Below are 55,675 nucleotides of genomic sequence, written 5' to 3'. Positions count from 1 at the left end.
GCCGTGTGGTCACGTGGTGGCGGCAGGCGGATCCGGCACCTCATCGCGTCCTAAGTGGACTTTTCGTCACGACTGGCCGGGCCACCACATGGCGTCCTGCACGGCCCGCAACCGACTTGTCGATTTCCCTGCTCGCGACATCCTCGTCGAGCGTGGCCCGCACCACGGCCACCGCCGCCGAGGACGCGTGCAGGTTCTTGACCGGCGGCAACAGCGCGGCCCCGGGGTCGGCGGTATCGACCTGCCCCGCGACCGCTTCGGCCGGCAGCGTCCCGGGGGTCACTTTCCGCGCGCCGGCCATGATGGTGCCGAGGCCGAGACCCGGGTAGAACAGCGCGTTGTTCGCCTGCTCGATGGTGTACCGCACACCGTCGTACTCCACCGGAGCGACCGGGATACCGGCCGCGGTCAGTACCTTTCCGTCCGACCAGCGGATGAGGTCTTCGGGCATGGCTTCGATGCGCGAGGTCGGGTTGGACAGGCGCGTTCGGCCTGCTGCCCCAGCGTCAGCACGGCCGCGGGGCAGCCGCCCGGTGAGCCACAGCTCCGCTCGTTCGGCTTCGGTGAACGCCACGGTCGGGTCGCGGACGGGATCGAGCAACACTTCGGGCACGGTCGGACCCCGGCGAGCGGACACGCTCATCGGACAGCTCTCTCCTGTTCGGTTCGCTCCTCACCGGGACGGGTGCCCCGCCCGAGGCCTTTTCACGCTGGAGGCGGTGGGAGGTCCTGACGGAGAGCCGTCCAAAGGGCCTCGCGGCGAGGGTCGGCGGGCAGCGTTCTGAAGGCGATGTGGGACGGCTCGAGATCGGCCACGCTGCGGGCGAGACCGAGCAGATCAGGTAATGAGCCGAGCCCCGAGTCGGTGGTCAGCGCCCTGGTGACGGTGTCCGCGATCTCCACCAGCTTCACCGGGTTGACCAGCAGGCCGGAGCCGATCACCGCCTTGGGAAGGTCGAGTTGGCCGTCATCGCCGTGGATGGTGCGGCCAAGTGCCCCGGCAAGCCTGGTGAAGCACGAGAAGTCGAGGTCAAGCAGGTGGTCGACGCGGACGTCGCTGAGCCGTTCGACGGTCTTGACCACACATACCGGGCCGCCCACGGAGTAGGCCGTGCCGAAGACGACAGCGGCCGCCGGGGGAGCGGTGCCCCCGTCCTGGAGCGGGCAGGCGGGCCGGGGCACCACGGTGTCGCGCGGGATGGTGACGACGATGGCACTCGTACGCTCCTGGGCGAGGTGCACGAACATCGCGGTCTCGGCGCGGGCGCCGCCCGAGTTCGAGCCGAGCAGCAGGATGTTCAGCGCGCCGGGGGCGTCCCGTGCCGGTCGATCGTCACCGAGCACCCTGTCGACGTCGATCGCCGTGATATTGGTGTCAAGACGGGTGTAGGCCAGCAAACCGGCGAGGGTGATCGTGACCGCGGTGACGGTGGCCGCTTTCCAGGCGAAGCCCATTGCGGAGATCACCTCCCGAAATCCGGATGATCCCGGCTTTTCCGAAGTGTAGGGGACAAGCAACCGTTTCGCGTGAATTCCTTTCCCGGGGAATTGCCGGAAATGATGGTGTGACTATCCGAGTGCCGTACGCAGGCGACGGTCGCGATCGGCGGGATGCTGGCGCGGGCAGCTCGTGCATTTGGGCAGGCCCACCTGGTAGATCAGGCAGCAGGAGGCCCGGCGTACAACGCGGTTCGAGCCTATGAGGACGTAACGCGGCCGTGGCATCCGTTGGCCGATCGCGGCGATCAGCGGTTCCGCGCGTTCGGGGGCGCCGGAGAAGAGCAGGCGGTTGGCGATGGAATCGGTCGCGATCGCGCGCAAGGCGGGGGAGCGGGCGCCGCTGACCGCCTCGACGCCTGCGATCGCCGATTCGAGCGTTTCGCCCAGCGCTTTGCCCAGCTTGTCCTGGCTGCCGTCGAACGGCCGGCCCGATCGGGCGCCGAGGAGCCGCCCGTCGTCGGTGACGTCCAGCGTGACCGAGGACAGCGCGGGGTCCAGCGCCCGCCCGGTGCTCGCCAGGGCTTCCAGCGTGGGCGCGACCAGCACGGACGACGCCGAGTACCACCAGATCGTGCCGAGGACCCCGGCCGGTGCGCAGCCGTACCGTCGCGCCGCGAGGCCGAGTTGTGCCCGCAGCCAGGCAGGGTCGGTGATGGCTGTCGCCGGTACCGCGCTCACTTCGCCAACCTACGCGGCCGGTAAACGGAGATCAGGAACGCCGTGGTCACCTCGATCGCTTCGGCGACCTGGTCGAGACGCCTCAGCCGCCGGGGATGGTGCGCGCTCGGCCCCATCAGCACGGCCCGTCGCACGTCGTCCGGGGGAAGGGTCACCCGCCGGACGGCCTCCTGCCTGCCCAGCGGCTCGAACTGCCCGCCGAGGCGGTCGTCCAGCCGCTCGTCCTTGCGCCCGTCGACCCCGAGCAGGTCCACCACCGAAGCCAGTTCCCGCAGGTGCCCGGCCAGCGGCGACACCACGACGAGCAGCCCGTCCGGCCGGAGCACCCGGCGGAACTCGGGGCCGTTCCGCGGTGCGAACACGTTCAGCAGCACCGACGCCGATCCGCTCGCTACCGGCCACGGCTCCCACAGGTTCCACGTCACCGCGCCCAGCCGTTCGTGTGCCTTGGCGGCGCGGCGCAGGGCCACCGCCGACACGTCCAGGGCGAGCCCGGTCGCCGTGGGCAGCCGGTCGAGAACGCGCGCCAGGTGGTAGCCCGTGCCGGCCCCGGCGTCGACGACCAGGCCGGTTCCGGCCGTGGCCACCTGGCCGGCGACGAGATCGGCCAGTTCCGAGTAGTACCCGGCGGCGAGGAATTCCACCCTGGCGGCCACCATCTCCGTGGTGTCGGCGGTCCCGGCGGGCACTCGCGCGTGCAGCATGTTGACGTATCCCTGCTTGGCGAGATCGAAGGAATGCCGGCGCGCGCACCGCACCGCCCGTCCGGCGAGCTCGACCGGCTCACCGCACACCGAGCACCGAAGCGCCTGAGTGACCGCGGCGGGGAGCGTCATGGGACCCATCTCAACAGACCGCGGCCGGGTCCCTTCCTCCCCCCGGAGCCATCCGTTGAATCCGATGGCCGTCACCCCGCTGGCGCAATCGGCGGACCACGCGGGCGCGGACCGTGACACACCGACAGGTGTCACTCACCGTATCTGACTACGACGTTTCGTAGACCCAGGTTATCAGGGAGGTAACAGGAAACGTGCTCGTAACAAGAGCGCCCGGACAGTTCACCCCGCTGAAACCTCGCAAGCCTTCCCGTGAAACACGGCAAACCAAAACTCCCGCCCATATCCGGAACCGGGAGGACAATGTGCTGAACGCAGGAGACACCGCATGGGTGTTGGCCAGCGCCGCGCTGGTCATGCTCATGACACCAGGATTGGCGTTCTTCTACGGCGGGATGGTCCGCTCGAAGAGCGTCCTGAACATGCTCATGATGAATTTCATCTGTCTGGCCATCGTGTCGGTGCTGTGGATCCTGTACGGCTTTGGCGAGTCGTTCAGCAGCGACGCGTTCGGCGGATTGATCGGTAACTTCGCCAACGCGGGAATGGCCGACACCTGGGGTCACCTGGCCGGCTTCGCCGCCACGGCGACCAGCAGCACTCCCGCGGTGCCGTGGCCGGGCCCGGACGCCCTGCCGGTGCTCGCCTTCGTGATGTTCCAGCTGATGTTCGCGGTGATCACCCCGGCGCTGATCTCGGGCGCGATCGCCGACCGCGCGAAGTTCTGGGGCTGGGCGCTGTTCGTGATCCTCTGGGTCACCGTGGTGTACTTCCCGGTGGCGCACTGGGTGTTCTCGTTCGACGGCTTCATGGGCCCCGACGCGGTAGGTGGCTGGATTTCCAGCAGGCTGAAGGCACTCGACTTCGCCGGTGGTACCGCGGTGCACATCAACGCCGGTGCCGCGGGCCTGGCGCTGGCGATCGTGCTCGGCAAGCGCAAGGGCTGGCCGAAGGACACCGGCCGCCCGCACAACGTACCGTTCGTCCTGCTCGGTGCCGCCCTGCTGTGGTTCGGCTGGTACGGCTTCAACGCCGGTTCGGCGCTGTCCGCGGGTGACCTGGCGGGCGTCGCGTTCACCAACACCACCGTCGCCACCGCGGCCGCGGTGCTCGGCTGGCTGCTGGTGGAGCAGATCAAGTTCGGCAAGCCGACCACCCTCGGCGCTGCCTCGGGCGCGGTGGCCGGCCTGGTCGCCATCACCCCGGCTTGTGGTTTCGTGACCCCGCTCGGCGCGATCGTGATCGGTGTGCTCGCCGGTGCCATCTGCGCGCTGGCGGTCAGCCTGAAGTACAAGTTCGGCTTCGACGACTCGCTCGACGTGGTCGGTGTGCACCTGTTCGGCGGTCTCGTCGGCACCCTGCTGATCGGCTTCTTCGGCACCACCAGCGTGAACGCCCTCGGCGCGGACGGGCTGTTCTACGGCGGTGGCCTGACGCTGCTCGGCAAGCAGGCGGCCGCGGCGTTCGCCGTCATGGGTTACTCGTTCGTGTTGAGCCTGATCATCGGCTTCGTCATCAAGGCCGCGGGCGGGTTCCGGGTCAGCACCGAGGACGAGGTCAGTGGCATCGACGAGGCGCAGCACGCGGAAAGCGCGTATGACTTTGTCGGGTCCGCCATCGGTCACGGCGCGCACGCCCCCGCCCCGGCACCGTCCAAGGACGGCGCGGCCCTGGAAGGAAGCAAGGCATGAAGCTGATCACCGCCATCGTCAAGCCGTTCACCCTCGACGACATCCGCGCGGCGCTGGAGCAGTTGGGCGCGCTCGGCATGACGGTCAGCGAAGTGCAGGGGTACGGCAGGCAGAAGGGCCACACGGAGGTCTACCGCGGCGCCGAGTACGCGGTCGACTTCGTGGCCAAGCTCCGGGTCGAGGTCGTCACCGACGACGCGAACGTGGAAAAGGTCATCGAGGCCATCGTCAACGCCGCGCACACCGGCAAGATCGGTGACGGCAAGGTGTGGGTGACGCCCGTGGAGACCGTCGTCCGGGTGCGCACCGGCGAACGCGGCACGGACGCGCTCTAGGCGGGGGAGATGGTTCTCGGGGGGGAACTCGCCAAGGCGACCAACCGGCTGCTGGAAGGCCGGCACGGGCGGCTCGGCGCCGCGGCGTTACGCGCCGCCCTGGTCGACCTTTACGAGTTCTGGTTGAGCAAGGCCGCCGCGGCGGCCGGCGTGGACACCGCCGAACCCGGTGTCGCGCTGGTCGCCGTCGGCGGTCTCGGCCGTCGTGAGCTGACGCCGTTTTCCGACCTCGACCTGGTCCTGGTGCACGACCAGAACCCGAAGGTCGCCGAAATCGCCGACGCGTTGTGGTACCCGCTGTGGGACGCGCGTGTCGGCCTCGACCACGCGGTCCGCACTCCCAGCGAGGCGTTGCAGGTGGCCTCGGAGGATCTGCGGACCGCGATGGGCCTGCTCGACACCCGGCATCTGGCCGGCGACGCCGAGCTCAGCGGGCGACTGGCCGCCGCGGCGCGCGACCAGTGGCGCCGCACGGCCCGCAAACGCCTGCCCGAGCTGATCTCCTCGGCCCGTCAACGCTGGCAGCGCAGCGGTGAGATCGCGCAGTCCGCCGAACCCGACCTGAAGTACGGTCGCGGCGGGCTGCGCGATCTCGGCATCCTCGACGCGCTGGCGATCGCGCAACTGATCGACCGTCCCGGCGAGGAACTACGGGAAGCTCGGGGACTGCTGCTCGACGTGCGTACCGAGATGCGCCGCGAGCTCAGGCGTGACCGTGACGTGCTCGGCGCCGCAGACGCCGAGCTGGTCGCCGCCGAGCTGGGGTTCGGTGACCGGTTCACCTTGGCGCGCAGGCTTTCCGGCGCGGGCCGCGCGGTCAGCTACGCGGTCGACGTCGCGCTTCGCTCCAATGTGGACGCACCGAGGGGACGGTTCGGCAGGCGTCCCAGCCGGACCCCGCTCGACGAGGGAGTGGTGTTGCACGGCAACGAGGTCGCGCTCGCCAGGGACGCGGTGCCGGCCAGGGACCCCGCGTTGCTGCTGCGCGTCGCGGCGGCCTCGGCGCGGACCGGCATGCCCATCGCCCACGGCACCTTGCGCACCCTCGCGGACTCGGCGCCGGAACTGCGCACGCCGTGGCCGATCGACGCCAGGGACGCGCTCACCGAAATGCTCGGCGCCGGTGAAGGACTGGTCGACGCCGTCGAGGCGCTGGACCGGACCGGACTGTGGGCCAGGCTGTTCCCGGAATGGGGCGCGATCCGTGATCTCCCGCCCCGGTCCCCGGTGCACACCTGGACCGTGGACCGCCACCTGGTCCAGACCTGTGTGGAGGCGGCCAAACTCACCACCACCGTGGGCCGCCCGGATCTGCTGCTGCTCAGTGCCCTCCTGCACGACATCGGCAAGGGCCGCGAAGTGGACCATTCCGAGCTGGGCGCGGCGATCTCGGCCCAGGTCGCGCGCCGGATCGGGCTCTCCGACTCGGACGCGGCGATCGTGTCGGCCACGGTGCGGCACCACCTGCTGCTGCCCCACACGGCCACCCGCCGTGACATCGAGGAACCGACCACGATCAACCGCATCGTCAAGACGGTGGACAACGACGTCGTGCTCCTCGAGTTGCTGCACGCGCTCACCCAGGCGGATTCGCTCGCCACCGGGCCCGGGATGTGGACGGACTGGAAGGCCGGACTCGTGGCCAACCTGGTGGCCCGCTGCCGTCAGGTCGTGCAGGGCAAGGGATTCAGCGCGCCCGAGCCGCTCGAGGCGAGCCAGCGCGAACTGGTCGCGACCGCGGTGCGCACGGGCCGTGGCGAGGTGGAGATCTCCTCCGACGGCAACATGGCGACGGTCGTGCTCGCCGTGCCGGCGCGTACCGAGCTGCTGGCGCCCGCCGCCGGCGTGCTCGCGTTGAACTCGCTCGAAGTGCACACCGCGACACTGCGCGGACACGGCGGCGGGCGGGTCGGAATCTTCACCGCTTCGCCCAAGTTCGGGTCACTGCCCGACCGCTCACTGCTGCGGGAGCAGTTCGCCCGCGCGGTGGCCGGCGGGCTCGCGCTGGAGCAGAAACTTGCCGCGAAGGAACGGGACTACCTGGTACCCGTGCGCGCCGCGGCCGAGCCGAAGGTGCTGTGGTTCGACGACGAGACCAGTGGCTCGACCACCGTGGTCCTGGAACTGCGGGCGAACGACCGGATCGGGCTGCTGTACCGGGTGGCCGGCGCGCTGCAGAGGGCCGAGGCCGAGGTGCGGTGGGCGAAGGTCGCGACGCTCGGCGGCGCCGTGGTCGACTCGTTCGCGGTGTCTCCGCGCAACGGGCGGTTGGACCAGGCATGGCGCCAGCGCGTGGAGCAGGCGGTACTGGTGGTCACGGGTTAGCCGCTAACCCAGGGCTAACCCGTGACGGTGCGGTAGGGACGGAAGAACGCGCGCAGCTCCTCCGCGTACAGCTCGGGCTCCTCGAACGGCGCGAAGTGCCCGCCGCGCGCGGGCTCGGTCACCCGCACGACGTTCGCCGTGCGGTCGAGCCACGCCCGCGGCGGGCGGATGATGTCGCCGGGGAAGAGGGAGAAGCCGGACGGCACCTCGACCCGGCGGGCGTGCTGTGCGGGCGGGATCCCGGCGTTCGCGCGGTACATGCGCATCGACGAGCCGATCGTCCCCGTGAGCCAGTAGATCGTGACGTTCGTGAGAATCTCGTCCTTCGTGAAGCGCCGCTCGATGTCGCTGTCACAGTCGCTCCACGCCCGGAGCTTCTCGACGATCCACGCGGCAAGCCCGGCCGGCGAGTCGGTGAGCCCGAAGGCGGCCGTCTGGGGCTTCGTGCGGTGCATGGCGGCGTAGGCGCCCTCGGCCGCGCCCCAAGCCGCGGCGCCCTCGAGCCAGGCGCGCTCCTCGGGTGCGAGGTCCGCCGGGTCGCCGGTGAAAACGGGCAGGCCCGCGTCGGTGCGGTGGACGGCCACGACCCGGTCGGGGTGGTCGAGCCCGAGATAGCGGCTCACATGGCTGCCGATGTCCCCGCCCGCCGCGCCGAACCGCTTGTAGCCGAGGACGCCCATGAGCTCGGCCCACAAACCGGCGACGGCGATGGCGTCCAGCGGCGGGCCGGCGGGGCGGTCGGAGTACCCATAGCCCGGCATGTCGGGCACGACCACGTCGAACGCGTCGGCGGGATCGGCGCCGTGCGCGCCGGGGTCGGTCAGGAGCGGGATGACCTTCGCGTAGCGCCAGAACGAGTCCGGCCAGCCGTGGCTGAGGACCAGCGGCAGGACGGGCCCGGCCCGCGTGACGGCCCGGACGTGCGCGAAGTGGATCCGGACGCCGGCGAGCGGGACGCGGAAGCGGGGGAGCCGGGCGAGCGCCGCCTCCTGCGCCGGCCAGTCGAACCCGTCGGCCCAGTAAGCGACGAGCTCGCGGAGGTAGGCGAGGTCGGTCCCGAGCGACCACCCGGCGTCCTCGGGCATGTCCGGCCAGCGCGTCGCACGGAGCCTCGCGCGGAGGTCCTCCAGCGCCGCGGGGACGGTCCGCGGGGTGAACGGCTCGGGACGGGGCGGGGCGTCCGGCATGCGGCTCATCCTACTGGCCGCGGTGCGCTACTCCGCGAACACGCTGAGCAAGCGCCCAGGCCGGCCGCGCCCACGACCAGGCCCCGGGGATCCGTCGCGATCAAGGCGTGATTTTCGCGCGTGTCGCGCCGGGAGATCAGCGGGCGCGATGGCAGGATGTCCGCCATGCCGGAGCTCGAGCCGTCCGTCCTCCCGGTCACGGTGGCCGCGTCCCACCTGCGGGCCTGCGCCGCGGAACTGTCCACCGCCGAGGCCACCAGCCTCGGCGAACTCACCGCGGTGATCGGTGACGTGGTCGCCGCGCAGCGTCACCTTTCGGGGGCGCTGGCCGCACTGGCCGGCCGCGTGCACGACGGGCGGGACAGCACGCTGGCCGCCGTCCCGTCGCCCGAACTCGCGGCACTCGCCGAGATACTCCAAGCGGCGGCAAGCGCTCTCGGCTATTCGGCCGACGCGCTGACCGAAAGCGCGCCGCTCGCCCGGTCGCTGGCCGAATTCGCGGGCACGGACACCCGTTTGTAGCTATTAGTTCCGCACGTGCGCTCGATATCCTTTTCGAATGCGCACAGTGTGGAAGGGCACGATCGGTCTGGGCAGTTCGGCCATTCCGGTGAAGGCCTATGCCGCGACGGAGGACCACGGCACGCCGCTGCACCAGCTCCACCTGACCGACGGCGGGCGGCTGCGGCAGAAGCGGGTGTGCGAGGTCGACGGCGCCGAGATCCCGCCCGGTGAGGTCGGCAAGGGCTACACCCTGCCCGGCGGTGACGTGGTGGTCCTGACCGACGAGGATCTGGCGTCCCTGCCCCTGTCCTCGGCGCATTCGATCCAGGTGCTCGGCTTCGTCCGCCTGGCGCAGATCGACCCGGTCTACTTCATCAAGAGCTACTACCTGGAGCCGGAGGTGCCGGCGACCAAGCCGTACGTGCTGCTGGCCGAGGCGCTGCGGCAGGCGGACCGGGTGGCGGTGGTGAAGGTGACCATCCGGCAGCGGGAGACGCTGGGTACGCTCCGCGTGCGTGACCAGGTGATCATGCTCGACACGATGCACTGGCCCGACGAGATCCGCCGCCCGGACTTCCCGTTCCTGCACGAGGACGTCGACGTGCGCCCGCCTCATCTGCGCGCGGCGGCGAACCTCATCGAGAACCTGTCCCGCGACTTCGAGCCCGGTCTTTACACCGACAGCTACAGCGAGGCGTTGAGCGCGCTGATCGAGGCCAGGATCGAAGGCCGCGAAGTGGTCCAGCCGACCGCGGAGACCCAGGACAAGGGTGTCGAGGTGTTGCTCGAGGCGCTGCAGGAAAGCGCCCAGGACCGCGCCGACGCCGACGCCGCGGTAGCGAAGGCCAAGGCGGCGTCGGAGAAGGCGAAGAGCGCCCGGTCGGCGGCGCGCAAGGCCGCTTCGAAGCCGAAGTCGGCGTCCAAGTCCCGGCGCTGACCCTCCCGGATCGAACTTTTCCGCCTGATCTCGCGTCATATGCCGAGACGGCACGTGTCACACGGGTGCGCATCGGCGCGGCCGGAACGGAACCTGAGTAGATCTACGCAACGCTACTTGGGGGTGTTCACGCTGCCGGCTCCACCTCCCGCAGGGCAGGCTGAGGACATCGCACGAGAGGTTGTCCGGCCGCCAGGTCACCGGGTGCTGGGGGTCCGGTGAGCGAGGTGTTCCGGCGGCCTCGGCGCGACACGTGCGGGTGGCTCGGCGAGGGGGCGAGCCACCCGCACGCGGGTGTCACAAGTCCGCCACACGCATCATCAGTTTCGCGGCCATCCCCAGCAGGTCCTGCTCGGTCTCGGTCAGCGTCTCGGCCATCGCCGCGGCCAGCCACCGCTCCCGCTGTTCGCTGTAGGCGCGCAGGGTTTGCAGCCCGCGGTCGGTGATGTCCACCAGTACCTGACGCCCGTCCTCGGGGTCGCGCCCGCGCGAGATGAGGCCGTCGCGGTCCAGCGCGGCGAGGACGCGGGTGAGCGACTGGGGCTGGATCTTTTCGGCTTCGGCGAGTGCTTTCGGGGTGTGCGTGCCCGCCCGGTACAGCCGGCTGAGTACCGACAGCACCAGCGGGCTCGGGCCGCCGCGGTCCCGTTCGGCTCGCATGCGCCAGTTGAGCCTGCCCACGCCTTCCCGTACGACACGGGAAAGCTCGGTCAGGTCGCGCTCGGGCATACCTCGGAATTCTAGGGTGGTGGTGGGAAGGGGGCCGGCCCTAGTGCAGGGCCGCGGCCAGCCTGGCGTAGCGACCACCCAGTGCGGACAGTTCCGCATGGGTGCCGCGTTCGACGATCCGGCCCGCGTCCAGCACCACGATCTGGTCGGCGTTTTCCACAGTGGACAGCCGGTGTGCGATGGTGACGGTCGTGCGTCGTGCGGCCAGCCGGTCCAGCTCGGCCTGCACCGCGGCCTCGGTCCGGTTGTCCAGCGAGCTGGTGGCCTCGTCGAGGACGAGGACCGGCGGGTTCCGCAGCAGAACCCGGGCGATGGCCATCCGCTGCTTCTCGCCTCCGGAGAACCGGTACCCCCGCTGGCCCACCATGGTGTCGTAACCGTCGGGCAGCCCGGCCAATGTTTCGTGGATGTGCGCGGCCTTGGCGGCCTCTTCGATCTCTTCGTCGGTCGCGTCCGGCTTGGCGAACCGCAGGTTTTCGCGCACGGTCGCGTGGAACAGGTAGGTCTCCTGGGAGACCATGCCCACCGCGGCGGCCAGCGAGTCGAGCGTGACGTCGCGGATGTCGACGCCGTCGATCAGTACCTGGCCCTCGGCCGGGTCGTACAGCCTCGCGACCAGGTAGGCGAGCGTGGTCTTGCCCGAACCCGTGGCGCCGACCAGCGCGGTGGTGGATCCACCGGGAATCTCCAGGTCGATTTCCCGCAGAGTCGGGGCGTCTCCGTAGCTGAAGGACACCTCGGACAGCCGCACGGTTCCCCGCGACACCTCGAGTTGCTTGGCGTCTGTCCGCTCGGTGATCTCCAGCGGCAGGTCCAGCACCTCGAAGATGCGGGCGAACAACGCGGTCGACGTGGCGAAGTTCTGGCCGATCGACTGCATCGCGGTGGCCGGCCCGACCAGCCGGTTGAGCATGCTGGTGAAGGCCACGACGGTGCCGATCGTGGTCGGGCTCGCGCCGCCGGCCAGTGCGATCCCGGCGAGCCAGTACACGATCGCCGGGACGCTGGTGAGGGCGATCCGCCGGGCGGCCAGCTGCCATCGCCCGGCCAGCGCCGACTCCCGTTCCAGCCGGGAGATCTCGCGGGACTCGGCCGCGAACCTTTCCCGCAGCTGGCGGGCGTTGCCCATGGTTTTGGTGAGCAGGACGCCCGACACCGACAGCGACTCCTCGACCATGGTGGTCAGCCGGGCGAGCCTGGCCTGCCTGCCGCGGGCCAGCGAACGGCGCCTGCGCCCGAGCCGCAGGGTGAACAGCAGGAACAGCGGCACGACGATCAGGCCGAGGATGGCCAGCTGCCAGTCGAGGACCACCAGCGCCACGGCGATGGCCAGCGTGGTGATCCCGTTCTGGACCACCGAGCTCGCGGTCGTGTTGACGACGTTGTCCACGCCGCCGATGTCGTTGAAGACACGGGAGAGCACCTCTCCGGTGCGGGTGCGGGTGAAGAAGGCCAGCGACATCTTCTGCAGGTGGCCGTAGACCGAGACGCGCAGGTCGTTCATCACGAACTGGCCGATCGTGTTCGCCAGGCCGGTGGTGGCCACGCTGAGCGCGCCGCTGCCCAGCGAGGAGGCGAGCATCCCGAGCGCGAGCAGGCTGATCAGCAGCGTGTCGCGGTGGGGCAGGGCGGTGTCGAGGATTTCGCGCAGGAAGAACGGCGCGGCCACGCCCAGGCCCGCCTGGACCACGATCACGGCCAGCAGCCCGGCCAGCCGCCGCCGGTAGGGGCGGAACAGCGCGAAGATCCGGCCCAGCGGAACCCGTTGATCGACGTCGTGCGCCGGTTCGGTCAATGAGGTCATAAACGTCAGCGTACTAATTTGGCTTCACAGGGCCAAAATGTTTGCACGAACTGCAAGATTTAGTAAACTTAGCTTTACTACCTGTGCCAGTGAGTACCCTGGAGGTGCAACCTCGACCAGCTGGAGCGTGCACCCCCGTGTTCGACACTCTCTCCGACCGGCTCACTTCGGCCCTGCAGAGCCTGCGGGGCAAGGGAAAGCTGACCGACGCCGACATCGACGCCACCGCGCGCGAGATCAGGATCGCGCTGCTGGAGGCGGACGTCGCGCTGCCCGTGGTGCGGGAGTTCATCGCACAGATCAAGCAGCGCGCCAAGGGGGCCGAGGTTTCCGCCGCGCTCAACCCGGCGCAGCAGGTCGTCAAGATCGTCAACGAGGAACTGATCGGCATCCTCGGCGGCGAGACCCGCCGGATCACCCTGGCCAAGAACCCGCCGACCGTCGTCATGCTCGCCGGCCTGCAGGGTTCCGGTAAGACGACCCTGGCGGGCAAGCTCGCGCTCTGGCTGAAGAAGCAGGGGCACGCCCCGCTGCTGGTGGCCTGTGACCTCCAGCGGCCCAACGCGGTGACCCAGCTGCAGGTGGTCGGCGACCGGGCCGGGGTACCGACCTTCGCGCCCGAGCCCGGCAACGGCGTCGGCGACCCGGTCGACGTGGCCCGGCGAGGGATCGCCGAGGCCAGGCACGCCCAGCACGACGTCGTCATCGTCGACACCGCGGGCCGCCTCGGCGTGGACGAGGAGTTGATGCGGCAGGCCGCCGACATCCGCGACGCCGTCCAGCCGGACGAGACCCTGTTCGTCGTCGACGCGATGATCGGCCAGGACGCGGTGACCACCGCGGAGGCGTTCCGCGACGGTGTCGGGTTCACGGGTGTGGTGCTGACCAAGCTCGACGGCGACGCGCGAGGCGGTGCCGCGCTGTCGGTCCGCCAGGTCACCGGGCAGCCGATCCTGTTCGCGTCCAACGGCGAGAAGCTCGAGGACTTCGACGTCTTCCACCCGGACCGGATGGCCAGCCGCATCCTGGGCATGGGCGACCTGCTCACCCTGATCGAGCAGGCCGAGCAGGCCTTCGACCAGGAACAGGCGGAGAAGGCCGCGGCCAAGCTGGGCAGCGGGCAGCTCACCCTGGAGGACTTCCTGGAGCAGATGCTCGCGGTCCGCAAGATGGGCCCGATCGGCAACCTGCTCGGCATGCTGCCCGGTGCCGGCCAGATGAAGGACCAGCTCGCGCAGGTCGACGACAAGCAGCTCGACCGGCTGCAGGCGATCATCCGCGGCATGACCCCGGCGGAGCGGACCGATCCGAAGATCATCAACGGCTCGCGCAGGCAGCGCATCGCGCTCGGCTCGGGCGTCACCGTGCGCGAGGTGAACGACCTGGTGAACCGGTTCTTCGAGGCCCGCAAGATGATGCAGCAGATGGCGGGCCGGTTCGGCCTCGGTGGCGGGGGCAGCAAGAGCCGCAAGGGCAAGAAGGGGAAGAAGGGCAAGGGGCGCGGCCCCACGCAGCCCAAGGTGCGCGGCGGGTTCCCCGGCGGGATGCCGATGCTTCCCCCGGGCGGCGGGCCGGACCTTTCCCAGCTGGGCGGCGGTCTGAACGACGTGCCGGGCTTCGATCCGACGAAGTTCAAGTTCCCCAAGAACAAGTGACGACCGGGCCAAAGCAGCTGCGCGGCGTCGTGCTGCCCGACGGCGAGTCGCGGGATGTCTGGATCGATGGCGGCCGGATCACCTTCTCGCCCGTCGAGGGTGCGGAAACCCTTGTCACCGAAGGGTTTCTGGTTCCTGGCCTGGTCGACGCGCACTGCCATCCCGGCATCGGCGCGCACGGACCGACCACAGTGGACGAAGCGGTCACCCAGGCGCTGACCGACCGCGACGCGGGCACGCTGCTGATCCGGGACTGCGGACTGCCGATCGACGCCAGGCCGTTACAGGCCCGCACCGATCTGCCGAAGATCATCCGGTCGGGCCGGCATCTGGCCCTGCCCAAGCGCTACATCCCGGGCCTGGGCATCGATCTCGGGCATCCGGACGAACTGCCGGCCGCGGTCGCCGAACAGGCGGCCGACGGCGACGGCTGGGTCAAGCTGGTCGGCGACTGGATCGACCGGTCGGTGGGGGACCTGGCCCCGCTGTGGCCCGGCGACGTGCTCGCCGAAGCGATCAAGGTCGCGCACGAGGCGGGCGTGAGGGTCACCGCGCACGTGTTCGGCGAGGACGCCCTGCCGGACCTGATCGACGCCGGGATCGACTGTCTCGAGCACGGCACCGGCCTGAGCCGTGACCTGCTCGGCGAGATGGCGCGCCGGGAGATCGCACTCGTCCCGACGTTGATCAACATCGAGAACTTCCCCGGGATCGCGGACAAGGCCGGGAAATATCCCCGTTATGCCGCGCACATGCGCGCCCTCCACGCGGGGGTGGCGGAAATGATCGGCACCGCCCTCGACGCCGGTGTCGCCGTCTACGCGGGCAGCGACGCCGGGGGCATGATCGAACACGGCCGGATCGTCGACGAGATCGAGGCATTGAACCGGTGCGGTATGAGCCGGGAAGAGGCGCTGGCGGCCGCCTCCTGGTCGTCGCGCGCCTGGCTCGGCCACCCCGGTATCGCTGAGGACGCCCCGGCCGACCTGCTCGTCTTCGACTCCGACCCGCGCGAAGATCTCGCCGTCCTTCGCGCGCCCCGGCACATCGTGCTGCGCGGCGCCGTGATCCGCTGAAGTCACACGGCAGGGTCAACTCGTCGCGTCCCGTTACCCGGTGTGGGGTATGAAGGGAAGGTGCGGGTCAATCGGGAAAGCGGCGTTCTGCAAGGCACCCGCGCCCGGGCCAGGTCCCGCACCCACTGGGGCTTCCCGGCCTTCTTCGCCGGCCTCGGCGCCTACCACCTGCTCACGCTGGGCATGACGGCGTTGAGGTCGGGGCATGCGAGCGCCGATCCCTTCGAACTGCCCGACGTCGGTCCGATGCTCCTGCTGGCCTTCCTGCCGAGCCTGGTGCTCGGGCTCGGACCCGTGATCGCTTCGTGCCGGTGGGGCGACGGTCCGCACGCGGACTTCGGCTGGGTGCCGAACCTCAGGGACGTCAAAGTCGGCCTCGCCTGCGGCGGGCTCGCGCTGCTCACCGGATATCTGCTTAACCTTCTGCTGCTCGGGGTTTACGGAGTCGGCAGGGTGGCCGACGGGCCGCTGGGCGGTCTCGCCGAAGGCGTGGACGCGGGCGACACCGTCTGGCTCGTGCCGGCCGCGGTGATCGTGGTCGCCGTGACTCCGCTGGCCGAGGAAGTGCTCCTGCGCGGCGCGCTGTGGGGCGCGCTGGAGCATCACCGGCTTCCCCCGTGGGTGATCATCGTGCTGACCGCGGTCGTGTTCGCCTACCTGCATGGCGAGCCGTCACGGACGATCGCCCTGCTCGGCCAGGGGCTGGCGATCGGCGTGGCCCGGTGGAGGACCGGCCGGGTGGGTGCCGCGTTCGTCGCCCACGCGGCCAACAATTTTCCGCCGGCGTTGTCGCTGTTCACCGGCTCCTGAACGGCGATGTGATGGGGTCTAGGCTCGACAACTGGTTCTACTGGATCAAACGGAGGATCGGCGTGACGTCAACCCACTCGGGGGAGCCGGTTTCCGACCTGAACCCGATCGAGTTGCCGGAGGTCGGCGGGCAGGTGCCACCACACCGCTGGGGTTTCGGTGCCTTCCTGCTGGTCGAGGCGGTGTTGCTGGCCTCCGCGGCGTTCGTGAGCGCGTTGCTCGGTCCTGCCCCGCCCGGCGGGCCGGTGCCCGTCCGGGACGTGCTGATCGGCACGATCGCCCCCGCCGTGCTCGCGGCCGGTGTGGCGGTGTTGATCACCGTGTGGCGCGGCAACGGCCCGCTCACCGATCTGCGCCTGGCTTGGCGCTGGTCAGACGTCCGGCTGGGGCTCAAACTCGGCTCGCTGGGTCTGGTGCTCACCACGTTCGCCACGTTCGTCTGGTCGGAGACGGTCGGCCAGAACAAGGCCACCTCGGCCATCACCGCGCTGGTCGACAGCCAGCCGATGTCGGCCACCGCCGCCGTGATCATGTTCTGCTACCTGTGGCTGGTCGGGCCGATCTGCGAGGAGGTCATCTACCGTGGCCTGCTGTGGAACGCGGTGGAACGGCTGAACTGGGGCCAGGAGAAACGGGCGAGGATGGCGGCCTTCCTGCTGTCCACGGCCGTGTTCGCGGTCAGCCACCTGGAACCGCTGCGCACCACGCTGCTGCTGGTGATCGCCATCCCCATCGGACTCGCCCGCCTGTTCACCGGGCGGCTGCTGGGCAGCGTGGTGGCGCACCAGATGAACAACTTCCTGCCCGCGCTGGCGCTCCTGCTCACGTCGCTCGGCGTGGTGACCCTCTAGCCGTGGCGAGGCAACGCGTCTGGCAGAATAGACGCTTGCCCGCTCCGGCCGGTCCCTCTCACCGTGCCGTGGCGACTCAACGCTTCGGGTACCCAGGTCCGTTTCCCCACTCGGATCGTGTTCCCGACACCACCGAGCACGACAGAGAACTCAAGGAGTACCCACACCCGTGGCCGTCAAGATCAAGCTGCAGCGCCTGGGCAAGATCCGTGCGCCGTACTACCGCATCATCGTCGCTGACGCGCGCACCCGCCGGGATGGCAAGGCCATCGAGACGATCGGCAAGTACCACCCCAAGGAGGAGCCGAGCTTCATCGAGGTCGACTCCGAGCGGGCCCAGTACTGGCTGGGTGTCGGCGCGCAGCCGACCGAGCCGGTGCAGCGCATCCTCGAGATCACCGGTGACTGGCAGAAGCACAAGGGCCTGCCGGGCGCCGAGGGCACGCTGAAGAAGCGCGAGCCGAAGCCGTCGAAGCAGGACCTCTTCAACGCCGCGCTTGCCGCCGCCGGTGAGGAGCCCACCGCCGAGGCCACCACGCCGAAGAAGAAGGCCCCTAAGAAGGCCGAGGCCGACGAGGCGGGCAAGGACGAGGCGTGAGCCCCGTCGAAGCGCGCGAACTCGTGGAGGAGACAGCGTGAGCTTCCTCGCCGACTCTCTCGAACACCTGGTGCGCGGGATCGTCGACAACCCGGACGACGTCCGGGTCGAACTGATCACCACCCGGCGTGGCCGCACGCTCGAGGTCCACGTCCACCCGGACGACCTCGGCAAGGTGATCGGCCGCGGCGGGCGGACCGCCACGGCACTGCGCACCGTGATGGGCGGTATCGGTGGCCGCGGCGTCCGCGTGGACGTCGTCGACACCGACCGCTGAACCGCTGCCGTGGAGGTCGTGGTCGGCCGCGTCGCCAAGGCGCACGGGATCCGCGGTGAGCTGACCGTGGAGGTGCGGACCGACTCGCCGGAGGAACGTTTCCGTTCCGGTGCCGTGCTGACTTCGCGGCGCCGGGACGGCAGCACCGCCGAGCTCACCGTGGCCGCCGCCCGCCCGCACAGCGGGCGGCTGCTGGTGACCTTCGAGCAGATCCGGACCCGCGAGGACGCCGAGGCGATTCGTGGCGCGCTCCTGCTCGCCGACACCGCGGACCTTCCGCCGACCGAGGACCCGGACGAGTTCTACGACCACGAGCTGGAAGGCCTGCGGGCCGAGCTCACCGACGGCACCGTGGTCGGGACGATCCAGGAGGTCGTGCACGCCCCGGGCGCTGAACTGCTGTCGCTCGACCGCGAAGGCCAGACCGTGCTGGTGCCGTTCGCGCGCGAGATCGTCCCGGTCGTGGACGTGGCCGGCGGCCGGGTCGTGCTCGATCCCCCCGAGGGCCTCCTGGACGGCTGACGTGCTCATCGACGTTGTCACGATCTTTCCCGAGTACCTGGCCCCGTTGCGAGCCGCGCTGCTGGGACGCGCGATCGAGCGCGGGCTCATCCAGGTGAACGTGCATGACCTGCGCGACTGGACGCACGACGTGCACCGCGCCGTGGACGACGCCCCGTACGGCGGCGGCCCCGGCATGGTGATGAAGCCGCAGGTCTGGGGCGACGCCCTGGACGGCGTCTGCGACGAGAAGACCCGGCTCGTCGTGCCGACCCCCGCCGGGCGGCCGTTCACCCAGGAAATGGCCCGCACCTACGCCGCCGAAGAGCATCTCGTGTTCGCCTGCGGGCGCTACGAGGGCATCGACCAGCGGGTGATCGACGACGCCGCCCGGCGGATGCCGGTCGACGAGGTGTCCATCGGCGATTATGTGCTGGTCGGCGGCGAAGCCGCGGTGCTGGTCATGGTCGAGGCGGTCGTCCGGTTGCTGCCCGGCGTGCTGGGCAATCCCGTTTCGGCCGAACAGGACTCCTTCTCGGACGGGTTGCTGGAGGGCCCCAGCTACACCCGTCCGGAGGCCTGGCGCGGCCTTGCCGTGCCCGAGGTGCTGCGCTCGGGCAACCACGCGCTCATCGAACGCTGGCGGCGCGACCAAGCGCTGGAACGCACCTGGCGACGCCGGCCGGACCTGCTGGACCGGCTACCCGAAGGTAGCCTCGACGAGCGCGATCACGCCGTGCTCGAGCGTGTTCGCGGCGAGGCCCGGCAGGCCGGGTGACCCGGCCGGGATCGGGTCTGTCATACTTGACCGGTTGGCGCGCGGCGGCAGCCATGTGCGCGCCGCCTTTGAGCCCCCGGGTCGATTGCCCTCAAGCAGGCGTGCGCCCGGAGTTACCAGACATAGAAGGACGAGGACGGACCACCGATGAACACCCTGGACGCCCTGGACGCTCAGTCGCTGCGTTCCGACATTCCGAACTTCCGCCCGGGTGACACGCTGAAGGTGCACGTTCGCGTCATCGAGGGAAACCGCGAGCGGAACCAGGTTTTCCAGGGCGTGGTGATCCGTCGTCAGGGCGGCGGAATCCGCGAGACCTTCACCGTGCGGAAGGTCTCTTTCGGTGTCGGCGTGGAGCGCACCTTCCCGGTGCACTCGCCGAACATCGCCAAGATCGAGGTTTTCAAGCGTGGTGACGTGCGCCGGGCCAAGCTCTACTACCTGCGTGAACTGCGCGGCAAGGCGGCGAAGATCAAGGAGCGCCGCGAAGCCCCAACCGCGTCCTGAGCCCGTTCCCGGTAGCCTGGCCAAGTGGTCGAACCCGTGCCCTCCAGCGCCGCTGAGGACGAGCCAGAACGCTCCGAACCGGACAAGCTGACAAGATCCGGAAGAAGCGGCAACAAACGGCGGCGGAAATCCCGGAAACAACGTTCCTTCTGGGTCGAACTGCCAATCCTGGTCGTCGTGGCGCTGGCGCTGGCATTCGTGTTCCAGCAGTTCTTTGCCCGGGTCTACACGATCCCTTCGGGATCGATGGAAACCACATTGCACGGCTGCACGGGTTGCTACGGCGACAAGGTGCTCGTGGACAAGATCGTCTACGACTTCACCGGCCCGACGCCCGGCGACGTGGTGGTGTTCAAGGGCCCGGAGCCGTGGGTGGAGAACGAGGTGCCCTCACAGGAGTCCAGCAACGCCGTGGTCCGGTTCTTCCAGAACGTCGGCTCGGTGTTCGGGCTGGCCCCGCCCGACGAGCGGGACTTCGTCAAGCGGATCATCGCCGTCGGCGGCCAGACCGTGCAGTGCTGCGACGCCCAGAACCGGGTGCTGGTGGACGGTAAGCCGCTGAACGAGCCGTACATCCACTGGGAAGACCCGGACAATCCGAGGCAGGAGCCGTTCGAACCGGTCAAGGTGCCCGACGGATACGTCTGGGTGATGGGTGACAACCGCAACAACTCCTGCGACTCGCGCTGCCAGGGTGGCGGCGGGTTGCGCGGGGTGGTGCCCGTGTCGGACATCATCGGTAAGGCGAGGGTCATCGTGCTGCCGCCCAGCAGGTGGGGCGGCGTGAGCGACACCAACCCGCAGGCCGCCACCCAGTCGGCCGCACTCGGGCTGAGCGCGCGGAGCTGGCAGGAAGGCATCCCGCTCGGCTTCGGCGCGATCGCCGCGTGGCCGGCCCTGGTGCTCGGCCGCCGGTTCGGTGCCGGGGTGCGCGGGGCGGTCGAGCGGAAGCGGTAGGCGAGTGCGTAGCTCTTCGGCGCTCCGGCCACCCCGGGCGGTCATCCGGGGGGAGACGTCCTGGGGTCTGCAGTCGGCCCTGGACCGGCGCGGCCTGGGCCCGGTCGCCGGCGTGGACGAGGCGGGCCGTGGCGCCTGCGCGGGCCCGCTCGTGGTCGCCGCGTGTGTCCTCCGCCCGGGGGACGCGGCGAGGTTGACCGAACTCGACGATTCGAAACTGCTCACGCCGCTGGCACGCGAACGGGTGTACGAGCGGGTGTTGGCGAGGGCCCTCGACTACTCGATCATCGTGGTCTCGCCGGACGAGGTCGACGCCCTCGGCATCCACGTCACCAACATCGAGGGCATGCGCCGGGCGGTGGCGGCGCTGAGGGTCTGCCCCGGCTATGTCCTGACCGACGGGTTCCGGGTGCCCGGGCTGCCCGCCCCGAGCGTTCCGGTGGTCAAGGGCGACCGTGCGGTGGCCTGCGTCGCGGCGGCGTCGGTGCTGGCCAAGGTGACCAGGGACCGCATCATGACCGACCTGCACGCCGAACACCCGATCTACGGATTCGACGTGCACAAGGGTTACAGCACGGCCGAGCACGGCGCGGCACTCACCGAACACGGCCCGAGTGAGGTACATCGGTGGTCCTATGCCAACGTGGCGACGGCGGCCGCCGCCCACGGGCGGCGCTCACCCCGCCGGGTGATGCTGAGCGTGGCCGCGCTCGGCCAGGTCGGTGCGCCGGTGCGTGCCCTCGACGGCGGCTTGAGTCAGAATGAGAGTTCCGTCGCCGGATACCGGTTCAGCTCGCAAGGAGGGGCGCCGATTCCATGAGCGCAGAGGATCTCGAGAAGTACGAGACCGAGATGGAGTTGTCGCTGTACCGGGAGTACCGGGACATCGTCAGCCAGTTCTCGTACGTGGTGGAGACCGAGCGCCGGTTCTACCTGGCCAACGCGGTGGACGTCCAGGTCCGCGACGCTGGCGGTGAGGTCTACTTCGAGGTGCGGATGTCCGACGCGTGGGTCTGGGACATGTACCGCCCAGCGCGCTTCGTGAAGAACGTCCGGGTGATCACCTTCAAGGACGTCAACGTCGAGGAGCTCGAAAAGCCAGACCTCCGGCTTCCCGAAGACGGCCCGTTCTCCAGCTGAACCCCCTCGGCTGGGGGACGGATCGTCCTGTCTTCGCTGCCCGTGGCGAAAGTTCCTCCGTCTGGGCTGAACACGATCGAGCGAACGAAACCGGCGTGTCCGACGAGCTGGCGCGTTCTTGCCCGGTTCGTGTGTCGCACAGCCGTGCCGCCGGGCTACCTTCGGCGCCGCTGCCTAACACAGAGGGCCGACAGTCCCGCGGAAAACCCGTGCGGAAGACCCTGTTTATCCACATGGGGCGGGTTGTCCACAGGTGGTCGAATTCGTTCTGGTGTCCCCGCCGCCGCACCTGGCAGCGTCATGGGCAGGCGAACGATCCGACTCCCAGGGGGATAGCAACGATGAGCACTCTGACAAGGCATGCCCAGCCCGAGACGATGGCACCGCATCTGCGGCTCGGCCGGAAAGGCGAGGACCTGGCCGCACGGCATCTGGCGAAGCTCGGCTTCGTCGTGCTGTCCAAGAACTGGCGATGCCGTGAAGGCGAACTCGATGTGGTCGCCACCGATGGCCGGACACTCCTCGTGTGCGAGGTCAAAACCCGCGCCGGGACGAGATTCGGCGATCCGGCCGAAGCCGTCACGCCCGAAAAGATCGCCCGCATCCGGCGGCTCACCGGCCAGTGGCTGAGCGCGCACCGGGTGGGGTGGTGCCATATCCGGTTCGACGTGATCTCGATCTTGCTACCCCGAGACGGGGAAGTCCGGTTGCGGCACATCGAAGGTGCGTTCTGATGCCGATCGCGCGCGCCTGGTCGGTGGCCCTGCTGGGCATCCAGGGCCGGCTGGTCGAGGTCGAGGCCGATATCGGCGGCGGGATGCCCGGCGTCAAGCTCGTCGGCCTCCCCGACGCCGGGCTTCGCGAGGCGAAGGACAGGGTGCGCTCGGCGGTCCGGAACTCGAACCAGGAGTGGCCGAGCGAGAAGGTCACTCTCGGGCTGTCCCCGGCCAACCTGCCGAAGCTCGGGTCGGGTTATGACCTGGCCATCGCGGTCGCGGTGCTGGCGGCGGCGGGCCGGGTGCCCACGACTCGCCTGCTGGGCACCGTCCTGCTGGGCGAACTCGCACTGGACGGCAGACTCCGCGAGGTCCGGGGCGTTTTGCCCGGGTTGCTCGCCGCCCGCAACGCAGGCATGAAACGCGCGGTCGTTCCCGCGCCCTCGCTGTTCGAAGGGGCCCTGGTGGACGGACTGGAGGTGCGAGGAGCGGCCAGGCTCCGCGACGTCGTGGCGTGGCTCCACGGCGAGAACGCGCTGAACTCGCCTGACCCGCCCGACGAGGTGGAGCCGCCGCGGGTCCCGGATCTGGCGGACGTACTCGGGCAGCCGGAGGCCCGCTGGGCGCTGGAGGTGGCGGCGGCGGGCGGGCATCACCTGCTCCTGACCGGCCCGCCCGGGGTGGGAAAGACGATGCTGGCCAAACGGTTGCCCGGCCTGCTGCCGCCGTTGTCCGTGGAGGAATCGCTGGAGGTCACCGCCGTGCATTCGGTGCACGGCTCGCTGTCCCGGACGTCTCCGCTGATCAGTGTGCCGCCGTTCGTCGCCCCGCACCACTCGGTCTCGGTGGCGGCGTTGATCGGCGGCGGGGTCGGTCTCCCCGGGCCCGGCCTGATCAGCAGGGCGCACCGGGGGGTGCTCCTGCTGGACGAGGCCTGCGAGTTCGCCGCGGACCGGCTGGAATCGCTCCGCACCGCGCTCGAAGAGGGCGAGGTCCGGCTCGCCAGGAGCCGGGGGATGGTCTGCTACCCCGCTCGCTTCCAGTTGGTTTTGGCGACCAATCCGTGTCCCTGCGCACCGCCGCGGGAGGTCGACTGCTGCTGCTCGGCGGCAGCACGCCGACGCTATCTGAGCAGGCTTTCCGGTCCGTTGCTGGACCGGGTGGACCTCCGGGTGCGAATGCGCCCCATAACGGCGATGACCACGCGTCAGGGCGACGTGCCCGAATCCACCGAGGTGGTCCGGAAACGGGTGCTGGCGGCCAGGGCACGGGCCGCGGAACGGTGGGCCACGCACGGCTGGCGGACCAACGCCGAGGTGCCCGGCCCGGCACTGCGGCGCGAGTTCGCCCTGCCGTCCAACGTGACGGAACTGCTCGATCGCGGGCTCGACAGAGGTCTGGTGACGGCACGAGGCGCCGATCGCTGCCTGCGGCTCGCCTGGACTCTCGCCGACCTCAGCGAAGCCGCCCGGCCGGACGGCGATCACGTGGCCGCCGCGCTCGAATTCCGGGACAGGAGAGCGGCATGACCAGCCTGGCCGAGGAGCGGCTCGCGCGGGCATACCTGCTGCGGGTTGCCGAGCCGCCCGCAATCGGGCTCAACGCGTTCGTCAACGAGCTGGGGCCGGTGGCCGCGGCGAAGGCCGTCCGGGCGGGCGAGTGTCCCACGCGGGTCCGCGAGGAGACGGCGGCGCGCCGGGAGATCGACCGCGCGGAAGAAGATCTGGCGGCGGGGGAGGAAATGGGGGCGCGCCTGGTGATCCCCGAGGACGGCGAATGGCCCGCCTGGCCGCTGCTGTGCCTCGACCAGGCCAGCCGACGGGGCGTGCAAGGCATGGCGCAGCCACTCGCCCTGTGGGTCCGGGGAGAACCACGGCTCGACGAGACCACCGAGGCGGCGGTCGCGATCGTGGGGTCCAGGGCGGCCACCGGATACGGGGAGCACGTCGCGGGCGAAATCGCGTACGGGCTCGCCGGGCGCGAGCTCTCGGTCTTCTCCGGCGCGGCCTATGGCATCGACGGCGCCGCACACCGAGGAGCGCTGGCGGCGACAGGGGTGACGGTGTCAGTGCTCGGCTGCGGCCTGGACGCGGGCTATCCGGCCGGACACGTGACGCTCCTGACCAAGATCGCCGAGCTAGGGGGGCTCGTGGTCAGTGAGTATCCGCCCGGCACTTCGCCGGCTCGCCACCGATTTCTGGTGCGCAACCGGCTCATCGCCGCGCTGAGCCAGGGCACGGTGGTGGTGGAGGCCGGACGGCGCAGCGGTGCCCGGAACACCGCGACCACGGCCGGTGTCCTTGGCAAGGTCGTGATGGCCGTACCGGGCCCGGTCACCTCGGCGATGTCCGTCGGCTGCCACGAACTGATCCAGGCGGCCGCGGCCACCTTGGTCACCTCCGTGGAGGACGTGATCGAGAACGTGGGAAGGCTGGGTGAGCCGCTGCCCGGCAAGGTCAGTCCCCGAAAGCCGACGGACCGGCTCGGCCCCGACGCGCTCCGCGTGCACGAGGCGCTGGACCGGCGCGAAGGCAAGTCCGCCGAGCGGATCGCCGCCGAGTCAGGGGTGCCGCTGTCCCGGGTGCGTGCGCTGCTGCCGGCGCTTGAGTTGGACGAGTTCGCGGAGCGCTGCGACAGCGGGTGGAAGCAGGCGGCCCGCCAGCGCGGCAGTCCGGACGGTGGGCGCCCGGCCGCCGAACAGGATGGAGGTGGTGTCGCGGGCTCTCGGGAGCGTGGCGATGCTTGACCATCGGCTCCGTTTAGCCCAGCGTGAAGGGTATGTCACCGAACGATCGCGATCATCGGGTTGATCTCCGGCGCCTGCGGGCCGCGTTACCGGAGTCCGCTGCCCGGTTGGTCGACGCCTTCGAGCGGCACCTCGGGCTGGAACGCGGCTTGTCCGAGCACACCGTGCGCGCGTACGTCGGTGACATGGTTTCCTTGCTCGGATTCCTGTATCGGCTGGACGGCACCAGGAAGGACGGTGATTCCGGCACCGATCCGGCGGACTGCGTGAGCCCGGATTCGGAGCGAACATCCGCGGAGAGTCGTGCACTCGAAGGGCTGGATGTCGCCTTGCTCCGGGCGTGGCTGGCCCGCCAGCACAGCACCGGGGCGGGCCGCACAACACTGGCCCGGCGGGCGGCCGCCGCACGAACGTTCACCGCCTGGGCGCGCAGGCAGGGGGCGCTCACCGGGGACCCTGGGGCCCGGCTGATGGCGCCCCGCACACATCGCACTCTCCCGGCCGTGCTGAGCCAGGACGAAGCGGGCGAGGTGCTGGCCGCTTCGGGTTCCGGTGCCGCCCAGCAGGATCCTCAGGGCCTGCGTGATCACGCCGTCCTCGAACTGCTCTATGCCACCGGGCTGCGAGTGTCGGAGTTGTGCGGACTCGACATCGGCGACGTCGAGTTCGGCCGCCGGGTGGTCCGGGTCCTGGGCAAGGGGGGCAAGGAGCGGGTCGTCCCGTTCGGGTTCCCGGCCGAACGAGCGCTGCGCGGCTGGCTGGAGACCGGCAGGCCGGCTGTCGTGAGCGAAGTGCGGCGGGCGGATGAGAAGGCCCTGTTCCTCGGGGTTCGCGGCGGCAGGCTCGACCCGCGAACCGCGCGGCGGGTCGTACACGACGCGGTTGCTTCGGTCCCCCAGGCGGCGGATGTCGGCCCGCACGGGTTGCGACACTCGGCCGCTACCCACCTTCTAGAGGGAGGCGCGGACCTTCGCAGCGTTCAGGAACTGCTCGGTCACGCTACGCTTGCCACGACACAGCTTTACACTCACGTGACAGTTGAGCGGCTGAAGGAGATTCATGACCAGGCTCACCCCCGTGCCCGATGAACGCGGGTGAGCACCGGAAGGACTGCCGAAGCCGACCGATCACGCCTGAGCCCGGAGACCGAACTGAGACCCCTGCCGAGAGCGTCCACCGCGTGACAGCCGACCTGCGACTGACCGACGCCCACCATTCGGACGGCCACCCGAACGGCGATAGCGACGTACCTGCGTGCGGCGGTCGCTCCAAGGCGGCCGCGGACGCCGGCACAGCGCCGAACGACGCAGCCCCGAACGACCCAGCCCGGAATGATGCGGGTTCGAGCGATGCGGTCCGGAACGATTCAGCGTTGAACGACGTAGCCTGGAGTGACCCAGCCCGGAGCGATGCGGTCCGGAATGATGCGGGTTCGAGCGATGCGGTCCGGGATGATCCAGCGCCGAACGACGTAGCCTCGAATGACCCAGCCCGGAATGACGCGGCTTCGAACGACGCAGCACTGAATGACACGGTCCGGAACGATGTCGAAGCCGGCATTCAGGCTCTGTGGTGCGAGTTCCGCGACCACCCCAACCAGCGGTTGCGGGAGCGGCTGGTGCTGCACTACGCGCCGCTGGTCAAGTACGTCGCGGGTCGCGTGGGCACCGGGCTGCCCACCCACGTGGACGTCGGCGACCTCGTGCAGTCGGGCATCTTCGGCCTGATCGACGCGATCGAGAAGTTCGATCCCGACCGCGGGCTGCGGTTCGAGACGTATGCGATGCAGCGCATCCGCGGTGCCATCCTCGACGACCTCAGGTCCCAGGACTGGGTGCCCCGTGTGGTGCGCAGCCGCGCACGTGAGGCGGAGCGGGCGATGGAGCGGCTGGGGGCGCGGCTGCGCCGGACGCCGACCGACAGCGAGGTGGCCAACGAGCTCGGCATCGGCGTCGACGAGCTGCGCGACCTCTACCGCCAGCTGCAGCTCACCAGCGTCGCGGCGCTGGAGGACCTGATGGCCGCCGGTAAGGAGAGCGGCTCGCTGGTCGACACCCTTCCGGACGACGGAGCGGTCGACCCGGCGGCGGTGCTGGTCGACCGGGACAATCGCCGCCAGCTCGCGGAGGCCATCGCGCAGCTGACCGAGCGCGACCGGATCGTGGTCAGCCTCTACTACTTCGAAAGCCTCACCCTCGCCGAGATCGGCAAGGTGCTGGGCGTCACCGAATCGCGGGTCAGCCAGCTGCACACCCGCGCCGTGTTGCGCCTGCGTGCCCGGCTTACCGAACAGGCCGGCGTGTAGGACTTCAGGCGGCACGAGCCGCTAACCGTCACCGCGAGCGCCACCCGCCACTCGGCGAACTCCGGCACCGCGCTCAGGGGCCGTTCCACGGTTTCAGGCGGATCACCGACTCCGTCCGGATCAGCCCGAGCGGGTTGAGGTACTCCCCGTCCCGGAGGACGCCCCAGTGCAGGCAGGCCGTGGCCGCGCAGCCCGGATGTCCGGGGTTCACGGTGCCCACCGGCTGCCTCCGGTAGACCTGGGTCCCCGCCATGACCGCCACGGTCACCGGCTCGTACGTGGTGCGAAGCCCGCCATCGTGGTCGATGGACAGCACACCCTGCCCGGCCACGACCCCGGCGAAAACGACGACTCCGGGCCCGGCCGAGAGCACCGGCTGACCGGGCGCGGCCGCCAGATCCACGCCGCGATGACCGGCGCCGTAGTCGGTCGCCGGGCCGTCGAACGGCCTGGTCACCGCCGGTTCCGGGGACAGCGGCCAGGAGAACCTCGGCTCCATGACCTGCGCCGCGGCCGGCCCTGGCACCACGGGCAGGGCAAGGAACGCCAGGAACAGTTTGAAAGCGGTCATATACCCAGCGTGGCGCCTTGGGAACCGGAATGGGACGGGGATCGGAAATCTGTGGACAACCAGGGTCCATGTGGACAACTTGCCCGGATTCGCCTTGCCCGCGCTGAAGTCGTCGGGGGCTGGGCGTACACTATCGGCGCGGCCTGTCACAGCACAGGCTGACTTCGCGTGTACGTGCATGTTCCACGTCCAGAGTGCTCCGCAGGACCGGTGAACGCACGGCGCCCGGCGGTCCCCGCTCGTGATCGGCGGGGTCCGGGCCCCGGCACGGCACCAGGGCTGCCGGCCACCTGGCCGACGGCGACAAAACCGACCATGCGGCCGGGGCGACCCGGCGCGCTCAACACAGATAGAGGTGCGGATCCGGCCATGGCCGTCGTCACCATGAAGCAGCTGCTCGATTCCGGCGTGCACTTCGGGCATCAGACCCGGCGCTGGAACCCGAAGATGAAGCGCTACATCCTCACCGAGCGCAACGGCATCTACATCATCGACCTGCAGCAGACGCTGACCTACATCGATCGCGCGTTCGAGTTCATCAAGGAGACCGTCGCGCACGGCGGCACGATCATGTTCGTCGGCACCAAGAAGCAGGCCCAGGAAGCGATCGCCACCGAAGCGCAGCGCGTGGGCATGCCCTACGTCAACCAGCGCTGGCTGGGCGGGATGCTGACCAACTTCCAGACCGTGCACAAGCGCCTGCAGCGGCTGAAGGAACTCGAGTCGCAGGAGCAGACCGGTGGCTTCCAGGGGCTGACCAAGCGCGAGGTGCTCACGCTCACCCGTGAGAAGGAGAAGCTGGAGAAGACTCTCGGCGGTATCCGCGACATGGCGAAGGTGCCGAGCGCGGTGTGGATCGTCGACACCAAGAAGGAGCACATCGCCGTCGGCGAGGCGCGCAAGCTGAACATCCCGGTCGTCGCGGTGCTGGACACCAACTGCGACCCGGACGAGGTCGACTACCCGATCCCGGGCAACGACGACGCGATCCGTTCCGCCGCGCTGCTCACCAAGGTGGTCGCCGAAGCCGCCGCGGCCGGCCTGCTCGCCCGCTCGGGCCGCAACGGCTCCGCCTCGGAGGGGCAGGACAAGCCCGAGCCGGGTGTGGCCACCGACGAGCCGCTGGCCGAGTGGGAGATCGAGCAGTTGACCGGCGGCGAGCAGGCCGCGGAGCAGACCACCTCCTCCTGATTTCGAATCCGCGCTGGCGTCTCAGCCGGTCGCCGCGCGGCACTGGCAATTCCGAAGGGAACGGAAAACGCACGATGGCGAACTACACCGCGGCTGACGTGAAGCGTCTCCGCGAGCTCACCGGCTCCGGCATGATGGACTGCAAGAAGGCCCTGGAGGAGGCGGGTGGCGACTTCGACAAGGCGGTCGAGTTGCTGCGCATCAAGGGCGCGAAGGACGTCGGCAAGCGTGCCGAGCGCGCCACGGCCGAGGGCCTGGTCGCCGGTGACGGCGGCGTGCTGGTCGAGCTCAACTCCGAGACCGACTTCGTCGCCAAGAACGAGCAGTTCCAGCAGCTGGCCGACAAGATCGTGGCGGTGGCGAAGACCGTCCGCACCGACGACGTGGAGAAGTTGTCCTCGGCGGAGATCGAGTCCGGCAAGACCGTCGGCGAGGCCGTGCAGGAGCTGGCGGCCAGGATCGGCGAGAAGCTGGTGCTGCGCCGCGTGGTGGCCTTCGCGGGCACGGTCGAGGCCTACCTGCACCGCCGTGGCGCCGGCTTGCCGCCCGCGGTCGGCGTGCTGGTCGAGTACACCGGCGGCAACGCGGAGGCGGCCCGTGGCGCCGCGCTCCAGATCGCGGCGCTCAAGCCGAAGTACCTCACCCGTGACGAGGTGCCCGCCGACCTGGTCGAGGCCGAGCGCCGGATCGCCGAGGAGACCGCGCGCGCCGAGGGCAAGCCGGAGCAGGCCCTGCCGAAGATCACTGAAGGCAAGGTCAACGCCTTCTACAAGGACACCGTGCTGCTGGAGCAGCCGTCGGTGACCGACAACAAGAAGACCGTGAAGCAGCTGCTCGACGCGGCGGGCGTGACCGTGACGCGGTTCGCCCGGTTCGAGGTCGGTCAGCAGTAGCCAGGCTGTCGTGAACCGTGAGGTGACCGCCGAGCGGGGATCGCGACAGCACGAGCTCACCGGTAAACGTGCCCCGTCTCCCGTGGCAATCGGGGGACGGGGCACGATTACGAGCAAGGATGGACCGAGCCAGATTCGACACGCGCTTGGTGAGGCAGGACGCGCCCGCGAAGCTACGGGGGCGAGAAGGCAGGCCGGGATGAACGACGACAGGGCCGGCGCCGGTTGTTACCGGCGAGTGCTGCTGAAACTGGGTGGCGAGATGCTGGGAGGCGGCTCTCTTGGCGTCGACCCGGACGTGGTGCACTCGGTGGCCGTGCAGATCGCGGAGGTCGTCCGCACCGGCGTGCAGATGGCGGTGGTGATCGGCGGCGGCAACTACTTCCGCGGCGCGGAGCTTTCCCAGCGGGGGATGGACCGCGACCGCGCGGACTACATGGCCATGCTCGGCACCGTGATGAACTGCCTCGCCCTCCAGGACTTCCTGGAGAAGGAGGGCGTGCCGACCCGGGTGCAGAGCGCGATCACCATGGGCCAGGTCGCCGAACCCTACATCCCGCGCCGGGCCGAGCGGCATCTGGAGAAGGGGCGGGCGGTCATCTTCGCCGCCGGTGTCGGCATGCCGTACTTCTCCACCGACACCGCCGCCGCCCAGCGGGCGTTGGAGATCGGCTGTGAGGTCGTGCTGATGGCCAAGGCGGTCGACGGCGTGTTCACCGCCGACCCGAAGCACGACCCCGGCGCCAAGATGTTCGACGAGATTTCGCACCGCGAAGTCCTCGAACGGGGGCTCAAGGTCGCCGACGCCACCGCGTTCAGCCTGTGCATGGACAACAACATGCCGATCATCGTGTTCAACCTGCTCACCGAGGGGAACATCGCTCGTGCGGTCCGTGGTGAGAGGATCGGCACACTGGTCAGTACCCCCGCCGTGGGCTGACGCCCCGGCCGGTGGTGGGATCGCAGTAGGACGACGAGACAACGGGAGTAGCCGTGATCGACGAGACCCTCCTCGATGCCGAGGAGAAGATGGAAAAAACGGTGTCCTTCGCCAAGGAGGATCTTTCGTCGGTGCGGACCGGTCGGGCCAACCCGGCGATGTTCTCCCGGATCACCGTGGAGGCATACGGCGCGACCATGCCCCTGAACCAGGTGGCGAGCGTCAGCATCCCCGAAGCGCGGATGGCGGTCGTCAAGCCGTATGACCAGAGCCAGCTCAACGCGATCGAAAAGGCCATCCGCGACTCCGACCTCGGGGTGAACCCGAGCAACGACGGCACGATCATCCGGATCGTGATCCCGCAGCTCACCGAGGAGCGGCGGCGCGAGATGGTCAAGATGGCCAAGAGCAAGGGCGAGGACGCGAAGGTGCACATCCGCGGTATCCGCCGTAAGGCCAAGGAAGAGCTGGACCGCATCGCCAAGGACGGCGAGGCCGGCGAGGACGAGGTCGCGCGCGCGGAGAAGGAGTTGCAGCACCTCACCGACAATTACGTGGGCCAGGTCGACGAGCTCGTCAAACACAAGGAAGCCGAGCTTCTCGAGGTCTGATGGTCCAGGTGGGCGAAGAGCGGGGCAAGGTCGTGACGCCGTCCCCGGACAGTCCGGCCGACAACCGTGACTCCGCTGGTCACGGCGAACGGCCGACCGTGCCCGTCGAGGGCAACGGCTCGCCGGGACCGGTTCCCCCGCCGGACGAGCACGCGGTGCGGGGTCCTGACCAGGCGAACGGGGTGGAGCCCGGCCAGGACGGCGCGCAGCCGTCGGAACCGGCCAAGAAGGCATCGCGGGCCGGCCGCAACCTGCCCGCCGCGATCGGCGTCGGGCTGGTGCTGGGGGCGGCGGTCCTTGTCTCGCTGCTCACCGTGCGGTACGTGTTCATCGGCGTCATCGGCGCCGCGATCGCGGTCGGCACGATCGAGCTCGCGCAGGCGTCGCGCCGGGCGGCGGGGATCAGGATCGCGCTGGTCCCGGTGCTGGTCGGGGGCCAGGCCATGATCTGGCTGACCTGGCCGTTCGGCCGTGACGGCGCCCTGGTCGCGTTCGCTGTCACGGTGCTCATGTGCCTGTTGTGGCGGCTGCCCGGCGGTCCGAAGGGCTATCTGCGCGATGCCACGGCGTCGATCTTCGCCGCCGCGTACCTTCCGTTGTTCGCCTCCTTCGCCGCGATGCTCGTGCTGCCGCCCGACGGGGTGGGGCGGGTGCTCACCTTCCTTATCGGCGTGGTGGCCTCGGACACCGGCGGGTATGTCGCGGGGGTGCTGAGGGGCAAGCATCCGATGGCACCGTCGATCAGTCCGAAGAAGACCTGGGAGGGCTTCACCGGATCGATGATCACGGGCGTCGTGGCGGGCTCGCTGACGGTCTCGCTGATGCTCCACGGTCACGCCTGGCAGGGCGCGATCTTCGGGGCAGCCATCGTGCTCACCGCCACCCTCGGCGATCTGGTCGAGTCGCTGATGAAGCGGGACCTCGGTATCAAGGACATGGGCACGGTGCTGCCCGGCCACGGCGGTCTGATGGACCGCCTGGACTCCCTCCTGCCGTCGGCCGTCGTCTCCTGGGTGCTGCTGACGGCGTTTGTCGGCTAATCGTCATAGGGGTCGTCGACTTCGGCGCGACCCCAGTCGTCGAGCGTCACCGAGTGGTCGATGATCGAAAATGTGGCGCCCGCGGGGTCGGCGAGGATCGCGATGCGTCCCCAGGGCGTGTCGTAGGGGTTGACGACGACGCTGCCGCCGAGGAGCAGCGCGTGCTCCGTGGCCGCGTCGGTCCCGCGGTCCGGATGGACCTGGAAGTAGACCATCCAGTGGGGCGGGGTGTCCGGGGGATACTCCGGCCCCATCACGTACCGGTACAGCACGGGCTGGTTGCCCAGCCGCCATTCCATGTAGTCGATACCGTGGTGGTCGCCGATCTGGACGGCGGTGTAGTTGAACAGGCGGCAGAAAAAGTGGTCGGCAGCCGTGCCGTCGCGTGTGTTGAGATCGGCGCCGGAGAAGGTGTTGGGCTCACCGGAGGCGAAGTCCCAGGTTTCCGGCGGTTGCCAGAACACCACGGGTGTGCCGCCCGGGTCGCTGGCGCGCAGGATGCTGCCGTGATGGGGGATGCTGACCGGCGCGCGGGTTACTTCGCCGCCGAGGTGTTCCACCCATTCCGCGGCATTGATGGTGTTGCGCACCGCGACGTTGATCGTCCAGGCGCTCCGCTGCCCCGGTTCGGCCAGGTAGAGACCACCGACGTCCGCATCGTCCAGTGAGGCCAGCAGGTAACGGCCGTTTCTGGTGGCAGGATGGCGGATGGCCCGGTAGGTCCAGCCGAACAGGCCGCCGTAGAACGCCTGCGCGGCGTTCTCGTCTGCCGTCGCGAGTTCGACCCAGCATGGCAGGCCGGAAGGAAGTAGGGATCGGGTTGCGGGGACGCTGCCTAACATGCTCACTCCCTGGGGAAGGCCATACATCTTACGGCCAACCGGAGGGGTTCACCGCGCCAAATATCCTTGCGTCGTGTGGAAGCCTGCCCGTCGCGGCGTCGTACCGAGCCCGAACATCTGGTATCACCCGGACGTCTACGAGCTCGAGAACCGCGCGCAGGATATCGGCGGCGAGATCTGGCGGGTACTGGCCGAAGAATGCGACTGGTCCGGGCGGGACGTGGTGGACGTCGGCTGCGGTGATGGTTTCCACCTGGCGCGGTTCGCCGAGTCCGCGAAGTCGGTGATAGGTGTGGAACCCCATGAGCCGCTCGTGCGGCGGGCTCGGCGGCGAGTCAGGGAATTGCCTTCGACCGAGGTTCGCCATGGTTCGGCCCAACGGCTCCCGTTGCCCGACAGCTGTGCGGACGTGGTGCATGCGCGGACGGCGTACTTTTTCGGCCCTGGTTGCGAACCCGGCCTGCGCGAAGCGGATCGCGTGCTGCGGCGGGGCGGGGCGCTGGCGATCGTCGATCTCGACGTGACGTCTGGACCTTACGGCGACTGGATGCGGGCGGATCTGCCGCACTACGACCCACCGGCGGTCGAGAGCTTCTTCGCCGGCCAGGGTTTCCGCTGCCGTCGCGTCGAGACCCGGTGGTGGTTTCGCGACCGCGCGGCCTGCGAGGCAGTGCTGAAGATCGAGTTCAGCCCCGTTGTGGCGGCCCGCGCCATCGAGGAAGTTTTGCGCCGCAACGGAAATTCGGACGGTGGGTACACGCTGCCGGTGGGCTATCGGGTTCATGTCCGCGAAAAGCCCGCCGGCATCATGCTCTCCGGTCAGCGGTAGCGCTGTGCCGATGGATACCAAGCCGATGGATACCAAGCCGACCGAAAGTGCCGCGGAATCCCACACATGGGCCGGCCGCCGGTCGTGCCGCCTGACTTACTCCAGGTCTCCCTCGTAACTAATTGTCGTCCTCTTCACCTTCGTCGGTGTCGATCTCGCCGAGGATTCCGTAGAGCGAGCGGCGAGCTTCGTCGAGCACCTCGACGGCGCGCGTCTTCTGGCTCGGCGTGCCCGCCTGCGACACCTGGATCGCGGCGGCGGCCAGTGTCGCGCCCGCCTTGCGCAGGTTCACTTCGGCGGGGTCGACGTCGAGTGCGATCTGCTCCCAGGGCGGCGCGCCGTCCTGGGATTCGGCGGCGGCGCGACCGGTTTCGGTCAGTTCGAACAGCTTCTTGCCGCCCTCGTCCCGGCTGCTCACCAGGCCTTCGTCGGCCAGCAACTGCAGGGTCGGGTAGACGGAGCCCGGGCTGGGGCGCCAGAACCCGCCGCTGCGCTCGGCGATTTCGCTGATGATCTCGTAGCCATGCCTCGGCTGCTCGGCCAGCAGTGCGAGGATCGCCGCGCGGACGTCACCACGCCTGCCGCGCCTGCCGCGACCGCGCGGCCCACCGCGACCTCGTGGCCCGCCCCAGGGCCCGCCATGACCAGGCCCCCAGCCGGGCGGGAACTCGCCGAATCCACCACGTGCCCACGGGCCGAATGCCGCTGCGCGCGCTTCAGGTCCGGGAAAAGGTCCCCGGAAGTTTCGCTGCCTCATGTTCATGCCTCTCGAGTTCGTTGCGAGCCGCCTCTTGACTGCTCGCGTTGTATTCCGACATGTTCACGATATATCGGGAACGATCGAATGGCAAGCAAGCCCGTCGCGGCTCTCCGTGGCTCCCCTGTGGGACACTTGACCGGTTATGACCGCTCTTCCCCTCGTCTTCGACGCGCCCAAACGCGGGCTGCCGCCGCGTCACCTCGCCGACCTGACCGCCGCCGAACGCGCGGCCGCCGTGGCCGAACTCGGTGAGAAGCCGTTTCGCGCCAAGCAGCTGTCGAACCACTACTTCTCTCGGCTGACCGTCGACCCCGCGGCGATGACCGACATCCCGGCGGCCGCCAGGGAGCGGCTCGTGGCCGAGCTCATGCCGCCGCTGCTGACCGCGGTCCGCGCGCTGGCCTGTGACGACGGCAGCACCCGCAAGACGTTGTGGCGCGCGCACGACGGCACGTTGCTGGAGAGCGTGCTCATGCGTTACCCCGACCGCGCCACGCTGTGCATCTCCAGCCAGGCCGGATGCGGGATGGCTTGTCCGTTCTGTGCCACCGGCCAGGGCGGGCTGGAGCGCAACCTGTCCACCGCCGAGATCGTCGACCAGGTCCGCTCGGCCGCGGCCGTGATGCGGGACGGGCTGATGCCCGGCGCCGACGGCGGGCCGAGCGCCGGGCGGCTGTCGAACATCGTCTTCATGGGCATGGGCGAGCCGCTGGCCAACTACCAGCGGGTGGTCGCGGCGGTCCGGCGCATCACCGATCCGGCGCCGGACGGCCTGGGCATTTCGCAGCGGTCGGTGACGGTGTCGACCGTGGGGCTCGCGCCCGCGATCCGCAAGCTGGCCGACGAAAGGATGCAGGTCCGGCTGGCGGTGTCGCTGCACACGCCGGACGACGAGCTACGGGACACCCTGGTCCCGGTGAACAACCGCTGGCCGGTCGACGACGTGCTGGCGGCCGCACAGTACTACGCCGAGGTGAGTGGCCGGCGGGTGTCGATCGAGTACGCGCTGATCCGGGACGTCAACGACCAGCCGTGGCGGGCGGATCTGCTGGCGAAGCGCCTTCGCCGGCACCTCGGCCAACTCGTGCACGTCAACGTGATCCCGCTGAACCCGACGCCGGGCAGCCAGTGGGACGCCAGCCCGAAGCCGGTGGAGCGGGAGTTCGTGCGCCGGGTCAACGCCGGGGGAGTGGCGTGCACGGTTCGCGACACCCGCGGCCAGGAGATCGCCGCGGCCTGCGGCCAGCTGGCCGCGGAAGGCTGAGAGCCTCAGCGGCGCCAGGCGGTGCGCTGGCGGCGCAGGTCGATCAGCAGCAGGATGACGATCGCGAGACCGCCGCCGATGAGCCACACGTTCTCGGTGTTGTTCTCGTGGTTGTTGTAGATCATCGCGAACATCACGATCGCGCTGATCCACCCGGCGATCCGTGTCGCCTTCGGGAAGGAGCCGTGCCAGCCCCACTCGGCCGACGGCTCGTCACGCGGGTCCACGGTCCTGACACCGCTCTGCTGCCGCTTCTGAACCGCCTTGCCAGCCACATTCACTCCTAGAAGACACCCATCACGTCCGTCCCGATGGTCCCACGAGACAATAGCCGTGATGAACTCACCCCGTACCGTGCTCGTGCTCGGTTCCACAGGTTCCATCGGCACGCAGGCCCTCGACGTGGCGGTCCGCAACAAGCCGTTGTTCCGCGTCGCGGGCATCGCCGCGGGCGGTTCCGATCCGGGTGCGCTGGCCGCACAGGCGATCGCGCACGAGGTCGACGCGATCGCGGTGATCAAGCCGACCGCGGTCGAGGACCTGCAGCTCGCCCTGTACGCCGAGGCGCAGCGGCGTGGGTACGCGCGCGGCGAATTCCGGCTGCCGCGGATCTTCGCCGGGGCGGACGCGGTCACCGAGCTGATCGGCGCGGTGCCGGTGGATGTGGTGCTCAACGGCATGCCCGGCTCGCAGGGACTCGCGCCGACACTCAAGGCGCTGGAAACCGGCGCGACCCTCGCCCTGGCCAACAAGGAGTCCCTCATCGCGGGCGGCCCGCTGGTGCTCAAGGCGGCCAAGCCGGGACAGCTCGTGCCGGTCGACTCCGAGCACTCCGCGCTGGCACAGGTGCTTCGAGGCGGCCGCAAGGAGGAGGTCGGCCGGCTGGTGCTCACCGCCTCGGGCGGGCCGTTCCGTGGCCGCACGAAAGCGGAGATGGCCGACGTCACGGTCGAGGACGCGCTGGCCCATCCCACCTGGTCCATGGGCCCGCTGGTCACCATCAACTCGGCCACCCTGGTGAACAAGGGCCTGGAGCTGATCGAGGCGAAACTGCTGTTCGACGTGCCCTGTGACGCGATCGACGTGGTGGTGCACCCGCAGTCGATCGTCCACTCGATGGTGACTTTCACCGACGGTTCCACGCTGGCCCAGGCCAGTCCGCCGGACATGCGGCTGCCCATCGCGCTGGCGCTGCACTGGCCGGACCGGGTGCCCGGCGCGGCGCGCCCCTGCCGTTGGGACCAGGCCGCGGCCTGGACCTTCGAGCCGCTGGACAACACCGCCTTCCCCGCGGTCGAGCTGGCCCGGCACGCCGGCACGGTCGGCGGCTGCCTGCCCGCCGTGTTCAACGCCGCCAACGAGGAACTGGTGGCGGCCTTCCTCGGCGGGAACATCGGTTTCACGTCCATCGTGGACACCGTCGAACGGGTGGTTCAGGCGGCGCTCGGCTGGCATCGCGAGCCGCGTGACCTGCAAGATGTATTCGCCGCGGAGGAGTGGGCGCGCGCCCGCGCCGCCGAAATCGCCAGAACTGGAGGGAAGTAGCGCGTGCTCGCCTACATTTTCGGGGTCGCGCTGTTCGCGCTGGGCATCTGCGTGTCCGTCGCGCTGCACGAGGCGGGGCACATGCTCACCGCCAAGGCTTTCGGCATGAAGGTCCGGCGTTACTTCATCGGGTTCGGGCCGAACATCTTCTCGTTCCGGCGCGGCGAGACCGAGTACGGCCTCAAGTGGATTCCGCTCGGTGGCTTCTGCGACATCGCCGGGATGACCGCCCTCGACGAGGTGACTCCGGACGAGGCGCCACGCGCGATGTGGCGGTTCAAGACCTGGAAGCGGACCGTGGTGCTCGCCGCCGGCTCGGTCACGCACTTCGTCCTCGGGTTCGTCGTGCTGTACGCGATGGCCGCGACCATGGGCCTGCCGAACCTGAACGGCACCCCGGTCCTGTCCTCGATCTCGGACTGCGTGCGCGACGGCACGACCGTGCAGGAGGTCAACAACCCGGTCTGCCGCGCCGGGGACGCCGCGCCCGCCAGGCAGGCGGGTCTGCAGGCCGGCGACAAGGTGGTCTCGGTCGGAGGCAAGCCGACAGCGAGCTGGAGCGACGTGGTCGCCGCGGTGCAGGCGGCTTCCGGCCCCACGGTGGTGCAGGTGGAGCGCGACGGCCGGACGCTCGCGCTGACCATCGACGTGCCGAGGGTGATCCGCCCGAACAACTCCGGCGAAGGCACCCAGCAGGTCGGGGCCATCGGCGTCGCGCCGACCAAGACGTTCACCTACAACCCGGTCACCGCGTTCGGCGGGGCGGCGGGCTACACCGCCGACATGTTCGTCGGGGCCTGGCAACGGCTGCTCGAGTTCCCGCAGCGGATCCCCGCCGTCGTGCACGCGATCTTCGGCGGCGAACGGGACCCGAACACCCCGGTCAGCGTGATCGGTGCGAGCCGGATCGGCGGCGAGGCCGTCGAGAACGGGCTCTGGCAGCTGTTCCTGATCCTGCTGGCAAGCTTGAACTTCTTCGTCGGTGTGTTCAACCTGCTGCCGCTGCTGCCGCTCGACGGCGGCCATATCGCGGTCACCTGGTACGAACGGGTGCGCGACTGGGTCCGCAAGCTGCGCGGCAAGACCGCGGGCGGGCCGGTCGACTACACCAAGCTCTCCGCGATCACTATGGTGTTGGTGTTCATCGGGGGCGCTGTAACCTTGCTCACCGTCACAGCCGACATCGTGAACCCGGTTCGCCTGCAGTAGGTAGGCTGGCGGTGAAGCCCGAAGGTGACCTTGAGGCGTCAAACCGCATCAGCTGAGAGGATTCGATGAGCGTTGCGCTTGGTATGCCAGCCTTGCCGCCTCCGGTGCTCGCCGAGCGCCGCCCGACCCGTCAGCTGATGGTCGGTTCCGTCGGCGTCGGCAGCGAGCACCCCATCTCGGTCCAGTCGATGACCACCACCCTGACCGCCGACGTCAACGCCACCCTGCAGCAGATCGCCGAGTTGACCGCGGCGGGCTGCGACATCGTGCGCGTGGCCTGCCCGTCCGCCGACGACGCGGAGGCGCTGCCCGCCATCGCGAAGAAGTCGAAGATCCCGGTGATCGCCGACATCCACTTCCAGCCGAAGTACGTGTTCGCCGCGATCGAGGCGGGCTGCGCCGCGGTGCGCGTGAATCCGGGGAACATCAAGAAGTTCGACGACAAGGTGCGCGAGATCGCGCAGGCCGCCAAGGATCACGGCACGCCGATCCGGATCGGTGTGAACGCGGGTTCGCTGGACCCGCGGCTGCTGAAAAAGCACGGCAAGGCCACGCCGGAGGCGCTGGCGGAGTCGGCGCTGTGGGAGGCGAGCCTGTTCGCCGAACACGACTTCCACGACATCAAGATCTCGGTCAAGCACAACGACCCGGTGGTCATGGTCCGGGCGTACGAGATCCTGGCCGGGCAGTGCGACTACCCGCTGCACCTCGGCGTGACCGAGGCTGGCCCGGCCTTCCAGGGCACGGTCAAGTCGGCGGTCGCGTTCGGCGCCCTGCTGCGGCAGGGGATCGGGGACACCATCCGCGTCTCGCTGTCCGCGCCTCCGGTCGAGGAGGTCAAGGTCGGCACCCAGATCCTCCAGTCGCTGAACCTGCGGCCGCGCAAGCTGGAGATCGTGTCCTGTCCCTCGTGCGGGCGCGCCCAGGTGGACGTGTACAAGCTGGCGGACGAGGTGACCGCGGGTCTGGAGGGCATGGAGGTGCCGTTACGGGTCGCCGTGATGGGCTGCGTGGTGAACGGGCCGGGCGAGGCGCGTGAGGCGGACCTCGGGGTGGCTTCCGGTAACGGCAAGGGACAGATCTTCGTCAAGGGCAAGGTGATCAAGACCGTGCCCGAGCACCAGATCGTGGAGACACTGATCGAAGAGGCCATGCGGATCGCGGAGGAAACGGGGGACGCGGGAGACCGCGGTGAGCCCGTCGTCACGGTGGGTTAGCCTGCTGTCCCGGAAGGCGCGGTCGGTGCGTCTTCGCCGCTCTCCTGGAGAGCACGATGGTGGACGGCAAGGGACGGGGACTCTTATGAGCGCCGTCTTCGTGGATTCCGGGTTGACCGGGGAGTACCTGCTGGACACCTGGCCGGACATGAAGGTGCCCGAAGGCTGGCGGCCGGAGCTGACCGTCGAGAAGACGCCGCCATCGGGGGGAAACGCACAACCTGATCGCCGCACGGATGCATCGCGCACTATTGCCGGCTGTTCCTGACGGTTGTCGAGGTCTTCCAGACCCAGCGAGTGGGTTTCCGGCGGACCGGAGGCAGCTACGTCCCGGACATGTGTGTCGCACCGGCCGCGAGGATCCCCCACGGCCCGGACCCCGTTCCCGCCGAGTACGTGCTGCCGGCCGTCGAGATCACCTCACCCGGCAATGCCGAGCACGATCGGAGGAAGAAGCGGTGGGCCTACGCCCACGGGCCCGTCCCGCGGTACCTGCTGATCGACGCGTTCGACGACGAAGGCCCGGCGGTGTCGTGTTCAGCCAAACCGGTCAAGGGTGTCTACAGCCGCATGATCCCGGGTTCCGTTCGGGGAACAGGTCAAGATCGGCACGCCCTACGGTGTCGTACTCGACACCACCGGTTTCTGAGGCACAGCGTGGGACCGCGGTTTCGCGTTGCCGGGGGTCATCTGGCAATCTGGATACTGTGTTGCGGCTTGCCGGTGCACGGCTGCTCGGGGACCGGGACTTTCCGGCGGTGCGTGCCGTATTGGCGGCCGACCCGGTGGCGAACTGCATGGTCAGCGCCCGGGTCGAGGTGGCGGGCCTCGACCCGTGGCGGCTGGGCGGGGAGTTGTGGGCGGCCGACTTCCGGGGTTCGAGGTCCGGGCGTCTGCCCGGCCTCTGCTTCTCCGGACCCAATCTGATTCCGTTGCGGGGAAACGCTTCCGCGATAAGGTCTTTCGCCGACCGCGCACTGCGCCGGCAGCGGATCTGTTCTTCCCTGGTGGGCCCGGCCGAGCAGGTCCTGGGTCTGTGGGACGAACTGGCAGGCGAGTGGGGACCGGCCAGGGAGGTTCGTGAGGACCAGCCCCTGATGGCCCTGGGCGGTCCGCCCGAGGCGCCTGGGGACCCGCTGGTGCGGCCGGTGCGGCCCGACGAACTGGACCGGTACCTGCCCGCCGCGATCGCCATGTTCATCGAAGAGGTCGGGGTCGATCCCCGGGCCGGCGACGGCGGCACGAGCTACCGGGCGCGGGTGGCCGAGTTGATCGCGAGCGGGCGTGCCTTCGCCCGGTTCGAGGGCGGCGAGGTCGTGTTCAAGGCCGAGGTCGGCGCGCTGTCCCGCAGCGTCGGCCAGATCCAGGGTGTGTGGGTGCATCCGGAGCGGCGCGGCCACGGGCTGGGCACGGCGGGCACCGCCGCGGTGGTCACCCGGCTGGTCACCGGGATGGGGCGGACGGCGAGCCTGTACGTCAACTCGTTCAACGGCCCCGCGCTGGTCGCCTACCGCCGGATCGGCTTCCGCCAGGTCGGCCGCTACGCCACGGTATTGTTCTGACATTGTTCTGACCAAGTGATTCGTGCGGCGCGTACGGCAGGCGATGACGCCGAGCGATGAGCCCGCGCCGTTCTCGCAGTCCTGAGCTTGATTTCCATGAACGAGGATCTGCTGTGCGCTCCCTCGATGCGATTCACCTGAGTTCCGCACAGCGGTTTCGCGGCGTCCTCGGCGTTCTCGGCGTCCTTGTCGTTCTTGTCGTTCTTGTCGTTCTTGTCGCCTACGACCATCGCCTGCTGGGCTCCGCGCAACTGGCCGGTCTTCCGGTCGTCGCGTCTGGCACGTCGTAGGGTGGGAGTATGTCCCAGCGTGACCCGTTGAAGCCGGGCGTCCAGTCGCCCCGCCGTCCCGTCCCCGCCAGCATTCCGCGTCCCGAGTACGTGGACAAGCCGGCGCCCGCGCGCGACAACGGCAACGGGGTGCGCACGCCGGAGGTCATCGAGGCGATGCGCGTGGCGGGCCGGATCGCGGCGCAGGCGCTGGAAGAGGGTGGCAAGGCGGTCAAGCCCGGCAACACCACCGACGACGTGGACAAGGTGGTGCACGAGTTCCTGCTCGACCACTACGCCTACCCGTCCACGCTCGGCTACCGGTACTTCCCGAAGTCGTGCTGCACCTCGCTGAACGAGGTGATCTGCCACGGTATCCCGGACTCGACGGTGATCGAGGACGGCGACATCTGCAACATCGACGTCACCGCCTACATCGGCGGCGTGCACGGCGACACCAACGCCACGTTCCTCGCCGGCGACGTGCCGGAGGAGGCCCGCCTGCTCGTCGAGCGCACGCGCGAGGCGACCGCGCGCGCGATCAAGGCGGTGCGGCCGGGGCGCCGGCTGAACGTGATCGGGCGGGTCATCGAGTCCTACGCCAAGCGGTTCGGCTACGGCGTGGTCCGCGACTTCACCGGGCACGGCGTGGGCCCCGCCTTCCATACCGCGCCGACGGTGCTGCACTACGAGGAACCGTCGGTGACCACGGTGATCCAGCCGGGGATGACGTTCACCATCGAGCCGATGATCACCCTCGGTACGATCGAGTACGACGTCTGGGACGACGACTGGACGGTCACCACCAAGGACAAGAAGTGGACGGCGCAGTTCGAGCACACCATCCTGGTGACCGACACGGGCGCCGAGATCCTCACCCTTCCGTGACGGGCCGGTGGGCGGCCGTGTCGATCAGGAGCTGATCCAGGAACCCGCCCGCCTCGGCCGCCGCCCGGTCCGGGTCGCCGTCGGCGATGGCTTCGAGTAGCCCGCGGTGCTCGATCCGCCGCTTTTCCGTCAGGTGGTCCGGCGAAGTGGCGGCGACGCTCGCGGTCACCGCCTCGGTGATGCCGCGATAGAGTTCCGCCAGCAGCGCGTTGTGTCCACATTGGACGACCGTGAGGTGGAACTCGGTGTCGGCGCGGATGAATTCCGCCAGCTTGTCCGCTCGCTGCGCCTCGTCCCGCCGCGCGAGCAGCTCGGTGAGCCGGGCGAGCTCGGCTTCGGTCCGGGAGGTCGCCGCGAGCCGGGCGGCCTCCACTTCCAGGCCTCGCCGGACCTGGAGCACCTCGCGTAGCTCGGGGCCGCAAAGCCTGCGGATCGCGCCGGAAACCTCGCTGGTCGCCCGCACGTAGGTGCCGTCACCCTGGCGCACGTCCAGCAGCCCGCTGTGCGCGAGCGCGCGGACGGCTTCGCGCACCGTGTTCCGGCCGACGCCGAGCCGTTCTCCCAGCTCGGCCTCGGTCGGGATCCGGTGTCCCACGGGCCATTCGCCCTGCTTGATCGCTTCCCTGAGTTGCCCGATGACCTGGTCGACCAGCCCGGTCCGGCGTGTGGTGGCGAGTGGCACATCCCCATTCTATTCGCCCTATCATCCTATGTCTGCGATAGTGAAGGGGTGGCGGAAACATCGGTGAAACAACGAGCGGCGGGCCGCGCGCTGACCGGAGCCGGTCTGCTGGGTGTCGCCGTGGTGCTCGCCGCGCTCAACCTTCGCCCGGCCGTGACTTCGGTGGGCTCGGTGCTCGACGAGGTGCGGAATTCGCTCGGGGCTTCCTCGACCTGGTCCGGGGCGCTGACCACCGTCCCCGGCCTGTGCTTCGCCGTGGCCGGGTCCACCGCACCCTGGATCGCCAGGCGGATCGGCGTGGCCACGACGGTCACCGTGTCGCTGGCGCTGCTCACCGGTGGTCTCCTGGTGCGGGTGCTGGACGGCCCGTTCGTCGTGCTCGGCGGGACGCTCGTGACCACCGCCGGGATCGCCCTGGCCAACGTGCTGATCCCGGTCGTGGTCAAGGACGCGTTCGCCACCCGGATCGGCCTGATGAGCGGCTTCTACACGGGCGCGTTGCAGACCGGTGGCGCGCTCGGCTCGGCGGTGACCCCGCCGGTGGACCTCGCGCTCGGCGGCTGGCGGCAGGGACTGGCCGGCTGGGCCGTGCTCTCCGGCGTGGCGCTGCTGCTGTGGCTGGTCGCCGCGCGAACCAAGCCGGCCTTGGCCGTCTCGGCGGGTAGACCGCACAGCGGCGGCCGCTCGCTGCTGGGGAACCGGCTCGCGTGGACGGTCACGCTGTTCTTCGGCCTGCAGGCGTGCCTGGCCTACATCGTGATGGGCTGGCTGCCGGAGGTCTTCGTGGAGGCGGGCGTGAGCCGCGGTGGTGCCGGTCTCCTGGTCGGGCTCATCTCGTTGCTCGGCTTGCCGGTGAGCCTGTTCCTGGTGCCCCTCGCGGCCCGCTCGCGTGGCCAGAGCTGGTGGGTGGCCGCGCTGGGTGTGTTCGGGCTCGTGGGGACCGCGGGGGCGATGGTCGCGCCGGGAGCGCAGCCGCTGCTGTGGTCGATCTGCCTCGGCATCGGGATGAGTGTCTTCTCCCTCGCGATCACGATCATCACGCTGAGGGCCCGCACCGGAGAAGAGACCGCACGCCTGTCCGCGATGGCGCAGGGGTTCGGTTACCTCCTCGCCGCGCTCGGCCCGTTCCTGTTCGGCCTGCTGCGCGAGGAGACCGGTGGGTGGACGGTCCCGTTCGCCATGCTGCTCGCCGTGTGCGCGGGGCAGACTTTCTTCGGCTTCCTCGCCGGGCGGCCGCGGTTCGTCTGAGCCGCTACTCGAGTGGGAGGTTGAGCAGGGCGTTTTCGATCAGTTCGGGCAGTGCGGGGTGGATCCAGTACTGACCGCGCGCCATGGTGCGCGCGTCGAGGCCGAAGCTCATCGCCTGGATCAGTGGCTGGATCACCGTGGACGCCTGCGGGCCGATGATGTGCGCACCGAGCAGCAGGCCGGTGTCCGGGTCGGCCAGTAGCTTGACGAATCCGGTGGTGTCCTCCGTCGCCCAGCCGTAGGCGATACCCGCGTAGTCCTGGACGGCCGTCACGTACCGCACGCCCTGTTCGCGCGCCTGCTCCTCGGTCAGCCCCACGGACGCGATCTGCGGCGAGCTGAACACCGCGTGCGGGACGATGCGGTGGTCGGACCTGATCCGGTCGTCGGGGTGCAGCAGGTTGTGCTGCACCACCCGGGCCTCATGGTTGGCGACGTGCTTGAGCTCGTGTGGCGACGAGAGGTCGCCGAGGGCGTAGATGCCCTCCACGGAGGTTTGCTGATATTCGTCGACCGCCGCATGTCCGCTGTCCAATGTGGATACTCCGGTGGCGGCGACGTCGAGCAGGTCGGAGTTCGGCCGCCTGCCGGTCGCGATCAGCACCTCATCCGTTTCGACGGTCTCGCCTTCGGCGAACTCGAGCACGATCCCGGATTCCGTGCGCCGGGCCAGCTTCGCGTGACGGTTGAGGCGAACGTCGAAGCGTCGCGAGGCGAGTTCGGTGAATCGCGTGCTGATGTCGGCGTCCTCGTGCCGCAGCAGCGCGCCCGAGCGGGCGACAACGGTGATTTCGACGCCGAAAGACGCGAACACGTGTGCGAATTCGGCCGCGACGAACCCGCTGCCGATGATGACCAGCCGCGACGGCAGCTCGTCCAGCCGCATCACCGTGTCGGAAGTGTGGTAGCCGATCTCCTCGAGACCCTCGATGGCGGGGATCACCGGCCTGCCGCCGGCCGCGAGCACGAACCGGTCGGCGGTGAGCGTCTCGGTGCGGTCCCGGACGGGGGTCTCGGGGCTTGCCCCCGGCCTTCTGGAGGTCGCACCCCCAGAAGGCCGGGAGACCGTCAACTCCTTGTACCCGGTGAAGCACCCCTCGCCTTCGTAGACGGTGACGTTCGCGTTGTCCTCGTGTCTCACGCGGTAATCGCGCCCGCCGGCCGCGATCGGGTCGATTCGGCCGAAGATCCGGTCGCGAACGTCGCGCCACCGCACCCCGAGCAGCTCTTCGTCCACGCCCAACCGCGAACTGATCGACGGCGTCGCGGCAAGATCCGCGGTGTGCACGAACATCTTCGTCGGGATGCAGCCGACGTTGAGACACGTGCCCCCGAAGACGCCCTTCTCCACGATCGCCGTTTTCCAGTCCGCGAAGCGGGGGTCCAGGATCGAGTTCCCCGAGCCGCTCCCGACGATGATGAGGTCGTAGTGAGGCACGTTCTGCTCAACTTCGTTACGCCGCACTTTGTTCCTCAAGTTCCGGGTTCCTCAAGTTCCGGTGGCGCTGAAGTGCATCCGGTCCGTGGGAGAGACCCACTTCCCGCCCCAGCTCCAGCCGATCGCCGAAAACGCCCGGACCGTCGCGTCGCCGGGCAGGATCATCCCGGGGCGGCGCCAGGACCGGTCGAGATAGGCCGAGGCCAGTTCGGGCAGCACCAGGTCGCCCCTGGAGTAGGGGTTGCAGAAGGGATCGAGGTCGACGGCCAGCCCGTAGGCGTGCGCCGACCAGTTCGGCTGACCGCGCACCGGGCGGCAGACGAACGCGCTGGTGTTGTTGCCGTCGCCGGTGGGAGCCGCGTCCAGTTCATCCGCCCGCGTGACGCGCATCTCCTCGATCGGGAACCGGGCCGCGAACAGCCGGCCGAACACCTGGGTGACGTCTTGCGCGACCGAGGCGTTCACCAGCATCTCGCCGGTGTGCGCCCTGCCGTCGAAACCCCAGAACGCCATCGTCAGGTAACGCAGTCGTGTCCTGTCCACCGGGCAGCCGGCCTGCCAGGTGCTGCGGGCGAGCACGTCGGCGGGGACCTCGCTGATCGCCGAGGTGTATTCGCCGTCGGCCGGCGGCGGGAGGCTGTCCCTGGTCGGAAGAACGCGGTTCCGCAGCGCCACCGGGGTGGATTCGACTTCGCCGAAGCCGTCCGGGCGCCTCGGCAACGGGTGCGCGCCGATTTCCCATCCGTCCCAGCTGCCCGCCGTACTCGGCGTTGTCGTCGGTGGTGCGCTCGAAATGAGCGGAGCAGGGGCAACGGCGCTCGGCTGAGGCCGCGCGGACGCGTCACATGCGGCCAGCCCAGTGACCAGCGTGAGGGTCGGCAGCGCGACGGCACGGGTTCGCACGGCGCCAAGCTTGTCACAACCTCGACAGAGACCACCCGATTCAGTGACAACGCGTAGCGGTCCCATCAACTACTGTGTTCGCGTCTGGAGAGGGAGGGGTTCGCATGGCGAAGCATCGCCGCCGTGATCGCAAGTTCCGCTTGACGTGCGCGGCCGTGGTCGCGTTCGCCGCGTGCCACCCGGTCGCGGCCATGGCCGACACCGCGCGCGCCGCGCGGCCGTTCGTCGTCGGCGGGGACCCGGCTTCGATCAGGGACTACCCGTACACCGTCTATCTCACCGACCCCAACGGCAACCAGTTCTGCGGTGGGGCGCTCGTCGGCCCGTCGGCGGTGGCCACGGCGGCCCACTGCGCGGGCGCGATCGACAGTGCCAGTATCCGCGTGGTCGGGGGCAGGCAGGACAAGCGAAGCAACGACGGCACCGTGGCCCGCGTCTCCGGCGTGTGGATCGAACCGGGTTTCACCGACCCCGGGAAGGGCGACGACATCGCCGTGCTCAAGCTCGACCGGAGCATGTCGTACCGCCAGGTGAACCTGCCCGACGGCAACGACCCGGCGCTCTACGGAGAGGGCACCAAGGCGACCGTGCTCGGCTGGGGGCGTACGAGCGACGGCGGGCAGCGTTCACTGGTGCTGCGCGAGGCAATCGTGCCGGTGGTCAGCGACGCGAGCTGTGCGAACAGCTTCAGCGTCTACGACGCGCGGAGCATGGTGTGCGCGGGCTACCCGCAGGGCGGTGTCGACGCCTGCCAGGGCGACTCCGGCGGGCCGCTGGTGGTCGGGGACACACTGATCGGCCTCGTGTCCTGGGGCGAGGGCTGCGCCCAGCCCGGCAAGCCCGGCGTGTACACCCGTGTGTCCACCTATGCCGATGAAATCAAGGCGCACTCGGGTCTGCGGCTACTTCCCTGATAGTAAGGACCCGTGAACCTTGCGGGAACCGAGCTGGCGCCCAGGCAGCTGTACGACATTCTGCGATTGCGCGTCGACGTGTTCGTGGTGGAACAGAACTGCCCGTACCCGGAGCTGGACGGCAGGGACCTGTTGGCCACGACCCGCCATTTCTGGCTCGGCGAAGTGGATTCCTACCTCAGGGTGCTGACCGAGCCGGACGGGACCTACCGGATCGGCCGGGTCGTGACCGCGAAGCACGCCCGTGGCCAGGGGCTCGCGGCGCAGCTGATGACCGCCGCGCTCAACTTCGTGGGCGACGCTTACAGCGTGCTCGATGCGCAGACCTATGCGCAGGGCTTCTACGCGAAGTTCGGCTATGTGGCCGAGGGTGAGGAGTTCGAAGAGGACGGCATCCCGCACATCACGATGTGGCGGCGGGTGGCGCGGCCTCGCTGATCACCTTCGCCGCGGTGTCCACATCGGACTCGCCGAGGTCGGCTCGGACGGTCAGGCGCAGCCGGGACACGCCGTCCGGCACCGACGGCGGCCGGAAACAGCCGACCCGTACGCCGAGCTGGGCGCAGCGCTCCGCCCAGGCGACCGCGGCCTCGGGCGAGGGCGCGTGCACGGAGATCACCGCCGCGTGGGGCGTGCTCACGGTGAACCCACCGTCGCGCAGTTGTCCGGCGAGCCTGGCCGCGGCCGTGTGAATCCTGCCGGGTAGCCCTGGTTCCGCTTTGAGCACGCCGAGTGCCGCCAACGCGGCGCCCGCGCTCGACGGCGCGAGCCCGGTGTCGAAGATGAAGCTGCGGGCGGTCTCGACCAGATGCCGGATCACCCGCCGCGGCCCGAGCACCGCGCCGCCTTGGGCGCCAAGGGCTTTCGACAGGGTGATCGTGGTCACGACATCCGGTTCGCCGATGAGTCCCGCGGCGTGCACCGCACCCCGGCCACCCTCACCGAGCACGCCGAAACCGTGTGCGTCGTCGACGAGCATCGCCGCGCCGTGTGCGCGGCAGGCCCCGGACAGTTCGGCGAGCGGCGCCAGGTCACCGTCCACGGAGAAGACCGAGTCGGTGACCACCAGGGCCCGTGGCTTGCGCCTGGTGTTCAGTGCGTGCGCGACCGCCACGGGGTCGCGGTGCGTGACGGCGGCCACGTCGGCGCGGGACAGGCGGCAGCCCTCGATGAGCGAGGCGTGGATGTACTTGTCGGTGACGATCGCCGATTCCGCGCCGGACAGGGCGGTGACCGCGGCCAGGTTGGCCAGGAACCCGGAGGAGAACACCAAGGCCGCCTGGACTCCGCAGAACCGGGCCAGCTGGTGTTCGAGTTCGGCGTGCAGTTCGGTGGACCCGGTCACCAGCCGGGAACCGGTCGACCCGGCTCCCCAGCGCAACGCGGCGGCCGCGGCCGCCCCGGCGACCCGCTTGTCCCTGGCCAGCCCGAGGTAGTCGTTGCCGGCCAGGTCCAGTTCCGCAGCCGATGCGGGTCGTGGCCGGAGCTTACGTGTGAGCCCGGCCTCGGCCCTGCGCGCGGCCTCCGCATCCAGCCAGTCGAACACCTGCTCGGCGGGCACCGCGGGAACAGTGGGACGCGGGTTCATTCCGGCAGTGTCTCAGAGCACGCGGCCGGCGCTCATGCGTGGGGTACGGCGATTTGCCGCTGGGTGCCGGGCGGAGCCGGGCACCCAGCGCGCCGCTAGTTGCTCTGCTGCCTGGCGGGACCGCGGCCGAAGCGGTGTGGGCGGGAACCGTCGCGAGCCTGGCGGTGACCGCCGAAACCACGAGAGCGGCCGCCGTTCCGGTCGCCACGCCGGTCGGCATGGTAGCGATCGGCATGATAACGGTCGCCGCCGCGCGGGGCACCGCGACGAGGTTGCGGTTCGCGCCGCCGCTCGGGCACCGGCTCCCCACTCGGCTCACGGGCACCGGTGATCCGGGCCAGCTCCGCGTCGCCCGGCCGGATCGCGGTGCTCTCGACCCGGATCCCGGCCCGCTCGGTCATCCGGCGGACGGTGCGGCGCTGGTCGTGGGTGACCAGGGTGACCACAGTGCCGGACGCCCCGGCTCGCGCGGTGCGGCCCGCGCGGTGCAGGTAGTCCTTGTGATCGGCGGCCGGGTCGACGTGCAGCACGAGGCTGACGTCGTCGACGTGGATGCCGCGCGCCGCGACGTCGGTGGCGACCAGCACCGGGGTGTGGCCTTCCTTGAAGTCGGCGAGTACGCGGTTGCGCTGGCCCTGGGTCTTGCCGCCGTGCAGCGCCCCGGCCGCCACCCCGCTGGCGCGCAGCCGCTCGGCGAGCCGGTCGACGTGGTGCTTGGTCCGTACGAACATGATCGTGCGGCCCTCCCGCGCGCCGATCTCGGTGACGACCGTCTGCTTCTCCTGGTGCGACACCTGGAACACGTAGTGCTCCATGGTGTCCACGCTCGCGGTGACCGGCGCGACCGAGTGCTCGACCGGGTCGGTCAGGTAGGCGTCCACCAGCTTCTTGACGTCACCGTCGAGCGTGGCGGAGAACAGCAGGCGCTGGCCGCGGGCGGGGGTCAGGTCGAGAATCTCCCGCACCTGCGGCAGGAAGCCCATGTCCGCCATCTGGTCGGCCTCGTCGAGTGCGACGAAGTTCACGTCGGACAGCATGCAGGTGCCCTGCCGGGCGTGGTCGGAGAGCCTGCCCGGCGTGGCGATCAGCAGGTCCACACCACGCGCCAGCGCGTCGGCCTGGCGGGTGAAGGCCATGCCGCCGACCGCGGTCCGGCACCACAAACCCATCGCCTTGGCCAGCGGGGCCAGCGAGTCGGCGACCTGCATGGCCAGCTCGCGGGTCGGCACCAGCACCAGCGCCCGCGGGCGCTTCGGCCTCGCCTTGCCACCGGCCAGCCTGGCCAGCAGCGCGAGCCCGAAGGCGAGTGTCTTGCCCGAGCCGGTCTGGGCGCGGCCCAGCACGTCACGGCCGGCGAGCGCGTCCGGCAGGGTCGCCGCCTGGATGGGGAACGGCGCGTCGATCCCGGCCTCGCTGAGCGCCCGGAGCAGCGGCTCCGGCAGGCCGAACTCGCCGAAGGACTTCGCCGACGCGGTGAACGCGGCCAGCTCGGCGCGCTCGGTATGGGTACGACGCGGCTTGCGGGCCGGGCGCACGGACTTGCCGGACTCGAAGGTGATGCTCACTCAGTTCCTTTCGGATGCCTCTGGCGACGCTGGCACGTCACAAGGAGGCCCGATTTGCCGGCACGCGGGCAGGCAGGAATGTTGTCCATGGGCGTTCACAGGGACGAACCCGGCGCATTGTGCGCCGCTGCTTGGGGGTCGATTACCGCCGGACGAGACCGTTAAGAACAACGTTGCCGGCCTCGCCGCGTTACGCGGCCGGTGATCAGTGTAGCCGAAGCAGTGGCCATGGCTTGCGGCGGTGGCCGCTGTGACTGTGGTCACGCCAGGTTCAGCCCAGGCCGGCCCTGTCGCGCAAAATTTCGATCACCTCGGCGACCTCGACCTCCAGTCCCTGCGCGGTGAACCAGCCCGCCAGGTTCCGCACGTCCCTGGCCAGGAACTCCGGGCCGCGCGGGTTGGCGATCAGGTCCACCACCTGCGGCAGGTCGATCAGGATGAGCCTGCCTTCGTCGACCAGCACGTTGTAGGCGGACAGATCGCCATGCGCGAGCCCTTCATCGGCCAGGCGCTCGAGGGCCACCACGGCCTGGAACCACAGATCCGCCAGTTCGCCGGGGCCGGGCCGCAACTGCGCGAGCCTCGGCGCGGCGGTGCCGTCCTCGTCGCCGAGGAATTCCAGCAGGACTTCGGTGCCATGGCGCTGCACCGGATAGGGTACCGGCGCGCCCACCGTCCACAAGCGACCGAGCGTGGCGAACTCGGCGACCGCCCACTGCTCGGCGATCAGGTTGCGGCCGAACGAGGTGCGGTTGGTGATCGCGCGGTTCTCGCGGGACCGGCGCATCCGCCGGCCTTCCAGATAGCCGGAGTCGCGATGGAACTGCCGGTGCTCGGTGGCGCGGTACCGTTTCGCGGCCAGCAGGCATTCGCCCGAGCCGTCGGGGAGCGCGCGCCGGAGCAGGTGCACGTCGGCCTCCTTACCCGTCTTGAGCACGCCGAGTTCGGTGTCCACCGCGTCGAGTTCGGTGACCAGCCAGCCCGGGTACGGGCGTGGACCGCGCTCGCCGGTGTCCCACGTGGTGTACCGGTCGGCGCCGGCGGGAAGGGTGGGCTTGGCGTAGGCGTCTTCCCGGACCTGGGCCAATCGGGCGCGTTCCGCCTCGGTGAGGCGGCCGCTGCGGGTGGGCTGCTGCTCGTCGTCGAAGCGCGGGCGGCGACGGCGCATGGGGATGTCACGCACTGGTGGGTTCTCCTGGATGAGGGCCCCACCTCATGCGAAAAGATCAGCCGGGCGGGGCAGGCGGATGGGCGAAGAAGGGCAGCCTGAAGGCATCTGTCGACATTGGGCCACCTCCTCATCAGTCGTTCCGCATCAGTCGTTCCGCGAGGTCTCGATCTTCCGGGAGACGGCGGTGGGGTCGCAACCCATTAATTTCGGGCAGGCTTTCCGGTATACGCGTGATCGTCATCGGATCGGGCATCGCCGGAGCCGGCACCGCCGGTCAGCTCGCGCGGCGGACTGCCCACGTGACGGTGGTGGACGTGACCAGACCGGGCGTGGCAGACGGCCGCGGGGGCGGGGATCGTCTGCTCATGGATATCGCAGACGTCACAGACAGCACAGCGGAGCCACGCCGAAGTGCACCTGGCCTCAGCGGCGGCTTCCTGCTACCCGGAACTGGTGGCACAGCTTGCGGAGGACGGCGCGCCGGACTCTTCGTTCGAGGTGGTCGTCTCGGCCGACGAGACCGAACTGGAACGCGTTCACCAGGGGGTCAGCGAACGGGCCCGAAGCGCCTGCGGCCGGAGACGTGACCCGGCTGGATCCGGCGCAAGCCCGCGAACTGTTCGCGGTCCTGGCCTCCGGGCTCGGCGCGGTGCACGTGTCGGGCGGCGGCCGGGTCGAGGGGCGCCGGCCGCGGGAGGCGTTGCCCGCTGGGGCGTCGGCCCGGGGCGCCTCGATGATCGAGGGGCACGCGGAGCTGACCTCGGCCAGCGTCCGGGCCGGCGGCGAGACACCATGCGGACAAGATCGTCGTCGCCGCTGGGCGTGGAGTGCCGAGCTGGTCGCACCACTCGGCGTGGACCTGCCGGTGGCGCCACAGTGCGGTCAGATCAGTCATTTCGAGCTGCCCGGCACCGACATGAGCGCGTGGCCGGTCGTCCCGCCGATGTCGAGTCATTACCTGCTCGCCTTTCCCGGTTCGCGAGTGGTGGCCGGAGCGACCAGGGAGACCGGCTCGGCTTCGACTGCCGGGTGACCGCGGGCGGCCAGCACGAGGTGCTCGAGCACGCGCTCGCCGTGGCACCGAAGCTCGCCGGCGCGACTCTGGCCGAAACGCGGGTCGGGTTCCGGTCGGCGTCACTGGACGGGCTGCCGCTGCTCGGCCCGTTCGACGAGCGGCCGGATGTGCTGGTGGCCACCGGGGTCGGCCCGGTGGGACTCACCGTGGCTCCGTTCGCCGGTGTGCTGGTCGCGGCGATGGCGTTCGAAAAGCGGCCGCCTTCGACGTCAAGCCGTTGCGGCCAGGGCGGATCAGCCCGGCGTGATGAGCTCCAGCTCGGTGTCGCCGGTGCGCCACAGCCGGATCCCGGCGCGTTCCGCAGCGCCCACCAGACCGTCTATTGTGGACGGTTCGCGGGATGCAACGGCCAGCGCGGCGGCCAGCCTTCCCTTGTAGGCCTTGTTGTGATGACTGACCGTCCTGCCGTCTTCGGTGACCACTTTCACCGTCACCGCGCCCGGGATCCGGGCCAGCGACGCGTACGCCCCCGACCGCAGGTCGACGATCAGTTCGCCGAGTCCGGCGAGGACGGGTTCGAGGACTGGCCGCCACAACGCGCGCAACGTGCCGAGCGCGGGAAGGGAGGTGCCGCCCGAGAGCCGGTAGGCCGGAATCCGGTCGCTTCCGCGGAGGACGCCGAACAGCGCGGAGGCGACGGCGAGCCGTCGCTCGGCCTTCGCGCGCTGGGTCCGGGTGAACCCGCCGATGTCGAGTGCGTCGTAGAGGACGCCGGTGTAGCGCTCCAGTGCCGGCAGGGTGCGCGCCGACCAGATCGCGGCGTTGCGCGCGACCTCCTCCTCCTGCCGGGGCGACAGGCCGAGCGTGCGCAGCGCGGTGGGGACGTCGGCGGCGAGGTCGACGAGTGCGTCGGCCAGTTTGCGGCGGACGGGAGTGAGGCCTGGGAAGGGCAGGCTGTCGAGGTCGAGGGGCGGGCCGTCCCCGCCCGGTGCCTTGGTTTCCGAAGGGGGGAGCAGTACCAGCACCCGAGCAGGGTAACCGTCAGGCCGGACTCGTCCGCGTCACAGGTCGCGCCGCATGCACACCCGTGGCCAGCGGTCGAGCCCGGCCGCCGCTTCGGAGGCCCGGATCGCGTGCAGGCCCGATGTCAGCTCATCGGGTGAGAGGCGCCGGAAACCGCACCGTTCGTAGTACGGCGCGTTCCAGGGCACCTCGGTGAAGGTGGTCAGGGTCAGCGCGGGGACCGTGTTCGCGACAGCGTGGCGCGCGAGGTGATCCAGCAGCGACCGGCCGATTCCCCGCCGCGCGCTCGTCGCGTGTACCGACACCTGCTTCACGTGCAGGCCGCCGTCAACGGGTTCGGCGACGAGGTAGGCCACGGCGTGGTCGTTCCCGTTGACCGCGACCCAGACGAGCCCGGCCCGCCGGTGACGGTCGAGCTCGGTCAGCGGGGGCGGGTCGTCCTCGGCGATCGCGTGCATACCGAGATCGGCGAAGCACTGGTCCCGCGGAGACCTCGATCTCTTGAAGGACGGTCAGCTCGTCGGCCCTGACCGGCCGGATCATGCCGATCCATCCGAAATGGACAGTGGGCGAGGAGGGTGCGTGGACATCGCTACCTTCCGTCCGCCAGCTGGTCGATGATCTTGGCAAGGGCGTTGCGCAGGTGGTCACGCTCCTCCTCGGTGAGCGTGGCCGTCGCGTGCCGTTCGAGCTCACCGCGTGCCCGTTGAATGGGGTCCTGCGCGGCCTTGGCCTCTTCGGTGAGATACACGCGGACCAGCCTGGCGTCCGTGGGATCGCGCCGCCGGACCACGAGCCCGGCCTTCTCCATCCGGGTGGCGGTGTTGACGATCGTCGGCGTGGTGACGTGCAGGCGGGTGGCGAGTTCCCCGGGGGTCAGGCCGTCCTCTGCCCACAGCACTTCGAGCACGAGGTTCTGTCCCAGGCGTACCCCGTGCCTGCTCATCGCCTCGTCGGAAGCCGCGCTGAGCAGCTTGTGCGCGCGCCTGAACAGGGTCAGGAGCTCGGTCATGGAACGAGCCTAACGATTGCCGCTTGCCTGCTGGCGACCCGT

60 protein-coding genes and 2 pseudogenes are annotated in these 55,675 nt (G+C 69.8%); 41 read left to right on the top strand and 21 right to left on the bottom strand.

All coding sequences use genetic code 11. The annotated features are described in order from the left end of the window. Positions 1-40: 40 nt before the first annotated feature. From VJT49_RS02410 to VJT49_RS02395, 4 genes are all read right to left on the bottom strand, one after another. Positions 41-643, bottom strand: coding sequence for a malic enzyme-like NAD(P)-binding protein (locus tag VJT49_RS02410; protein WP_324162648.1), 603 nt, complete (start codon positions 641-643; stop codon positions 41-43). Positions 644-705: 62 nt separating this feature from the next. Next, positions 706-1,455, bottom strand: a complete 750-nt coding sequence (locus VJT49_RS02405; protein WP_324162646.1) for an LCP family protein — start codon at positions 1,453-1,455, stop codon at positions 706-708. A gap of 114 nt (positions 1,456-1,569) precedes the next feature. Further along, a complete protein-coding gene (locus VJT49_RS02400) occupies positions 1,570-2,178 on the bottom strand; it encodes a (2Fe-2S)-binding protein (RefSeq protein WP_324162644.1) in 609 nt (202 codons plus the stop codon). Further along, the gene (locus VJT49_RS02395) at positions 2,175-3,014 is read right to left on the bottom strand and encodes a putative RNA methyltransferase (RefSeq protein ID WP_324162643.1); all 840 of its coding nucleotides are present in this window, start codon (positions 3,012-3,014) and stop codon (positions 2,175-2,177) included. The genes VJT49_RS02400 and VJT49_RS02395 overlap by 4 nt, the downstream gene beginning before the upstream one ends. 305 nt (positions 3,015-3,319) lie before the next feature. On the opposite strand from VJT49_RS02395, the gene VJT49_RS02390 reads away from it, so the two are divergent. Genes VJT49_RS02390 through VJT49_RS02380 form a run of 3 tightly spaced genes read left to right on the top strand, consistent with a single transcriptional unit; the run spans position 3,320 to position 7,365 of the window. After that, on the top strand, positions 3,320-4,705 hold the full coding sequence (locus VJT49_RS02390) for an ammonium transporter (protein WP_324162641.1): 1,386 nt from the start codon (positions 3,320-3,322) through the stop codon (positions 4,703-4,705). Continuing rightward, positions 4,702-5,040 carry a P-II family nitrogen regulator gene (locus VJT49_RS02385; RefSeq protein ID WP_091513500.1) on the top strand — a complete coding sequence of 113 codons (339 nt, stop codon included), beginning with the start codon at positions 4,702-4,704 and terminating at the stop codon, positions 5,038-5,040. Before VJT49_RS02390 ends, VJT49_RS02385 begins: the two co-directional genes overlap by 4 nt. A gap of 9 nt (positions 5,041-5,049) precedes the next feature. Continuing rightward, on the top strand, positions 5,050-7,365 hold the full coding sequence (locus VJT49_RS02380) for a [protein-PII] uridylyltransferase (protein WP_324162639.1): 2,316 nt from the start codon (positions 5,050-5,052) through the stop codon (positions 7,363-7,365). 14 nt (positions 7,366-7,379) lie between these two features. On the opposite strand, the gene VJT49_RS02375 is transcribed toward VJT49_RS02380, so the two are convergent. Then, positions 7,380-8,552: an epoxide hydrolase gene (locus VJT49_RS02375; protein ID WP_324162637.1), complete on the bottom strand. Its 1,173-nt coding sequence runs from the start codon at positions 8,550-8,552 to the stop codon at positions 7,380-7,382. A 165-nt stretch (positions 8,553-8,717) separates the two neighbouring features. On the opposite strand from VJT49_RS02375, the gene VJT49_RS02370 reads away from it, so the two are divergent. Then, entirely contained in the window at positions 8,718-9,074 is a 357-nt protein-coding gene (locus VJT49_RS02370; RefSeq protein WP_324162636.1) for a hypothetical protein, read from the top strand. 37 nt (positions 9,075-9,111) lie between these two features. After that, the gene (locus tag VJT49_RS02365; protein WP_324162634.1) at positions 9,112-9,993 is read left to right on the top strand and encodes a Ku protein; all 882 of its coding nucleotides are present in this window, start codon (positions 9,112-9,114) and stop codon (positions 9,991-9,993) included. Between the two features lie 297 nt (positions 9,994-10,290). Here the strand turns inward: VJT49_RS02365 and VJT49_RS02360 are convergent, their stop codons facing one another. Together VJT49_RS02360 and VJT49_RS02355 are read right to left on the bottom strand one after the other, a co-directional pair. Next, the gene (locus VJT49_RS02360) at positions 10,291-10,722 is read right to left on the bottom strand and encodes a MarR family winged helix-turn-helix transcriptional regulator (protein ID WP_324162632.1); all 432 of its coding nucleotides are present in this window, start codon (positions 10,720-10,722) and stop codon (positions 10,291-10,293) included. 40 nt (positions 10,723-10,762) lie between these two features. Further along, positions 10,763-12,526 (bottom strand): ABC transporter ATP-binding protein, encoded by a 1,764-nt coding sequence (locus VJT49_RS02355; RefSeq protein WP_324162630.1) that lies wholly within the window; start codon positions 12,524-12,526, stop codon positions 10,763-10,765. A 137-nt stretch (positions 12,527-12,663) separates the two neighbouring features. Between VJT49_RS02355 and ffh the strand changes: the two genes are divergently transcribed. The 12 genes from ffh to VJT49_RS02295 all read left to right on the top strand — a co-directional run bounded on the left by ffh (position 12,664) and on the right by VJT49_RS02295 (position 21,676). Continuing rightward, positions 12,664-14,181, top strand: a complete 1,518-nt coding sequence (ffh, locus tag VJT49_RS02350) for a signal recognition particle protein (protein WP_324162628.1) — start codon at positions 12,664-12,666, stop codon at positions 14,179-14,181. Further along, positions 14,178-15,257, top strand: coding sequence for an amidohydrolase family protein (locus VJT49_RS02345; RefSeq protein ID WP_324162627.1), 1,080 nt, complete (start codon positions 14,178-14,180; stop codon positions 15,255-15,257). Before ffh ends, VJT49_RS02345 begins: the two co-directional genes overlap by 4 nt. An 87-nt stretch (positions 15,258-15,344) precedes the next feature. Continuing rightward, a complete protein-coding gene (locus tag VJT49_RS02340) occupies positions 15,345-16,067 on the top strand; it encodes a type II CAAX endopeptidase family protein (protein WP_324162867.1) in 723 nt (240 codons plus the stop codon). A gap of 62 nt (positions 16,068-16,129) precedes the next feature. After that, a complete protein-coding gene (locus tag VJT49_RS02335) occupies positions 16,130-16,918 on the top strand; it encodes a CPBP family intramembrane glutamic endopeptidase (RefSeq protein WP_414635787.1) in 789 nt (262 codons plus the stop codon). Between the two features lie 169 nt (positions 16,919-17,087). Continuing rightward, on the top strand, positions 17,088-17,516 hold the full coding sequence (rpsP, locus tag VJT49_RS02330) for a 30S ribosomal protein S16 (protein WP_324162625.1): 429 nt from the start codon (positions 17,088-17,090) through the stop codon (positions 17,514-17,516). A 37-nt stretch (positions 17,517-17,553) separates the two neighbouring features. Beyond that, on the top strand, positions 17,554-17,793 hold the full coding sequence (locus VJT49_RS02325) for an RNA-binding protein (protein ID WP_020671256.1): 240 nt from the start codon (positions 17,554-17,556) through the stop codon (positions 17,791-17,793). A gap of 9 nt (positions 17,794-17,802) precedes the next feature. Then, positions 17,803-18,315, top strand: coding sequence for a ribosome maturation factor RimM (rimM, locus tag VJT49_RS02320; protein WP_324162619.1), 513 nt, complete (start codon positions 17,803-17,805; stop codon positions 18,313-18,315). A gap of 1 nt (position 18,316) precedes the next feature. Next, entirely contained in the window at positions 18,317-19,072 is a 756-nt protein-coding gene (trmD, locus tag VJT49_RS02315; protein WP_324162617.1) for a tRNA (guanosine(37)-N1)-methyltransferase TrmD, read from the top strand. A 147-nt stretch (positions 19,073-19,219) separates the two neighbouring features. After that, positions 19,220-19,579, top strand: coding sequence for a 50S ribosomal protein L19 (rplS, locus tag VJT49_RS02310; RefSeq protein WP_324162615.1), 360 nt, complete (start codon positions 19,220-19,222; stop codon positions 19,577-19,579). 24 nt (positions 19,580-19,603) lie between these two features. Next, positions 19,604-20,536: a signal peptidase I gene (gene lepB, locus VJT49_RS02305; RefSeq protein ID WP_324162613.1), complete on the top strand. Its 933-nt coding sequence runs from the start codon at positions 19,604-19,606 to the stop codon at positions 20,534-20,536. A gap of 4 nt (positions 20,537-20,540) precedes the next feature. Then, entirely contained in the window at positions 20,541-21,356 is an 816-nt protein-coding gene (locus VJT49_RS02300; protein WP_324162611.1) for a ribonuclease HII, read from the top strand. Next, on the top strand, positions 21,353-21,676 hold the full coding sequence (locus VJT49_RS02295; protein ID WP_324162609.1) for a DUF2469 domain-containing protein: 324 nt from the start codon (positions 21,353-21,355) through the stop codon (positions 21,674-21,676). The genes VJT49_RS02300 and VJT49_RS02295 overlap by 4 nt, the downstream gene beginning before the upstream one ends. 29 nt (positions 21,677-21,705) lie before the next feature. On the opposite strand, the pseudogene VJT49_RS35015 reads toward VJT49_RS02295, so the two are convergent. Beyond that, positions 21,706-21,816: pseudogene (locus VJT49_RS35015) on the bottom strand (hypothetical protein); the annotation flags it as partial. A gap of 201 nt (positions 21,817-22,017) precedes the next feature. Here VJT49_RS35015 and VJT49_RS02290 point away from each other — a divergent pair. The 5 genes from VJT49_RS02290 to VJT49_RS02270 all read left to right on the top strand — a co-directional run bounded on the left by VJT49_RS02290 (position 22,018) and on the right by VJT49_RS02270 (position 27,443). After that, complete coding sequence (locus tag VJT49_RS02290) at positions 22,018-22,410, top strand: YraN family protein (protein WP_324162607.1); 393 nt, start codon at positions 22,018-22,020, stop codon at positions 22,408-22,410. Then, positions 22,410-23,921: a YifB family Mg chelatase-like AAA ATPase gene (locus VJT49_RS02285; protein WP_324162605.1), complete on the top strand. Its 1,512-nt coding sequence runs from the start codon at positions 22,410-22,412 to the stop codon at positions 23,919-23,921. Before VJT49_RS02290 ends, VJT49_RS02285 begins: the two co-directional genes overlap by 1 nt. Continuing rightward, positions 23,918-25,138: a DNA-processing protein DprA gene (gene dprA / locus VJT49_RS02280; protein ID WP_324162603.1), complete on the top strand. Its 1,221-nt coding sequence runs from the start codon at positions 23,918-23,920 to the stop codon at positions 25,136-25,138. Before VJT49_RS02285 ends, dprA begins: the two co-directional genes overlap by 4 nt. A 32-nt stretch (positions 25,139-25,170) precedes the next feature. Beyond that, positions 25,171-26,226, top strand: a complete 1,056-nt coding sequence (locus VJT49_RS02275; protein WP_324162601.1) for a tyrosine recombinase XerC — start codon at positions 25,171-25,173, stop codon at positions 26,224-26,226. 434 nt (positions 26,227-26,660) lie between these two features. After that, entirely contained in the window at positions 26,661-27,443 is a 783-nt protein-coding gene (locus VJT49_RS02270) for a FliA/WhiG family RNA polymerase sigma factor (RefSeq protein ID WP_324162863.1), read from the top strand. Between the two features lie 73 nt (positions 27,444-27,516). Here the strand turns inward: VJT49_RS02270 and VJT49_RS02265 are convergent, their stop codons facing one another. Beyond that, positions 27,517-28,014, bottom strand: coding sequence for a M23 family metallopeptidase (locus tag VJT49_RS02265; protein WP_324162600.1), 498 nt, complete (start codon positions 28,012-28,014; stop codon positions 27,517-27,519). Between the two features lie 369 nt (positions 28,015-28,383). Between VJT49_RS02265 and rpsB the strand changes: the two genes are divergently transcribed. From rpsB to VJT49_RS02240, 5 genes are all read left to right on the top strand, one after another. Further along, positions 28,384-29,205 (top strand): 30S ribosomal protein S2, encoded by an 822-nt coding sequence (rpsB, locus tag VJT49_RS02260; RefSeq protein ID WP_324162598.1) that lies wholly within the window; start codon positions 28,384-28,386, stop codon positions 29,203-29,205. A 74-nt stretch (positions 29,206-29,279) separates the two neighbouring features. Continuing rightward, positions 29,280-30,098 (top strand): translation elongation factor Ts, encoded by an 819-nt coding sequence (tsf, locus tag VJT49_RS02255; protein WP_324162595.1) that lies wholly within the window; start codon positions 29,280-29,282, stop codon positions 30,096-30,098. A gap of 199 nt (positions 30,099-30,297) precedes the next feature. Next, the gene (gene pyrH, locus VJT49_RS02250) at positions 30,298-31,038 is read left to right on the top strand and encodes a UMP kinase (RefSeq protein ID WP_324162593.1); all 741 of its coding nucleotides are present in this window, start codon (positions 30,298-30,300) and stop codon (positions 31,036-31,038) included. 53 nt (positions 31,039-31,091) lie between these two features. Then, on the top strand, positions 31,092-31,649 hold the full coding sequence (gene frr, locus VJT49_RS02245; RefSeq protein ID WP_324162591.1) for a ribosome recycling factor: 558 nt from the start codon (positions 31,092-31,094) through the stop codon (positions 31,647-31,649). After that, the gene (locus VJT49_RS02240; RefSeq protein WP_324162589.1) at positions 31,649-32,689 is read left to right on the top strand and encodes a phosphatidate cytidylyltransferase; all 1,041 of its coding nucleotides are present in this window, start codon (positions 31,649-31,651) and stop codon (positions 32,687-32,689) included. Before frr ends, VJT49_RS02240 begins: the two co-directional genes overlap by 1 nt. On the opposite strand, the gene VJT49_RS02235 is transcribed toward VJT49_RS02240, so the two are convergent. After that, complete coding sequence (locus VJT49_RS02235) at positions 32,686-33,531, bottom strand: VOC family protein (protein ID WP_324162587.1); 846 nt, start codon at positions 33,529-33,531, stop codon at positions 32,686-32,688. The genes VJT49_RS02240 and VJT49_RS02235 overlap by 4 nt on opposite strands. A 73-nt stretch (positions 33,532-33,604) precedes the next feature. Here VJT49_RS02235 and VJT49_RS02230 point away from each other — a divergent pair, with 73 nt between their 5' ends. Further along, positions 33,605-34,360: a class I SAM-dependent methyltransferase gene (locus VJT49_RS02230; RefSeq protein WP_324162585.1), complete on the top strand. Its 756-nt coding sequence runs from the start codon at positions 33,605-33,607 to the stop codon at positions 34,358-34,360. A 118-nt stretch (positions 34,361-34,478) separates the two neighbouring features. Here VJT49_RS02230 and VJT49_RS02225 read toward each other — a convergent pair whose 3' ends face one another. Then, entirely contained in the window at positions 34,479-35,123 is a 645-nt protein-coding gene (locus VJT49_RS02225) for a PadR family transcriptional regulator (protein ID WP_414635785.1), read from the bottom strand. 139 nt (positions 35,124-35,262) lie between these two features. Between VJT49_RS02225 and rlmN the strand changes: the two genes are divergently transcribed. Beyond that, on the top strand, positions 35,263-36,384 hold the full coding sequence (gene rlmN / locus VJT49_RS02220; protein WP_324162581.1) for a 23S rRNA (adenine(2503)-C(2))-methyltransferase RlmN: 1,122 nt from the start codon (positions 35,263-35,265) through the stop codon (positions 36,382-36,384). Between the two features lie 5 nt (positions 36,385-36,389). Here the strand turns inward: rlmN and VJT49_RS02215 are convergent, their stop codons facing one another. Further along, positions 36,390-36,659: a DUF2631 domain-containing protein gene (locus tag VJT49_RS02215; protein WP_324162579.1), complete on the bottom strand. Its 270-nt coding sequence runs from the start codon at positions 36,657-36,659 to the stop codon at positions 36,390-36,392. Positions 36,660-36,720: 61 nt separating this feature from the next. On the opposite strand from VJT49_RS02215, the gene dxr reads away from it, so the two are divergent. The 8 genes and pseudogenes from dxr to map all read left to right on the top strand — a co-directional run bounded on the left by dxr (position 36,721) and on the right by map (position 43,074). Further along, positions 36,721-37,929, top strand: a complete 1,209-nt coding sequence (gene dxr / locus VJT49_RS02210; RefSeq protein ID WP_324162577.1) for a 1-deoxy-D-xylulose-5-phosphate reductoisomerase — start codon at positions 36,721-36,723, stop codon at positions 37,927-37,929. A gap of 3 nt (positions 37,930-37,932) precedes the next feature. Continuing rightward, positions 37,933-39,138 carry a site-2 protease family protein gene (locus VJT49_RS02205; RefSeq protein WP_324162575.1) on the top strand — a complete coding sequence of 402 codons (1,206 nt, stop codon included), beginning with the start codon at positions 37,933-37,935 and terminating at the stop codon, positions 39,136-39,138. Between the two features lie 65 nt (positions 39,139-39,203). Then, a complete protein-coding gene (gene ispG / locus VJT49_RS02200; RefSeq protein ID WP_324162574.1) occupies positions 39,204-40,355 on the top strand; it encodes a flavodoxin-dependent (E)-4-hydroxy-3-methylbut-2-enyl-diphosphate synthase in 1,152 nt (383 codons plus the stop codon). A gap of 85 nt (positions 40,356-40,440) precedes the next feature. Beyond that, positions 40,441-40,623, top strand: a complete 183-nt coding sequence (locus VJT49_RS02195; RefSeq protein ID WP_324162572.1) for a hypothetical protein — start codon at positions 40,441-40,443, stop codon at positions 40,621-40,623. Positions 40,624-40,691: 68 nt separating this feature from the next. After that, positions 40,692-40,802 (top strand): annotated as a pseudogene (locus tag VJT49_RS02190) (Uma2 family endonuclease); the annotation flags it as partial. A gap of 260 nt (positions 40,803-41,062) precedes the next feature. After that, positions 41,063-41,917 carry a GNAT family N-acetyltransferase gene (locus VJT49_RS02185; protein ID WP_324162570.1) on the top strand — a complete coding sequence of 285 codons (855 nt, stop codon included), beginning with the start codon at positions 41,063-41,065 and terminating at the stop codon, positions 41,915-41,917. A gap of 113 nt (positions 41,918-42,030) precedes the next feature. Continuing rightward, a complete protein-coding gene (locus tag VJT49_RS02180; RefSeq protein ID WP_324162568.1) occupies positions 42,031-42,207 on the top strand; it encodes a hypothetical protein in 177 nt (58 codons plus the stop codon). A 9-nt stretch (positions 42,208-42,216) separates the two neighbouring features. Next, positions 42,217-43,074, top strand: coding sequence for a type I methionyl aminopeptidase (gene map / locus VJT49_RS02175; RefSeq protein WP_324162567.1), 858 nt, complete (start codon positions 42,217-42,219; stop codon positions 43,072-43,074). Here map and VJT49_RS02170 read toward each other — a convergent pair. Continuing rightward, positions 43,061-43,756 (bottom strand): FadR/GntR family transcriptional regulator, encoded by a 696-nt coding sequence (locus VJT49_RS02170; RefSeq protein WP_324162564.1) that lies wholly within the window; start codon positions 43,754-43,756, stop codon positions 43,061-43,063. The genes map and VJT49_RS02170 overlap by 14 nt on opposite strands. Positions 43,757-43,819: 63 nt before the next feature. Between VJT49_RS02170 and VJT49_RS02165 the strand changes: the two genes are divergently transcribed. Next, positions 43,820-45,004 (top strand): MFS transporter, encoded by a 1,185-nt coding sequence (locus VJT49_RS02165; RefSeq protein WP_324162562.1) that lies wholly within the window; start codon positions 43,820-43,822, stop codon positions 45,002-45,004. 4 nt (positions 45,005-45,008) lie between these two features. Here the strand turns inward: VJT49_RS02165 and VJT49_RS02160 are convergent, their stop codons facing one another. Further along, positions 45,009-46,442: a mycothione reductase gene (locus VJT49_RS02160; protein WP_324162861.1), complete on the bottom strand. Its 1,434-nt coding sequence runs from the start codon at positions 46,440-46,442 to the stop codon at positions 45,009-45,011. Between the two features lie 51 nt (positions 46,443-46,493). Then, positions 46,494-47,345, bottom strand: a complete 852-nt coding sequence (locus VJT49_RS02155; RefSeq protein ID WP_414635784.1) for a M15 family metallopeptidase — start codon at positions 47,343-47,345, stop codon at positions 46,494-46,496. 104 nt (positions 47,346-47,449) lie between these two features. Between VJT49_RS02155 and VJT49_RS02150 the strand changes: the two genes are divergently transcribed. Together VJT49_RS02150 and VJT49_RS02145 are read left to right on the top strand one after the other, a co-directional pair. After that, positions 47,450-48,259 (top strand): serine protease, encoded by an 810-nt coding sequence (locus VJT49_RS02150; RefSeq protein ID WP_324162561.1) that lies wholly within the window; start codon positions 47,450-47,452, stop codon positions 48,257-48,259. Between the two features lie 12 nt (positions 48,260-48,271). Continuing rightward, the gene (locus VJT49_RS02145) at positions 48,272-48,697 is read left to right on the top strand and encodes a GNAT family N-acetyltransferase (protein ID WP_324162560.1); all 426 of its coding nucleotides are present in this window, start codon (positions 48,272-48,274) and stop codon (positions 48,695-48,697) included. On the opposite strand, the gene VJT49_RS02140 is transcribed toward VJT49_RS02145, so the two are convergent. The 3 genes from VJT49_RS02140 to VJT49_RS02130 all read right to left on the bottom strand — a co-directional run bounded on the left by VJT49_RS02140 (position 48,663) and on the right by VJT49_RS02130 (position 52,580). Then, a complete protein-coding gene (locus VJT49_RS02140) occupies positions 48,663-49,847 on the bottom strand; it encodes an 8-amino-7-oxononanoate synthase (protein ID WP_324162559.1) in 1,185 nt (394 codons plus the stop codon). The two genes, VJT49_RS02145 and VJT49_RS02140, sit on opposite strands and share 35 nt — an antisense overlap. 95 nt (positions 49,848-49,942) lie before the next feature. Further along, positions 49,943-51,412 carry a DEAD/DEAH box helicase gene (locus tag VJT49_RS02135; RefSeq protein ID WP_414635783.1) on the bottom strand — a complete coding sequence of 490 codons (1,470 nt, stop codon included), beginning with the start codon at positions 51,410-51,412 and terminating at the stop codon, positions 49,943-49,945. A gap of 271 nt (positions 51,413-51,683) precedes the next feature. Further along, a complete protein-coding gene (locus VJT49_RS02130) occupies positions 51,684-52,580 on the bottom strand; it encodes a serine protein kinase RIO (RefSeq protein WP_324162856.1) in 897 nt (298 codons plus the stop codon). A gap of 586 nt (positions 52,581-53,166) precedes the next feature. On the opposite strand from VJT49_RS02130, the gene VJT49_RS02125 reads away from it, so the two are divergent. Continuing rightward, a complete protein-coding gene (locus VJT49_RS02125) occupies positions 53,167-53,616 on the top strand; it encodes an FAD-dependent oxidoreductase (protein ID WP_324162558.1) in 450 nt (149 codons plus the stop codon). A gap of 275 nt (positions 53,617-53,891) precedes the next feature. On the opposite strand, the gene yaaA is transcribed toward VJT49_RS02125, so the two are convergent. From yaaA to VJT49_RS02110, 3 genes are all read right to left on the bottom strand, one after another. Further along, positions 53,892-54,623 carry a peroxide stress protein YaaA gene (gene yaaA, locus VJT49_RS02120; protein ID WP_324162556.1) on the bottom strand — a complete coding sequence of 244 codons (732 nt, stop codon included), beginning with the start codon at positions 54,621-54,623 and terminating at the stop codon, positions 53,892-53,894. A gap of 36 nt (positions 54,624-54,659) precedes the next feature. Beyond that, positions 54,660-55,079 (bottom strand): GNAT family N-acetyltransferase, encoded by a 420-nt coding sequence (locus tag VJT49_RS02115; RefSeq protein ID WP_324162554.1) that lies wholly within the window; start codon positions 55,077-55,079, stop codon positions 54,660-54,662. Between the two features lie 134 nt (positions 55,080-55,213). Further along, entirely contained in the window at positions 55,214-55,633 is a 420-nt protein-coding gene (locus tag VJT49_RS02110; protein WP_324162553.1) for a MarR family transcriptional regulator, read from the bottom strand. Positions 55,634-55,675 lie beyond the last annotated feature (42 nt).

The sequence above is a fragment of the Amycolatopsis sp. genome (assembly GCF_035276945.1).
GTDB lineage: Bacteria > Actinomycetota > Actinomycetes > Mycobacteriales > Pseudonocardiaceae > Amycolatopsis_E.
This window is presented reverse-complemented; position numbering and strand designations above follow the sequence as displayed.

Excerpts from the sequence above, each read along its gene's own strand:
- VJT49_RS02410 (WP_324162648.1), bottom strand. The coding sequence starts at position 643 with ATGAGCGTGTCCGCTCGCCGGGGTCCGACCGTGCCCGAAGTGTTGCTC.
- VJT49_RS02405 (WP_324162646.1), bottom strand. The coding sequence starts at position 1,455 with ATGGGCTTCGCCTGGAAAGCGGCCACCGTCACCGCGGTCACGATCACC.
- VJT49_RS02395 (WP_324162643.1), bottom strand. The coding sequence starts at position 3,014 with ATGACGCTCCCCGCCGCGGTCACTCAGGCGCTTCGGTGCTCGGTGTGC.
- VJT49_RS02385 (WP_091513500.1), top strand. The coding sequence starts at position 4,702 with ATGAAGCTGATCACCGCCATCGTCAAGCCGTTCACCCTCGACGACATC.
- VJT49_RS02380 (WP_324162639.1), top strand. The coding sequence starts at position 5,050 with ATGGTTCTCGGGGGGGAACTCGCCAAGGCGACCAACCGGCTGCTGGAA.
- VJT49_RS02375 (WP_324162637.1), bottom strand. The coding sequence starts at position 8,552 with ATGCCGGACGCCCCGCCCCGTCCCGAGCCGTTCACCCCGCGGACCGTC.
- VJT49_RS02370 (WP_324162636.1), top strand. The coding sequence starts at position 8,718 with ATGCCGGAGCTCGAGCCGTCCGTCCTCCCGGTCACGGTGGCCGCGTCC.
- VJT49_RS02365 (WP_324162634.1), top strand. The coding sequence starts at position 9,112 with ATGCGCACAGTGTGGAAGGGCACGATCGGTCTGGGCAGTTCGGCCATT.
- VJT49_RS02360 (WP_324162632.1), bottom strand. The coding sequence starts at position 10,722 with ATGCCCGAGCGCGACCTGACCGAGCTTTCCCGTGTCGTACGGGAAGGC.
- VJT49_RS02355 (WP_324162630.1), bottom strand. The coding sequence starts at position 12,526 with ATGACCTCATTGACCGAACCGGCGCACGACGTCGATCAACGGGTTCCG.
- rplS (WP_324162615.1), top strand. The coding sequence starts at position 19,220 with ATGAACACCCTGGACGCCCTGGACGCTCAGTCGCTGCGTTCCGACATT.
- VJT49_RS02295 (WP_324162609.1), top strand. The coding sequence starts at position 21,353 with ATGAGCGCAGAGGATCTCGAGAAGTACGAGACCGAGATGGAGTTGTCG.
- VJT49_RS02290 (WP_324162607.1), top strand. The coding sequence starts at position 22,018 with ATGAGCACTCTGACAAGGCATGCCCAGCCCGAGACGATGGCACCGCAT.
- VJT49_RS02285 (WP_324162605.1), top strand. The coding sequence starts at position 22,410 with ATGCCGATCGCGCGCGCCTGGTCGGTGGCCCTGCTGGGCATCCAGGGC.
- dprA (WP_324162603.1), top strand. The coding sequence starts at position 23,918 with ATGACCAGCCTGGCCGAGGAGCGGCTCGCGCGGGCATACCTGCTGCGG.
- VJT49_RS02275 (WP_324162601.1), top strand. The coding sequence starts at position 25,171 with ATGTCACCGAACGATCGCGATCATCGGGTTGATCTCCGGCGCCTGCGG.
- VJT49_RS02265 (WP_324162600.1), bottom strand. The coding sequence starts at position 28,014 with ATGACCGCTTTCAAACTGTTCCTGGCGTTCCTTGCCCTGCCCGTGGTG.
- rpsB (WP_324162598.1), top strand. The coding sequence starts at position 28,384 with ATGGCCGTCGTCACCATGAAGCAGCTGCTCGATTCCGGCGTGCACTTC.
- tsf (WP_324162595.1), top strand. The coding sequence starts at position 29,280 with ATGGCGAACTACACCGCGGCTGACGTGAAGCGTCTCCGCGAGCTCACC.
- pyrH (WP_324162593.1), top strand. The coding sequence starts at position 30,298 with ATGAACGACGACAGGGCCGGCGCCGGTTGTTACCGGCGAGTGCTGCTG.
- VJT49_RS02240 (WP_324162589.1), top strand. The coding sequence starts at position 31,649 with ATGGTCCAGGTGGGCGAAGAGCGGGGCAAGGTCGTGACGCCGTCCCCG.
- VJT49_RS02235 (WP_324162587.1), bottom strand. The coding sequence starts at position 33,531 with ATGTTAGGCAGCGTCCCCGCAACCCGATCCCTACTTCCTTCCGGCCTG.
- VJT49_RS02225 (WP_414635785.1), bottom strand. The coding sequence starts at position 35,123 with ATGAACATGAGGCAGCGAAACTTCCGGGGACCTTTTCCCGGACCTGAA.
- rlmN (WP_324162581.1), top strand. The coding sequence starts at position 35,263 with ATGACCGCTCTTCCCCTCGTCTTCGACGCGCCCAAACGCGGGCTGCCG.
- dxr (WP_324162577.1), top strand. The coding sequence starts at position 36,721 with ATGAACTCACCCCGTACCGTGCTCGTGCTCGGTTCCACAGGTTCCATC.
- ispG (WP_324162574.1), top strand. The coding sequence starts at position 39,204 with ATGAGCGTTGCGCTTGGTATGCCAGCCTTGCCGCCTCCGGTGCTCGCC.
- VJT49_RS02195 (WP_324162572.1), top strand. The coding sequence starts at position 40,441 with ATGAGCGCCGTCTTCGTGGATTCCGGGTTGACCGGGGAGTACCTGCTG.
- map (WP_324162567.1), top strand. The coding sequence starts at position 42,217 with ATGTCCCAGCGTGACCCGTTGAAGCCGGGCGTCCAGTCGCCCCGCCGT.
- VJT49_RS02150 (WP_324162561.1), top strand. The coding sequence starts at position 47,450 with ATGGCGAAGCATCGCCGCCGTGATCGCAAGTTCCGCTTGACGTGCGCG.
- VJT49_RS02140 (WP_324162559.1), bottom strand. The coding sequence starts at position 49,847 with ATGAACCCGCGTCCCACTGTTCCCGCGGTGCCCGCCGAGCAGGTGTTC.
- VJT49_RS02130 (WP_324162856.1), bottom strand. The coding sequence starts at position 52,580 with ATGCGCCGTCGCCGCCCGCGCTTCGACGACGAGCAGCAGCCCACCCGC.
- VJT49_RS02115 (WP_324162554.1), bottom strand. The coding sequence starts at position 55,079 with ATGCACGCGATCGCCGAGGACGACCCGCCCCCGCTGACCGAGCTCGAC.
- VJT49_RS02110 (WP_324162553.1), bottom strand. The coding sequence starts at position 55,633 with ATGACCGAGCTCCTGACCCTGTTCAGGCGCGCGCACAAGCTGCTCAGC.